The sequence below is a fragment of the Candidatus Competibacteraceae bacterium genome, assembly GCA_016699715.1.
Classification (GTDB): domain Bacteria; phylum Pseudomonadota; class Gammaproteobacteria; order Competibacterales; family Competibacteraceae; genus Competibacter.
The window spans coordinates 2,763,388-2,819,400 of sequence record CP065007.1 but is presented as its reverse complement, the minus strand read 5'-3'; the positions used below and the strand labels follow the sequence as shown (position 1 = coordinate 2,819,400).

Genomic DNA, 56,013 nt, shown 5'->3' with positions numbered 1-56,013 from the left:
TCACTTTTAATCCAATATAGAATTTGTAATCGCTCTCGAAACTTGGCGTGAGTTTGTTCATTCATTATGCGCTTTAGTTCTTCGGAGGATTCGTGGATTTCGACTTGTAATGAGCGGCTCATGACTGGATCAATAAAAGTAGGTTAAATGAGTATGATAACAAAATCTAATCGTAAATGGTATAAATTCATTTGGTTAGATGATTTTGTCCTGTACAATGAGTTGTCGTGGAAGTTTTTTTAAAAGAAACCACCGCCTCTTCATGGCGATGAACGCTCGTTGGCCGCGCCACTTTAAGTTTTGCTTTGAGTTGATAACGAACGACTTGATGCACTGTTGAATAAGGAATATCGACCTCGTATTCCTGGAGAAGCCACTGCTGGATTTGTCCGTAACTATGAAATCCATGAGTCGGATCGTCCAGACGGCGCTGGAGTGCCTCTCTCATAGCTTCGGTAATTCTCGAACGACGGCCGCCATGATAATTCCACTGCAACAGCCCGATTAAGCCTTGGGTACGATATACTTTGAGCCACTTGACAATGACGGATTTCGATCGCCCTAAATGATCGGCTAACTCTTGTAAAGAATGAAAAATCTCACTTTTAATCCAATATAGAATTTGTAATCGCTCTCGAAACTTGGCGTGAGTTTGTTCATTCATTATGCGCTTTAGTTCTTCGGAGGATTCGTGGATTTCGACTTGTAATGAGCGGCTCATGACTGGATCAATAAAAGTAGGTTAAATGAGTATGATAACAAAATCTAATCGTAAATGGTATCAGTTTCCGGCCAACGCTTGGGGACTGCACGACATGCACCGCAATGTCTGGGAATGGACCGGTTCGGAATATAACGAGGACTATGGTGGCGCTGAATTGCGTGGTGTCAGCGACCCCAGTTCCAGCGCCCGGCGCGTGCTTCGGGGCGGTGGCTGGTACGTCAACCCGGAGGACGTCCGGTCGGCCAACCGCATCTGGGTCGCCCCCGGTGAAGCGGACAACTTCCTGGGCTTTCGTCTCGCCAGGGCCCTCTGACCCTTTGCGCTTTGGGCTTTTGCCCTTTGCCGGGATCCAGGGGGCGAAGCCCCCTAACCGTTTTTTTTGGGCGGGTGGAAACCGGATTCAGGACGCTTCCGGCGCGGGGCGGAGCAGGGCGTCGAGTTCGTCGACCTGTTCGGCCCAGTCCGAGTCTTCCGCGATCGCCTGCGCCAGGAACTCGGCCTGGACCGGGTGCCACCAGGGTGCTTGATGCAGCGGGACCTTGGGGTCGAGTGGCCGGTGCCAGTGGATGAAGGTCTTGATGGCGTTCGCGTCGGCGGGTAGACCCAGTTGCTCGAACAGCGTGCTCAGATTATGTGCCGTGGTGTCCATGCGCTCCTCCCGAGAGTTGGGTTTGGACAGCTTCGCCTGTACAAGAAGTATAGGCGCATGGGTCAGCGCGGGAGTTCCAGTATCGCTTCCAGCCCACCTTGCGGATGATTGCGCAGCTTCAGGTCGCCGCCGTGGGCACGGGCGATGTTGCGGGCGATGCTCAGACCCAGACCGGCGCCGCCGGTGTCCCGACTGCGCGAGCTTTCCAGCCGGTAGAACGGTTCGAAAACCCGTTCCAGCTCCGTGCCGGGGATACCCGATCCATGATCGCGGATCGTCAGCGTCAAGCGTTGTGGCGTGTCCCGTACCGTGATATCGGCGCGCTGACCGTATTTCAGGGCGTTGTCCAGCAGATTGGTCAGGCAGCGCTTTAGGGCCAGCGGTCGGCAACGCAACGGCTGGCGGGCCGTGCCGGTGATGCCTACCTCGTTGCCGGCATCCTCCGCATCCTCCTGCAACGATTCCAGCAAGGCGTTGAGATCCATCGACGCGATGGGTTCGCCGTTCTCGCCGCCGCGCAGGAAATCCAGCGACGCCTGCGCCATGTGCTGCATGTCGTCCAGATCGGCCTGGAATTTCTCCCGCAGCGGCGAATCGTCCAGCAGTTCGGCGCGCAGCCGCAAGCGGGTGATCGGGGTTTTGAGGTCGTGGGACATCGCGGCGAGGATGCGGTCGCGATCCTCGATGTAGCGGATCAGCCGATCCTGCATGGTATTGAAGGCGGCGGCGGCGCGGCGGACTTCCAGCGGCCCGGATTCGGCCAGCGGCGGGCGGCGAATGTCGCGGCCCAGTTCGGCGGCGGCGTTGGCCAGCACGGTCAGCGGCCGGGTCAGGGCGCGCACCGCCAACGCCGCCAGCACCGCGACCGACACCAGCAACACCAGCAGGATCAGCAGCAGGCGCGTCGGCCAGGCGATGACTTCTTCCGGCAGCACTTGCTGGAAGGTGACCACAGTCTTATCGTTCAAGCGCACCTGCACCACGAAATTGCGCAAGCCCAACATCATCGCGCGCCGCCAGCGGCGCGGTGGGCGATCGGCCTCCCCGGATGGCGGCGGCGGCCGGTTGCTCCAGTCGCGTGGCGGCCGGTGCGGGGCACGCCAGGTCGGCCGGTCGGTGATGGGCGGGGGCCAGTCGTCGGCGATTTCGACCTGAAACAGCCGGTCCGGGCCGAGCTGGCGGCGCAACAGGGCGCGGAACAGCGTGGTGTGGTAGCGCTCGTCCATCGTCGCTTGCTCGGACCAGGGCAGGTCGAGGCTGAGGCGGGTGGGTGGCAGGTCCAGCGCCGTCACCAGGCGGCGGCGTTCAGCCTCGTCCAGCGTGTCCAGCAGGCCGACGATGGCGGCGATGCGCTGGGCGATGTGGCCGCCGATGGCGTGGGAGAGTGCCTGTTCGCGGTCTTGCAGCAGAATCCCGGCGCTCAACAGTTGAGCGAGCACCAGACCGCCAGTCAGGAATAGCAGCAGCCGACCGAACAGGGATTGCGGCAATAGACGCATCAGAACTCCCGGCTGACGTGGGCCGCCAGCAGATAACCTTCGCTGCGAACGGTCTTGATGATGACCGCTTCGCGCGGGTCGTCGCGCAGCCGTCGGCGCAATCGGCTGACCTGTACGTCGATACTGCGGTCGAACGGCACGGCCTCGCGGCCCTGGGTCAGGTCCAGCAACTGATCACGGTTCAGCACTCGCTGTGGATGCTCCAGAAACACTTGCAGCAGCCGGTATTCGCTGGCGCCCAGCGGCACCCGCACCTCATCGGGCGCGATCAGTTGCCGGCTGGCCACATCCAGGCTCCAGCCGGCGAAATGGAAGCGCTTGGGTTCACCCGGTTCGCCGGGGGTGTTACGGCTGCGTCGCAGGACCCCCTTGATTCGGGCCAGCAGCTCGCGGGGGTTGAACGGTTTGGACAGATAATCGTCGGCGCCCATTTCCAGCCCAACGATGCGGTCGGTGTCGTCGCCGCGCGCGGTCAGCATGATGATCGGGATCTGCGAGCGGGCGCGCAGGTTGCGGCACAGCACCAGTCCGTCGTCGCCGGGCAGCATCAGGTCGAGGACGATCAGATCGACCGGCGCCTGCTCCAGCGCCGCCCACAGCCCCCGGCCATCGGCCGCGCCGCTCACTCGGAAGCCATTGCGGCTCAGATAATCGGCCAGCAGTTCGCGCAAGCCGGGATCGTCGTCCACGATGAGAAGGTGATCGTTCATGGCATCGGTTGTGATGGTGAGGAATAGCGGGATTGGAGGCGGTTTGCCAAACTGAAGTTTCATCGAGCCCGTGACTTGCCGGTCCGACAGTGCAAACACCGTTCGTGCCGCGCACAACGGGTTCACGAGGAAGGAATATGCCGAATACCGTGAAAAAACTCACGCTATACGATGATCTGTTGGCCCTGCCGGGCCACATGGTGGGCGAGATCATCGACGGACTGCTCCGCATCCAGCCCCGGCCGGCCGGGAAGCACACCTTGGCGCATTCGGAACTGATCGTTGAGTTGGGTGGCCCTTTCGACCGTGGCCGCGCCGCCATTCGCCACCATTCGCCACCGTTCCGTTCGTGTTGGCCTTGCCGCTGGGCTGGTCCGCCGAATTGACATAAGTTCCAGGAAAGGTGGTGGCGATCTTTTCGAGATTGACCGTTCCCATCTAGGTGATTCCGATAATTAAATAGACGGTGCAATAGCTATAAGCTCGATTCCAGTGAAAATGATGATTAATCATTTCCGCGAAGCGCCGGATATTAAAAAAGGGGAGGCGCTTACTGCCATCGAAACACCCGTTATTTTATATTTTCAGTAAGTTATTTTTATTCTGTGCAATGCAGTATAATTACTGCATATGATCTCGGCAATCAGTTTAATGATGGGTAAAACCGTGGAACTCCATGTGATTGAGCTAGAAACGCACCGTATTCTCGAGCAGGCGACAAGAGAGCTGGCGGAGGTTGAATCCGAACGCAACATTATCCGACAGGCATGGGTTTTGCATAAAAATGCGCTTAATAACTATAAAAAAATGCATGATGTTGCAAAAAATCATCTTCCAGAATTGCTGGCTCATCTCTGGATCACTAAAGTGATGGGAGACACAAAAAAAGAAGAGCTGGCCCAAGCGGAAGTTGATACGGCTCAGAAAATGATCGACCGATACTTGGCGACAGAGCAACTTGCGGCCGATACCCGCCTCGGTTTGGAGGCGCGTATAAATGAATTGGACAAGCGGCTGCGAAATGCGAAGGATGAGTCGCCGGTGGCCAGGCGTAACAACGCGCAGAATGTGCTGGCTAAGATCGAGCTTTATCGCCGTGAAGGGCCAAGACATGCTGAGTCATTGGCTTTTCTGGTAGCCATGCTCGGCTTACGTTTTGATGTTCCAGCAAGCGCAAAATAGATACATGGCAATGCTGAAGTTCCGGATAAAATAACAGCAGTTCCCGGCCTCTTTTTAAAGTAAACTGATTTTTAATGATAATTCTCTCAGTGTAACTATAATTACACATAAAAAAATTCATTTTAAATCAATTGCAAATCAAGATAGCGGGAATTTCTGATAAAATAAAAAGTCTAGGTGTATCATGTTGTCACCTGTCAGTTCCTCATGATCGTGCAGACATGGTGGAAGAATGCTAAGAAGCTGTATCATTGTACAGGACAAAATCATCTAACCCAATGAATTTACGTTAAAATTCTGCTGGGTGGCGTATTATTGGTTAGAGGTAGAAAACAGCGATTTTGAGGGCTCGATCCCAACCGTTTAAAGAGCGACTCCAGTGCCTGATGAAAAGCGTATTGCCGGGCGGATTCTTGGTGATGAAATAAACAACTTCTCAAATAATCTAATCCATAGCGAAAAAGACTTTGGGTGGGACGGCCATTTTTTTTGATCTTGATCGGTTTAATTTCATGGCGCCATTCACCAATAATATGCGTCCAACTCAATGCAATAGCGAGAAAAGCCATCCACTTTTCAAGTCGCTGGGGGTCAGTTATATGGGTGGATTCCAGATCGAATCCCCGGGTTTTTAAGCAAATGAAAAGCGTTTCGATCGGCCAGCGTTCCTGATAATTTTCTTTTGCGTATTCTTTTTGATGCGTATTACGAATTTAATTTGATTTTCAATAAGATAACCAAACCATTGAATCCCAATAAACTCGCGATCCGCAAACAAGCAGGCGATCATTCGCGGGCCGAAAATCGTGAGGAATCGATTCATTAATGCTATTCTTTCTTGGGTATTTGAGTTGCCTTTTTTATCTAATACCGATTACTAATAGATTTTACTACTTTAGTGCAGATAAAATAAAATCAAAACTGGTCAAAGAAACCACTTCGCTTGGGAGAAGCGATTGAATGAGTTCATCCACTTTTTTACGTAGTTCATCTAGGGTTTTTAAATTGATCCAACACAATTGATCTTTCATTGATTGCCAAACACGCTCAATGGGGTTCACATCGGGACTGTAAGGCGGTTGGAATAATAAGACGACATTATCGGGGATTACAAGTTTTTTGGCATAATGAAAGCGACCGTTATCCAATTGAATTACGTTGAGGGCTGTGCGGATAAGTTTTAGAAAATTCATTCAAAAACCACTGAAAGCAATCAGCATCTAAATGGGAAAATTCTAAAAAGAAGTTTTCGCCACTCAGTGGCTCAATGGCACCATAGAGCCAAAATGATTGAAAGGTCCATTGAACTGGACCAACTGGCTTAATCCCCAATGCGGTGATGACCCGCCGGGTGATCGTTTTTAATCCAAAGCGACTTTCATCTTGGCACCAATACCGTAAAGGCCGGACCGCTTCATTTTCAACTTGCTGAAGAATATCAATTAATTCAAGTTGTCGTCATTGTACAGGACAAAAATAACTTGCTGAAAATTAAGATAAAAAATAACAGCTATTTTGAGGGTAGTAGGATCGCGAGGTTGCTGTTATCATAACTAATTGATTGATAACATTAATTCTAAAACAGGCGAGGTTAATTCCGTGAATTCCCCTTTTTTAATACCCGGCACTTTGCAGAAATGCTTCATCATCATTTTCACTGGAACCGAGCGCGTATCTCTTGCATTGTCTATTTAATTATCGGAATCATCCAGATGGGAACGGTCAATCTCGCAAAGATTGCTGTCACCTTTCCTGGGCGTGCGCAACCGGCCTCTCATTACAAACGCCTTCAACGACTTTTTTGTCAATTTTCTCTAGACCTGAATCAAGTCGCCCGGTTCATTGCCAGTCTCATTCCTGTGCTTCAGTTCAAATTGACACTCGATAGAACCAATTGGAAATATGGTGATGTCAATATCAATTACCTTGTTTTAGGAGTCGTCTATCGCGGATCTGCTTTTCCTATACTATGGGTTGCTTTAGATAAAAAAGGCAACTCAAATACCCAAGAAAGAATAGCATTAATGAATCGATTCCTTACGATTTTCGGCCCGCAAATGATCGCCTGCTTGTTTGCGGATCGCGAGTTTATTGGGATTCAATGGTTTGGTTATCTTATTGAAAATCAAATTAAATTCGTAATACGCATCAAAAAGAATACGCAAATCTCTAACTCCCGAGGGGTCCCCGTCTCCGCCGAAAATCTTTTTCGAGGCCTACCCCGTGGCAGCGCTCTGGTTTTATCGGGCCAACGAACCGTGTGGGGGCACTCTCTTTATGTGATTGGTCTGAAAATGGCCAACGGTGAATTCGTTATTCTCGCAACGCAAGAACAACCGGAAACCGCGTTGGAAAATTATAAGGAACGCTGGCCGATCGAAACGCTTTTCATTTGCTTAAAAACTCGGGGATTCGATCTGGAATCCACCCATATAACTGACCCCCAGCGACTTGAAAAATGGATGGCTTTTCTCGCTATTGCATTTAGTTGGGCGCATATTATTGGTGAATGGCGCCATGAAATTAAACCGATCAAGATCAAAAAACATGGCCGTCCCACCCAAAGTCTTTTTCGCTATGGATTAGATTAAGGGGGTGTCCATCTGAGTGCGGTAAGCACAAAATGTAGGGATGACGAAGCAGCTTCCTGCCTCTGCTCTCCAGGGCGGTCACGATTACCCGCGTGACTATGCCGAGTTGTGCGCGTGGTTTCCCGATGATGACGCCTGTCTCGACTATCTTGATTGGCTGCGCTGGCCAGACGGTTTCGTTTGCCCGCGCTGCGGAACCACCAAGAGTTGGCGGATGAGTGACGGGCGGTTTTGGTGTGAACGCTGCAGGCGTCGTGTGTCGGTGACCACGGGGACGATCTTCCACCGCACTCGTACACCGCTGACGGTTTGGTTCGCTGTTGCCTGGTACATGACCTCGGCGAAGAATGGGGTTTCGGCCAAGACGCTTCAGCGCCTGTTGGGCTTCGGCTCCTACCAGACGGCGTGGACGATGCTGCACCGCTTTCGCACGGCGATGGTTCGTCCAGATCGCGATCGCCTGAGCGGTGAGGTGGCAGTTGATGAAACCCTGGTTGGCGGTGAAGAACATGGCGGCAAGCGTGGCCGTGGTGCGGGACGCAAGTCGCTGGTTGCGGTCGCCATCGAGCTGCGATCTCCCAAGGGCTTCGGACGGGTACGGATGCTTTGTGTTCCTGATGCGTCGGGCGCAAGTTTGGTGCCATTCGTCTGCGATGCCGTGGCGCGCGGGGCCACCGTGTTGACCGATGGCTGGAGTGGCTACCACGATCTCGCCACTCACGGATTGATTCATCGACGGACTATCGTCTCCGATAGCGGTGATCCTGCTCACGTCTCCATGCCCGGTGTCCACAGGGTGGCTGCCTTGCTCAAACGATGGCTTCTCGGCACCCACCAAGGCGCCGTCGAGTCCGATCATCTGCAAGGCTACCTTGACGAGTTTGCGTTTCGATTCAATCGGCGTCATTCTGCATTTCGTGGACTGTTGTTCCGGCGGCTCCTCGAACAAGCCGTGCAAACAGGTCCCATGACCTACCGCTCGCTGGTGGCAAACCCATCGCCGAAGCTCATCCCCCCGTGCCCGCTGTCAGCGCATCATCTGAGCCCGGCGTCGCTTGCTGTCACCTCGTCAGTTCGCCCGTGGCGAGACCACAACAGGTAGGGATTACCGCACTCAGATGGACACCCCCTTTAGATTATTTGAGAAGTTGTTTATTTCATCACCAAGAATCCGCCCGGCAATACGCTTTTCATCAGGCACTGGAGTCGCTCTTTAAACGGTTGGGATCGAGCCCTCAAAATCGCTGTTTTCTACCTCTAACCAATACGCCACCCGGCAGAATTTTAACGTAAATTCATTTGGTTAGATGATTTTGTCCTGTACAATGAGTTGTCGTGGAAGTTTTTTTTAAAAGAAACCACCGCCTCTTCATGGCGATGAACGCTCGTTGGCCGCGCCACTTTAAGTTTTGCTTTGAGTTGATAACGAACGACTTGATGCACTGTTGAATAAGGAATATCGACCTCGTATTCCTGGAGAAGCCACTGCTGGATTTGTCCGTAACTATGAAATCCATGAGTCGGATCGTCCAGACGGCGCTGGAGTGCCTCTCTCATAGCTTCGGTAATTCTCGAACGACGGCCGCCATGATAATTCCACTGCAACAGCCCGATTAAGCCTTGGGTACGATATACTTTGAGCCACTTGACAATGACGGATTTCGATCGCCCTAAATGATCGGCTAACTCTTGTAAAGAATGAAAAATCTCACTTTTAATCCAATATAGAATTTGTAATCGCTCTCGAAACTTGGCGTGAGTTTGTTCATTCATTATGCGCTTTAGTTCTTCGGAGGATTCGTGGATTTCGACTTGTAATGAGCGGCTCATGACTGGATCAATAAAAGTAGGTTAAATAAGTATGATAACAAAATCTAATCATAAATGGTATAAAGCAACCCATAGTATAGGAAAAGCAGATCCGCGATAGACGATTCCTAAAACAAGGTCATTGATATTAACATTACCCTATTTCCAATTGGTTCTATCGAGCATCAATTTGAACTGAAGCACAGGAATAAGACTGGCAATGAACCGGGCGACTTGATTCAGGTCTAGAGAAAATTGACAAAAAAGTCGTTGAAGGCGTTTGTAATGAGAGGCCGGTTGCGCACGCCCAGGAAAGGTGACAGCAATCTTTGCGAGATTGACCGTTCCCATCTGGATGATTCCGATAATTAAATAGACGATGCAAGAGATACGCGCTCGGTTCCAGTGAAAATGATGATGAAGCATTTCTGCAAAGTGCCGGGTATTAAAAAAGGGGAATTCACGGAATTAACCTCGCCTGTTTTAGAATTAATGTTATCAATCAATTAGTTATGATAACAGCAACCTCGCGATCCTACTACCCTCAAAATAGCTGTTATTTTTTATCTTAATTTTTAGCAAGTTATTTTTGTCCTGTACAATAGCTTTGCGAACAAGAACACCTCGTTCGAAACGGACGGCGCAATGAATCTCGATGCGAGAGTGCTGTTCTACTACAACGCCGGTGGCGTGACGCCTGCGATGGCTGTGACTCGCGCGGGAGCAGGTTCTGACTACGCATTGGGTATGCTGGATAGCAACGACAAACCGTTCGACGGTTCGAAGACCTACAAGCTGCACTTGCCGCCGAACGTACCTGTGAACAATTTCTGGGCGGTCACGCTTTACGACACCCAGACCCGCACGCAACTGCAAACCAGCCAGTTATTCCCAACCGTGGGCAGCCAAACCAAAGGGATGAAGAAGAACGCCGACGGTTCCTACGACATCTATTTCGCGCCGGAAGCGCCTAAAGGCGAAGAGGGTAACTGGCTGCAGACGGTTCCGGGCAAGAGCTGGTTCACCATCCTGCGTCTCTACAGCCCGCTGCCGGCCTTCTTCGACAAGTCCTGGCGGCCGAGCGAGATCGAACTGGTTAAGTGAGACGAGAAAGACGTTCCTTAAGACAGCAGCGATAAAAACGTTTTTTGGAGAAAATGATGCAAACGAAAACACCATCCAGGGCCAGTGTGGCCTGGTTTGCCGCCATGCTGTTCACGGCAGCGCCCGCGCACGCCGAATTGAGCGCCGAGGAACTGGCGAAGCTCGCCCAGAACCCGGTGGGCAACCTGATCAGCGTGCCGTTCCAGAACAACACCAATCTCAATTTCGGGCCGGAGAAAGGGACGCAGAACGTCCTTAACATCCAGCCGGTGATCCCGGTCTCGGTGAACGAGGACTGGAACATCATCACCCGCACGATTATTCCGGTGATCTCGATGCCGTCGCTCTATCCGGGCGACGACCGCACCAACGGTATCGGCGATATCCAGTTCACGGCGTTCCTGTCTCCGGCCAACCCCGGTGAGTGGATCTGGGGCGTCGGGGCCATCGCCCAGTTGCCCACCAACAGCAACGCGGAGTTGGGCAACGACAATTGGGGCCTGGGACCCTCGTTCGTGATGCTGCACCTCGATAAGGGCAGTCCGTGGGTGTATGGCGCACTGATCAACAACATCTGGTCGCTCACCAGCGACCAGCAAGGCGGCTCGTACAACAACGGCCTGATCCAGCCCTTTCTCAACTACAACTTCAAGAGCGGCTTCTATCTCACCAGCGCGCCCATCCTGACCGTCAACTGGAAGGCCGACAGCGGTCAGCAGTGGACCGTGCCCCTGGGTGGTGGTATTGGCAAGATTTTTCACTTCGGCAAGCTGCCGGTGAACACGCAGTTGTCGGCCTACTACAACGTGGCCGCGCCGGATGATGCTGCCAACTGGCAGATCCGCGCGCAAGTGCAGTTCATGTTTCCCAAATAGCGGCTGATCGCAATTTGTAGATTCGTGGGTTGGGTTGGCGCGCGGCACGCCAACCCAACCTGCATCCCCAACTTCACAACCTGTTGGGAGCGTTATATTTGAGCAAGGAGCACTTAAGGCTGAATTACTGTGCTCAAGCGCCCCGAGGTGGTGCTACACGCCAACGGCAGCGAAACCGGCATTCGTGACTTCGTGAAGAAGCGCAAGATCAGCGGCGGAACCCGCAGCGACCTGGGGCGGCGATGTCGGGACACCTTCGCCAGTCTGAAAAAGACGTGCCGCAAACTCGGCATCTCGTTCTGGGACTATTGGCAGGATCGACTCTCGCAAACTCACCGCATCCCACCCTTTCCCGATATTGTGCGCCAGCGGGCGCTGGCAGCTCCAAGCTTGCCCTGAGTTATTGAGAAGCTACACAATCGGACTAAACCAGCACCAGACGATTGCATCAGTGGACAACTCCAAGGGCGAGCTGATCGTCATAGCGATGTAATCCAGGAAATGTTATACCAATTCCCGGTAGATTTTGACTTTTTAACTGGTGGGCCAGGATGAAGCGTAGCGCAATCCCAGCAGGCGCGTGGGAAGGTAAAACCTATCGAGAAACGGTATTACAGCCCTACCGAACCCTCGAGACCGCAGCGAAGGCGCATGAAGACAACGATGATGGCAACACGACTCAAGGTTCTGGCATTCGTGCTTGGCTTGCTCGCACTGCCGCAAGGAATGGCGGAAACCGTGATCTCGGCGGAGAATCTCAGCGGCAGCAGTGGCGTGGCGCCCGATCTGGTGGTGTCCCTGACTGAGCTGGACAACCGCATCGTTGCCACCAGGACCCTAAGCAGCGCCAGCAACTGGAACTCCAGCGCCATTGGCAGCTTCAGCAGCTGGCTTGGCGCATGGTCGCCGGCGAAACAGCAGGCCTGGCGCCGGCGGTCGCGCCCGAGAGACTGCTCAGCCTGCGCGACCAGGTGGAGCAGGCGCGGCGCAGCGGTGATCTCACCAGGGAGATGACGGCGGTGCTGACGCTGAACACCGCCATACTGGACGCCGCCTTCGGCCGTTTGCTCGACGCCGTGCCGGAGCAATGGTCATCGTTCGCCCCGGCGTCTACCTTCGAGCGGTCGTTCGCGGCATTTCGCAAGCGCACCCGCTTCAACCCGATCCCCTTCCAGCAGGCTGTCGCCCGTATCCATGCCCTGCCGGCAGCGCAGCGTAGCCCGGACGAGGTCGCGCTGGTCGACGCATACGATGCGTACCAGCAACACACGGGCGCCTATGACACCATCCTCGCATCCCTCCAGGATCTCTTCACCAAGGCCATCAGCGGCGACCCGTTGCTGCGCTGGCTCAACATCGGCGCCCTCATCGAAAGGGTGAACGCCTTGCCGGGCATTGCCGACGTCAATGCAGCGCTGTCCCCATCCCAGCGGCTGACGCTGGGCCAAGTGGTCGCTGCTGTCGTCGTGTTCCTGGCGCTCACCGGCATCGGGTTCCTGTTGCTGCCGCTGCTGGTCAGGCGCATCAGCCGCCCGCTTTCCCGCTCGCGGACGAGTCCCACGGAGGCCCAGCGATTCACTCGGCTGCTGCGACTCTCCTTCGGCAGGCCGCTGCAGGTGCTGCTGTTGTTGTTCGCGCTGGGTTTGGCGGGTCGCATCCTGCTGCTGCGCGAGCCGGATGCCGGCCTGGTGACGGTGTACGACGTCCTGGTCGTGCTCCTCGTCGTCTGGGCCTTGCTTCGGCTCATCGACAGCGTCGTCATCGTGTATTCGGAGCCGCTACACCAGCGCTACCCGAAACTCCGGGGCGAGCTGGTCAACTTCCTGTCCAACCTGACACGCTTCACCATCATCATCGTCACGGCGCTCTACCTGCTACACGACCTGGGCTATGACATCAGCACGCTGCTGGCGTCCCTCGGTATCGGCGGGCTGGCCGTCGCGTTTGCGGCCAAGGAGACCATCGCCAACATGTTCGGCTGCATCTCCATCATCGCCGACGACATGTTCAGTGAGGGGGACTGGATCGTGACCCCCGACGCCAATGGCACGGTCATCGACGTGGGCCTGCGCAGCACCAAGATCCGCACCTTCGACAACGCGATCATCTTCATACCCAATGCCTATCTGGCCGGGGTGGCCGTGCGCAACTGGAGCCGGCGCAAGCTCGGGCGGCGCATCCTGTTCAGCGTCGGACTGGAATACGGCAGCGACATGGCGATGGTGCGCAAGACTGTCGATGACATTCGCGCGATGCTCATCGAGCATCCGGAGACCTCCGACAGCACCACCGACACCTCCCAGTACACCCAGCAGTATCAGACCAGGATCGCCAATGCCCTGGATAGTCAGGGCGTGATGAAGACGTTGCTGGTCTACCTGGACAATCTCGGGGAGAGTTCGATCAACATTATGGTCTATTGCTTCTCCAAGAGCGTCGACTGGGAAGAGTGGCTGAAGGTCAAGCAGGACGTCATTTACCGCTGCTGCGACATCGTCCAGCGCAACGGCCTCAGCATGGCATTCCCGAGCCAGACGCTTTATCTCCGAGGGGACGCGCCCGCACCGGACGCCGCTGGGAAGACGACGGCGAGCCAATGAGGGTAACCGTAAGGATTCGTGCAAAAAAGGGTAACAAGCCTGACTACGGCACTGGTTCAGTATGATTTCGTGTTTGATATCGCGAAGCGCCATCGCGCGGTGAGCGCCATCGCCTCGTAACGACGCAATGATGGGCGATTTCGAAGGCCGAAACGCATGGCCTGGGTTGCGGGTTGCGGTGATGCTGATCGCTTGCGTCGGATGTGATCGAACGACCCGGTCTCTGGCGCGAGATCATGGGCGGGGTCGCGAGACCGCGTCCTTCTTCAACCTTGTCGATCGCGTTCGTTACGACGGGTCTGTGACGGACTTCCCAAACAAGGGTTCCGGATCGGTCCGAACCGGGATGTTCAATGTGGCAAACGTCGCATCGATGGCTGAAATAGCCCTATTTGTCCTCAGCACCGACGATCCTTCTGGTTGCAGGCGCGGCGGCTGACGCCTCAGAGTGCGTAAATTTCCGTTTCGTGTCTTCCCCTCCCTTGGGCGCCGGAGGCACCGACCAAGACCCATCCGAGAGAGCCTTTCGGTGTTTGTAGTTGTAAGCACCCCTCTGCGGATAGTCGAGCATATCTTCCATTTCCCGGCGGAGGCGCGGATCGAACTCGGGGAACGGCAAACGATCGTGTTCCCGCCAGTCCTCCACCTTCGCTTCGGTGTCGCGACCGCGCTCGGCGTCGATGCCGTCGTCGCGCCTGTGATAGTGGGTCTGCGACGGGAAAGCGAAGCCGGTACCGCCATCCTTCACGATGTCGGCGATACGAAGAAAGATGTCCTCCTGGATGGCGAGAAAGGTGTCCTGGTCCTGGCAGCGCAGGTAGGCGAAGATCTCGAGGTCCAGGGAATAGGCGCCATAGCCGACGAACCGCACCCGGGCAGGCGCTGGCGTGACCATGGGGTGACCGAGCAGCATCTTGCGCAGTTCCGCCAGAACGTAGCGGAGTTGTTCCGGGGTGGTTTCGTAGCGGAGTCCCAAAACGGTCTTGAGCAGGCGCTGGTCGCGTGCGGCGAAGTTGTCCAGCTTCATCTGCGAGAATTCGGCGTTGGGGACGGTCACGATGGTCCGCTCCAGCGAGCGAATCCGTGTCGACCGCAAACCGATCTGCTCGACGGTGCCGATCTCATCGCCGTAACGGCAGAAGTCGCCGACCCGCACCGGCCGATCCGCGAACAGGGTCAGACCGCCGATGATGTTCTCCAGGGTCGGCCGGATGGCGAGGGCGATGGCGAGACCGCCGACGCCGAGACCAGCCACCAGCGGGGCGATCGGGATGCCGACGGCTTCCGCCGCGTAGATGCCCAGGTAGGCGAGAACGACCACACTCACCAAGCGAAAAACGACCCTCAGCAAGGCGGCGTCGACTCGACGTTTTTGCATAGGACCCTCTTGACTGAACGCGACGCCGTCGGCGAGCCGACCCGCAACGACGATAACGAACATAGCAAGGCTACCGACTTTCACGACGAGTGCGATGTAAGAAACGACCGCATAGGGGGTTTCGAAGAGACCAATCCCACTGAAAGACGCCAGCCCGAAAAGATGTGCAATGACAAAAGACCCAAGCAGGGCAAGTGGCACGCCAAATCTTAGGGACGGGCGTGAAATTCTGTGTTTTTCATCCCACCGGGTGCCTTGCCGATACGCAAACCGGATCAATATTGCTGAAATGATGAGAAGTAAAAAAACAGAAATCCATTGCCACACCCCTTGTCCAAGAACGATTATTTTCGCCCAATGAGGCAGATGGTCTAGAAAATCTCTTGGCAGCCAGTTGCCAGGACTGTAAAGCATTTCATCGTATAGTCCGACGGACGCTCCCTTTTTGTAGGGAAGATCCCGCGCCAGCTCGTAATAACTACTCAGATTTTCGACCGTTTTTTTCGTAAAGAGAAATTCGCCAGCGTGGGGTCCCTCCGCAATTTTGGCGATCTCGATCTTCGTATTGGGAATAATCCAGCGCACGATTTTCTGTTGCGCAACCTCTTCATCGTCCGGAATGTCTTCAAACGGCGGCAGCTCGACCCGGTCGAGAATTTCCTTGAGCAAAATCATTTTGATCGTCATGGCTGCGCGACGATCGATGGCACGCAACTCGCCGAAGTCAATCGTATCAGCGGCTCGTAAGAGCGGCCTGGCGATATCGGCGTTGGGCTTGCCGCTCCGCCAGGCGTCCAAGGCTGTGTCGATATCGCGCAGGTAGGTTCGCAAGGTGTCGCGCGGGCTCGACGTATCCGCCGAGCGCAATGGATAGGGATCTTCGATCGCGCCAAGGATGGCGCCAAGATCGCTGATTTGCGCGGGCGTTTGAGGCGCGAGAAGCACGAGGATGAAGACCCATACCCAGCGAGACCGCCCGAGGATAATCCTGATCATGTTTTAGTCCGTTCCTCTGAGGCCGACTTCGGAAAAGTACTTCAATGCGCCTTCGTGGAAGGGCACGTCCAGATCCGTCTCGGCCATCTGGTCTTTGGTCAAGGACAAGAACAACGGCGACAGTGCCTGAAGAAGATCCAGGTTTTCGAAGTAGGCCTGGGTGACCTGATAGATCACGTTCGGGTCAACCTTGGCTGACGTCGCCAGCATCGATATCACGCCCAGCGTCGGAGTGTCCTGAGGATTGCCCCGGTAAGTGTTTCCCTTGATCACCGAACTGACGTAGAACGGGTTCTGTCGGGCGAGTTTCTTGATGATTGAACTCGAAACGTCCACCAGTTTTATGTCGCACAGGGTCGCGGCCTCCCTGACCGTCGGGTTGGGATGCCCGATTGTGTAGACGAACGCGTCGAACTCGCCGTCGCAGAGGGCCTCGGCCAAGTTGGCGCCCTTGAACGTGGAGACATCAGTCACTTCCTCGCCCGTCCAACCGTGGGCCTCCATCAACACATCCATGGCATTGCGTCGGCTCGAACCCTCCTCGCCCACATAGACCCGCTTGCCCTTCAGGTCTTCGAACGTATCGATGTCCCGTCTGCCACGGGCGACGACCGTGAAGTACTCGATGTAGAGTCCGAACACCAAGCGCAGATTCTTGAATGATTCCTCTCCCCTAAACGGCCCGTTCCCGTAAAAGGCATTATGCAATGCGTCGGACTGGGCCAGAGCAAGATCGACGTCCCCATCTCGCAGGTCCTTGATGTTCGGGATGGATCCACCGGTGATTTCGACGGTGCAGCTGATGCCGTGAGCGACACGGTTTTCGTTGACGAGCTTGCAAATAGCTCCGCCGACGGGGTGGTAGAGGCCGCCCACCCGGCCGGTCGCGATCGTCACGGTAACCGGATCGTCCGCTGCGCCGACTTCACCGACAAGAGTTATTATGGCGATAAGGACAGCCGCCATGGTCACTCTCACTGCGTGCTTACAACGTGTCATCATCGCTTCGCTTTCTCCGAGGGTCCGAGCTTCTTCGTTTCCCAATAATATCGAATATGGTCCGGTCGGACGAAGGGTTAAACCGAAAGCTCTTTCTGCGGAAGTCCATACGCCAGCTCAACAGTTCAGTGATCCGCATACCGCGTAGACACCAGTAACATCTGCGTCTGGGTCGCGCGCTCAATCATCCTGTCGTTTTACTTGCGTAAAAAAAACTATTCGAGCAAGGAGCACCTGTCCCAAGGTCTCCATCAGGAATTTTGCCCGGCGCCGAACAACCAATAACGGTTGTGGCCCGCCTGTTTGGCCAGATACATGGCCTGGTCGGCGTGGCGCAACAGGGTGTCCGCGTCGTTGTCGTCCAGCGAGTGGAGGACAACGCCGATGCTGGCGGTTACGGTAAGCACATGGTCGCCGAACACATGGGGCGTAGCCAAGGCGTTCAGCAGCCGAGTGACGGCGCCTTGGCATTCTTCCACGCTGTTTAATCCCCCGAACAGCACGACGAATTCATCGCCGCCCAGCCGCGACACCGTGTCGCTGCCACGCACGCAGGTCCGCAGGCGCTCGGCGACGGCGACCAGCAGCTGGTCGCCGACGGCGTGGCCAAGGGTGTCGTTGACTGACTTGAACCCGTCCAGGTCGAGGTAGCAGACCGCCAGAAAAGTCTTTTGGCGTTTGGCCTGAGCGATGGCCAGTTGCAGCCGGTCGGCGAGCAGGGCGCGGTTGGGCAGTTGGGTGAGCGGATCGTGATAGGCCAGCTTTTCCAGGCGGTGCTGGCTGTTCTTGAGTTCGGTGATGTCGGCGAAGATGTTGACGTAGTGGGTGACGCGGCCGGCTTCGTCATGCACCGCCGAGATGCTGGCCATCTCCGCGTACAGCTCGCCGTTCTTCTTGCGGTTCCACAGCTCGCCGGTCCAGAGTCCTTTATCGATCAAGTCTTGCCACAGGATGGCGTAAAATTCGGGATCGTGGCGGCCAGACTGGAGAAAACGCGGGTTTTGGCCGAGCGCTTCATCACGGCTGTAGCCGGTCAGCATGCTGAAAGCGTCGTTGACTTCGATAATGGTGCCGCTGGCATCAGTGACGATGATGCCCTCGTGAGCGTGCTTGAAGACACTGGCGGCCAGCCGCAGCCGTTGTTCGTCCTGACGGCGGGCGCTAATGTCTTCCTTGACCGCGAGATAATGCGCGATGAGCCCGTTCAGATCGCGCACCGGCGCAATGATGGCCCGCTCCCAGTACAGCGAACCATCCTTGCGCCGGTTATGAAGCTCGCCGGTCCAGATGCGGCCCTCGGTGAGGGTTTGCCACAGCCGCCGATAATGGCTCGGCGGCGTCTGGCCCGATTTAAGCAGGCGCGGATTTTGGCCGAGCACCTCCTCGCGACTGTAGCCGGTGACTTGAGTGAAATAGGTATTGACGTATTCAATTCGGGCTTTCAGGTCGGTCAGCACGATGGAGATCGGGATTTGTTCGATCGCCTGATAGAGGCGATGGACGGCTTCCTGCGCCTCGTGGCGCACGGTGATGTTGTGAGCGATGCCGAGTACGCCGAGCCACTGGCCGTCGTTGCCGCGTATCGGCGTTTTGGTGGTTTCCACCAGGGCGCGGTGACCGTCGGGATAGACCAGCCATTCTTCGTTGGTGCGTGACTCGCCGGCCATCAGCGCGGCGCGATCTTTTTCGTGGTAGAAGGCGGTGGTTTCGGCATCCACGAAATCGCCATCGGTCTTGCCGATGATGACCGCCTCGGGAGCGCCATAATAGGTGGCAAAGGCCTGGTTACAGAGAAGAAAACGGCCTTCTGGGTCCTTGATCCAAAGCAGGTCGGGCAGAGCTTCGTAGATCGTGCGCAGCAGGATGCGCTCTTCCGCCACCTGGCGCTGGCTGGCGAGCAATTCGGAGATGTCGCGGCTGACGCTAAGCAGCGCCGGGCGGTCGTTCCACTGGCCGCGCAAGATCCGGGTCTCGACCGGAATCGTCTCGCCGGATCGAGTTTGCAGAGGCACTTGGTACACTCCGCGGCGGCTGGTCGGCATCCTGTTGAGGGCACGCTTGACTTCGGCATGCCGCTCCGATGGGTGAACCGCAAGCAGGTTGCGGCCCTGCAATTCGACCGAGTCGTACCCGAGCAGTCGTTCCACGCTCGGGTTCTGATAGATGATATTGCCGGTTTCGTCGAGCACGAAAACGAAATCGTCGAGCGCTTCGAAGAGGGCCAGCAGATTTTGCCGTTGGATTTTGGCGGCGACCGCGCCGCGCATCCTGAGCAACACCTCGCCCAATTGCAGGGCCAGGGTTTCCAGCGTCCGACAGCTCAGGTCGGGCAGCGTGTCGGCCCGATGGCTGGCGAGGTTGAAACAGGCGACCGTTTGCCCGTCGTGCCGGATCGGCAGGATGGCGACGGCGCGTAGACCTTCCTGTCGGGTGGCCGGCGACAGTTCCATCAGGGCGAGATCACGGAAGCTGTAGCGTGGCTGGCCGGCGTGGGCGATGGCGCCGGGGCGGGAGTCGCGCGGGACCGTGCGTGTCGCCGCCGCGTATTCATCGGAGAGGCCGGCGTGAACGGCCAGCGTCAGATGACCGTCCCGGGGGTCCACAGTGTAGATGCCGCCGCAGTCGATGCCCGGCAGTGTCAGCGCGGCATCGAGAATCGTCCGCATCGCTGCTTCAGGGTCGGCGGTGATCCGTTGCAGCGCCAACAGCAGATCGCGGTGGGTGACCAGCATCTGTTCGGCGTTCCTGCGCTTGCTGACGTCCCACCACAGACCTACCATCAGCCGGGCCGTGCCGGTTTCATGGTGTTGGACGCTGAGGCGGTCGTGAATCCAGATATCGTGGCCGTCGCGGTGGCGGAAGCGGTATTCATGCTCGACCCGATCTTCATGCCGGAGCCGCCGCCGGATCGCCAGCGCGCCCGCCAGGTCGTCGGGGTGAACGTGCGCGGCCCAGAAATCGGTTTGCCACCAGGCTTCCGGCGAGTAGCCCGTGATCCGTTCGAAATCCGGGCTGACGTAGAGCGTTTGCGGGGCGCCGGCGGTTTCGGGAGCAAGTTGCTGCACGTAGGTGGCGGCGGGGATCAGATCGAACAGGGCCGCGAGCTGCTGGATGACGTCGTCCAGGGCGTTACCCAATTGAATCAGTTTTGGGCTGAGGGGGTTGCTGGGCGGGGTCACGAGCAGGCTCCAACGGGTTGCGGCCTTAGCGGCTGTGCAAGAAAACCAACCTATGGATTTGATTGTAGGAGATGGCCGATCCGCTATATATAGCCCACCACGGCCACCCGCAAGTGGTTATATAGTCTATTGATTGGTAAAATTAAAGTTGTTTTTACGCGGCTTTTTAGGGCAGGTGCGGTCGTTCCAGATACTCGTGTGATTGCATTTCCCGCAGGCGGCTGACCGTGCGCTGGAACTCGAACTTCAATTTCTCGCCTTGATACAGATCGAATGGCGAAACGGCGGCGGACAGAATCAGCTTGACGCCGCGATCATAAAACTCGTCCACCAGGTTGATGAAGCGCCGCGCCGGGTTTTCCATCTGCCAATCCATCGCCGGTACGTTGGAAATCAGTACGGTGTGGTAGCAGCGGGCCACTTCAATATAATCGGCGGTGCCGCGCGGCCCATCGCAAATCGCTCGGAAGTTGAACCAGACGATGCCGTCCGCTTCGCGCAGCGTGGGGATGTAGCGGCCCTCGATTTCCACGTCGCCGCCCCGGTGGCCGGGTTCGGGCGCGATGTTGTCGAACACTTCGTTCAGGATCTGTTCGGCCCGTTCGTCCAGCGGCGAGTGATAGATCTCGGCCTTTTCCAGGTAGCGCAGCCGGTAGTCCACCCCACCGTCCACGTTCAGAATATCCAGATGCTGCTTGAGCAACTCGATCGCCGGCAGGAAACGGGCGCGTTGCAGGCCATCCTTGTACAGATCGTCCGGCGGGATGTTGGAGGTGGTGATCAGGGTGACGCCCTGGTTGAACAGCTCCCGCAGCAGGCCGTACAACAGCATGGCATCGGTGATATCGGCGACGAAGAACTCGTCCAGGCAGATCACCCGCGCCTGTTCGGCGAAGCGGCGAGCGACGACGCGCAGCGGGTCCTGCTGGTTTTTCAGCGCCTTCAGTTCGGCGTGGACCGCCCGCATGAAGCTGTGAAAGTGAATACGTTGCTTGCGTTCCAGCGGCAGGGCATCGACGAAGGTGTCCACCAGATAGGTTTTGCCGCGTCCGACCCCGCCCCACAGATACAAGCCGCGCACGGCGGGCGGCGCGGCGGCGGTTTTGTCGCGTCCGGCCAGGCGGGCGAGCAAGCCCGGTTTTTTGCTGACGGCGACCGGTTCCGGCTGGGCCATCAATCGATCGTAGATTTCTTGCAGAAACCGTACCGCTCGTTCCTGAGCGGGATCGTGCTGGAAACCTTCCCGTTGCAGATCCTGGCGATAACGTTCGTAAGGCATGGCGAAACTCGAAAGCGGGTTGTGCTAGTGGCCGGGCAGGGAAAGCGGCTGTCCGGCCGGGTGGCGCTGGGGGAGATATTGGGACCAGTCGCGGCTGGCGTCGCCGAAGGCGAAGAAATCCGGATTGATCAGCACCGGCCGGGCGTTGTAGCGCAGCGGTCGCAACTGCATGTCGGTCAGGTGACCGCCAGCTTCCTCGACGATCGCCTGCGCGGCGGCGGTGTCCCACTCGCCGGTCGGTCCGAAGCGAGGGTACAGGTCGGCCGCGCCTTCGGCGACGAGGCAGGATTTCAGGGCGCTGCCCACGAACAGGTGGCGGTAATCACCGAGCCGTTGCAGGTACTCCTGCAAACGCCGGCTGCGGTAGGATGCCTGGCTGGTGGTGACTCGGATCGATGGCTGGCAAATCCGCGTCGCCTGAATGCGGCGGACCGGCTGGTTTCTCGGTCGCTTGTAGGCGCCGCCGCCGCGCCAGGCGTGATAGCAGACGCCGTCGACCGGCGACAGGATCAGTCCAAACACCGCTTCGTGGTTGTGGATCAGGGCAATATTGATCGTAAACTGGTCGCTGCGCCGGATAAATTCGCGGGTGCCGTCGAGCGGGTCCACCAGCCACAGCCATTCCCAGTGGCTGCGTTCGGCGAAACCGATGTCGGAGGCTTCCTCGGACAGAATCGGGATGTGGGGCGTCAGTTCCTTCAGGCCGCGCAGGATGCAGCGGTGGGCGGCGAAGTCGGCTTCGGTGACCGGACTTTGATCGGGCTTGGCGGTGACGCTGAAGGACCCGGCGTACACGTCCAGAATCCGGCGCCCCGCCTCGCGGGCGATGTCCTGAACCGGTGCCGCCAGAGCGGGCAGGTCGATATCGGGGGCGTCGGTCATGCCGCGGAGAACCTCGGAAGCGTCTGGATTGTATTTTACGTTCATTCTACACAATTTGCGGCCTGAGCCGTTGCCCCATTGGAGTCACTTATGACCATGCGTTTAACCTGGTCACGAATTCAAACGGTCCTGCTCGACATGGATGGCACGCTCTTGGACCTGCGTTTCGACAATCATTTCTGGCGGGAATTGGTGCCGGCGCGCTACGCCGAGCGTCACGGCCTGCCGTTGGCGCGCGCGTGCGCCGAGGTGGCGGACCGAACCCGGCTGGTGGAGGGGACGCTGGCCTGGTATTGCCTGGACTACTGGAGCCGGGAACTGGCGCTGGATATTGTCACCCTTAAGCGCGAGATCGAGCATCTGATCGCCGTACACCCCCATGTCGTGGAATTTCTGGCCGCGCTGCGCGTTGCTGGCAAACGAGTGGTGCTGGTGACCAACGCCCACCCGCGCAGTCTGGCGCTGAAGATGGAAAAAACCCGGTTGGCCGGATACTTCGATGCCATCGTCTGCGCGCACGATCTGGGCCTGGTCAAGGAGCAGCCGGAGTTCTGGCCACATCTGCGCGAACGGGAGCCGTTCGAACCGGTGGCGACGCTGCTGGTGGACGATAACCTGGCGATCCTGCGCACGGCGCGGGCGCAGGGGATCGCCTATCTGGTGTCGGTGCTGCGGCCGGATTCCGCCGAGCCGCCCAAACCGCCGGGCGAGTTTCCGGCGATCCATGATTTTTCCGAGCTGCGGCCGGTCAGTGGCCGAACCGGCGACGGAGCGGATGATAAGATGGGCGTGAGAGGCCCCGGCAGGGCGAAATCCTCCAACCTGCGCTGGTGAAAAACCGCTTGATCCGACAGAAGTGCGGTTTTTTCCATGACTAAGCGGTTTTTTATTGGATTTTCACGAAATTCAATGATGAGCGATCCCCATTCTCCAACTTTTCCACCGCCGGTGACGGATGCTCTGGTCGCTTGCCATGATTGCGATCTGCTCTATCGCAAGCGGCCCCTGCGCGAGGGGGAAAAGGCCCGCTGCGTCCGCTGCGGCGCGCTGCTGTACACCCGCAAGCCGAACAGCATCGAACGCTCGCTGACGCTGGCGCTGGCCGCGCTGATCCTGTTCGTGCTGGCCAACGTCTACCCCCTGCTGGATTTTCAGTTTCAGGGCCGCGCGCAACAGAGTTCGGTGCTTAGCGGCGTTCGGGAACTGTATGCACAGGGCATGTGGGCACTGGCGGTGGTGGTGTTCGTCGCCAGCATCCTGGCGCCGCTGCTGAAGATCCTGGCTCTGCTCTACGTGTTGCTGCCACTGCACTTTGGCCGTCGGCCCTGGTGGATGGCTCAGGTGTTCCGCTGGATCGAAACCCTGCATCCCTGGGCGATGACCGAGGTGTATCTGTTGGGCGTGCTGGTGGCGTTCGTCAAGCTGTCCGATATCGCCACCATCGTGCCGGGGGTGGCGCTGTATTCCTTCGCGGCGCTGATCGTGGCGATGGCCGCCACCGATGCCGCGCTGGAGCCGGAAGCGATCTGGGAACGCCTGGAGACGCGACGATGAATCCCGCTTTGCCCGTCACCGCCGCGCGCGCCGCGCTGGCCCGTTGTCACGCCTGCCACCTGCTGAGCCGGATGAAACCCCTGGCGCCGGGTAGCCACGCCCATTGCCCGCGCTGTGGGGCCGCGCTGCACCTGCGCAAGCCCGACAGTCTGGCGCGCGCCTGGGCGCTGACCCTGGCCGCCTACATCCTCTATATTCCCGCCAACACCCTGCCGATCATGACGGTGGTGTCGATGGGGCATGGCGAGCCGGACACTATCCTCAGCGGGGTGCGGGTGCTGATCGCCGGTGGCCTGTGGCCGCTGGCTCTGCTGGTATTTTTCGCCAGCGTGGTCGTACCGGTGCTGAAGCTGTTGGCGTTGACCTGCCTGCTGATTTCGGTGCAACGCAAATCGCGCTGGCGCCCCAGGGACCGTACCGTTCTGTATCGCATCACCGAGGTGGTCGGGCGCTGGTCGATGATCGACGTATTCATGATTTCCATCCTGGTGGCGCTGGTCAAGCTCGGTGCCATCGCCACGATTGAGCCGGGCGCGGGGGCGCTGGCCTTTGCCGCGGTCGTGGTCGTTACCATGTTCGCCGCCATGAGCTTCGATCCCCGCCTGATCTGGGATGCACTGGAGAACCCCGATGAGCGATAACGACATCCGACACCCAGGCCCGGCTGGGAACGATTACTTGCCCGACGCGGTGGTGGTGGAAAAACGCCGCGGCTTTTCGATCGTCTGGCTGATTCCCCTGGTCGCGGCGCTGATCGGCGCCTGGCTGGCCTACAAGACCCTGAGCGAGCAGGGGCCGATCATTACCCTCACCTTCCGGGAAGGCACGGGTTTGGAAGCGGGTAAGACCAAAATCAAATACAAGGCCCTGGATGTTGGCGTGGTCAAAACCGTCCGCTTCAGTCCGGATCTGTCCCAAGTCATCGTGACGGCGGAGATGAACAAGGAGGTGGCGCGGCACTTGGGCGAAAACAGCCGCTTCTGGGTGGTGCGGCCACGGGTGGGGCTCAGCGGCGTTTCGGGGCTGGAAACCGTGGTGTCCGGAACCTATATCGAAGTGGAGTTCGACGACGGCAACCCGGCCAGGGCATTCACCGGACTCGAACAGCCGCCAGCGATCAGGGCCGACACTCCCGGCCACCGCTATCTACTGCTGACCGACCAGTTGGGCTCGATCCAGCGGGGTTCACCGATCTATTTCCGCGACATTCAGGTGGGTGAGGTGCTGACGACCCAGTTGGCCGAAGACAACCGGAACGTGCTCGTGCATGTGTTCGTGAACGCGCCTTACGATCGCCTGGTGCGCGACCAGAGCCGATTTTGGAAAACCAGCGGTTTCGAGGTCTCGCTCGGCGCGCAGGGTATCGACGTGCGAATGGAATCGCTGCTGTCCGTGCTGCTGGGCGGCATCGCCTTCGACGCGCCGGAGCACGACGAGGCGGGTTCGGCGAGCCGGGACGGTGCTCAGTTCCGGCTGTACGATAGTTTTAGCGATATCGCCGAATCGTCCTATACCCGCCGCGATTCCTACATGATGAATTTCGAGGGTTCCGTGCGGGGCTTGAGCGTGGGCGCGCCCGTGGAGGTTCGCGGCCTCAAGATCGGCAAGGTGACCGAGGTAAAGCTCGATATCGACCTGAAGACCGGCAACATTCGCGTGCCGGTGGCCGTGGAGCTGGAACTGGAGCGGATTTTGCCCCCGGACCTGATGAAGCAATTTGATGAAACCTACGGCACGCTCCGCGCGGAAGGCCGCCGGCCCGGCATGGAGCATATGGTCAAGCGCGGGCTGCGAGCGCAGTTGAGAACGGGCAGTCTGCTGACCGGCCAACTGTTCGTCGAGTTGGATTTCTATCCCGACAGCCCGCCGCTGGAACTGGTGTACGGTGGGCCGTATCCCGAGATTCCAACGGTACCGGGTGCGCTGGAAGCCTTCCAGAAGACCGCCCTGGATATCCTGGATAAACTGCGCAAGCTGCCCCTGGAGCAGATTGCCAACGAACTGCTGGGGACGATGCAGGGCGCCAACCGGCTGGTCAACGCCCCGGAATGGCGGGCGGCGATCCGCTCTTTGGACGCGACCCTGAAGGATGTACGGACGCTGGCGCAAACCGCCGACCGGCAGGTGGCCGCGCTGGCTTCCGATGTGGGGAAAACCCTGGGGACGGTCCGAAACACCCTGGAAAGCGTCGATCCCGAGGCGCCGCTGATGGTCGATCTTGGCAACATGCTGGAGGAACTGGCGGCGGCGGCTCGCTCCATCCGCACCTTGAGCGACCATTTAGACCGCCATCCCGAATCCCTGCTATACGGCAAGGGCGGACCCGGAGCGAAAAAATGAACGATTGGCTAGTGAGGGTGGCGCGCACGGCGCTGATGGGCGGACTGTTGGTGCTGGCGGGGTGCGCCGGCAGCGAACCGGTGCGCTACTATGTATTGAGCGCGGCGTCAGAGGCCGCGCCGGCGGGACCGGGCGGCGCGGCAACTCGGGACATTGCGGTTGGGGTCGGTCCCGTGGAATTGCCGGAATATCTCGACCGGCCTCAGATCGTGACCCGAACCAGCCGGAACGCGCTGAATATGGCCGATTTCGACCTCTGGGCCGAGTCCCTGAAGGACAACACGGTCCGGGTGCTGGCCGAAAATCTGGCGGCGCTGCTGCCGAGCCAGCGGGTGTCCATATACCCCTGGAAGCGGGCGACGCCGATCGACTATCAGGTCGCCGTCCAAGTCACCCGGTTCGACCGCCTGGAAAATGGGGAGAGCGTGCTTGCCGCGCGCTGGCGCGTGCTCGATGGCGGTGGCAGGGAGCTGCTGTCGCGGACATCGAGCTACCGGGAGACTTCGGCCGGGCCGGACTACGCGGCGACGGTGGCCGCCATGAACCAGAATCTGGAAGCGTTTAGCCGCGATGTTGCGTTGAGGATTGGCGAGTTGTCGAACGGCTCCGGCCGCTGACGGTGGCCCGCCGGGCGGCTCGCGCTTGTTCCAAGCGGTTCCGCCGGCCGTTTGAACGGTCGGCGACGGCGGGAGGAATGCGGTCATGCACGAACTTCAGCCCGGACAAAATCGCCCGATCGGCAACGGTCGAGTCGCCGTCGGCGTCGCCGGCGAGCCACGCGAGGAGTTTGCCGCCAGAACCCAGGCGGGCGCGCTGCTGCTGGCCGCCGACGGCCGGATTCTCGACCCCAACGACCTGGTAAGCGCCGAGCAGCCGCGTTCCCGCGATGGATCGGTGACGTTCGCCGAGCCGCCGGGCGAATTCCGGATGGACCTGGACGCCGTGCCGGCGGCGGCGGCCCGAATCGCCATCGTGCTGGCGGTCCGGCCCGGATTGGGGCCAGGGACGACTTTCGGGGTGTTTGCCGCGATTCGAAGCTGGCTGGCGGACGCGGCGGGTCAACCGCTGCTGGTTTTTCCGCTGCCGCTGGCCAGCCGCGGTGAAACCGCCATGATCCTGGCGGAACTGTACCGTCACCAGGGGCAATGGAAATTCCGGGCGGTGGGGCAGGGGTTCGCGGCGGGTCTACCGGCGCTGGCGGCGCATTTTGGCCTGCGCCTGCCGGAACCCGCGCCGGATGAACGTCCCGCCGGCGGACCTGGGTCGCGGCGCGAGCCGGCGCGGCCGGGTGCTCCCGCTTCGTTCAGCGGTACCGGATTCTGCGTGCATCCGGAAGGCTACGTGCTAACCAACCATCATGTCATCGAGGGCGCAAGCGAAATCCTGGCTCGTTCGCCACGCCAGCGTTGTCGGCTGGAGCCGGTGTTCACCGACCCGACCAACGATCTGGCACTCCTGCGATCCGATACTCCTCTGCCCGGCGTGGCGGTATTCCGCGCAGGGGCACCGGCCCGCCTGGGTGAGACGGTGATCGTGGTCGGCTATCCGCTGGGTGGCCTGCTCGGGTCGGGGCCACAGGTGACCACCGGCAACGTCAGCTCTTTGATCGGCCCCGGCGACGATACCCGCGCCCTGCAATTCACCGCGCCCACTCAGGCCGGCAACAGCGGCGGACCGCTGCTGGACGGCGACGGCGCGGTGGTGGGCGTGGTCAGTTCGAAGCTGAACGTGGTTCGAGTGCATGAGATGACCGGCGACATCCCGCAGAACGTCAATTTCGCCATTAAATCGGCCTTGGCACGCGGGTTTCTGGAAGCGGTCGGGGTGGATTATCAGAGCCGCGCGCCGCGTTCCTCCCGTCTCACCGCCGACATTGCCGCCGAAGCCCGCGATTTCGTGCTCAAGATCGAGTGCCGGGAATAGATTCAGACCCGCGGGTCTGAATCCTGTGTAGATCGGCTGGAACGCCATCGGATTTATTGGCGTTGTGACAACAGAATGAGCATTTCCTGTGCTTGGGGAATCAATCTTTTGGAAACCAGGAATAATCTTATTTTTTTATTTAATAAGTATTTCGAAATTATTTCAGCGGATACACAGGAGCACCTACAGAAATGCTGGCGGCTGCGATACCAGGTCTATTGCCTGGAAGCGAAGATTCCTGGATTTCATCCTGAGCATTACTCGGAAGGTCTGGAACGTGATCGCTATGACGAACATTCCGTACATAGTTTGATTGTCCACAGGCCCAGCGGCTCTATCGCGGGTACAGTAAGAGTAATACTGCCGATGCCAAGGAATTTGGACGCACGATTCCCAGTCGAGGAATATGCGGGTAATGCATTTTACCCGGACAATTTATCCCTGAAAAATCTTAACCGTTCGCGGCTCGGTGAGATCTCACGGCTGATTATAGCTCCAGAATTCCGGATGCGAAAAGGAGAAACCTTGAGCAAGCTTGGTATAGCGGAGAGCGCTGAATATCCTGCTGGTAAAGGTCAGGATTCCGGTGAGAAAATGCAGCGCAGACATTTTCCTCATACGATTCTTGGTTTATTTATAGCTATCGTGCGCATGAGTGCCAAGCATAATTTGACTTATTGGTATGCGGGGATGGAGCCGGTTTGCGCGAGATTGCTTCAAACTTTCGGTATTCGTTTTGCACCGATTAGCCCTGTCATTGATTATTATGGTTCTTGTCGAAGTTATCTGGGAAATATTTCAGATGTCTTAAAAGAAGTTTATCGGACCAACCCAGAAATATGGGTTTTATTAACTAATGATGGCGCGCTTTTCCCGCATTCTGGGTGTCTTTAATTATATCTGTGCTAGTTTATAAGATAAATCAATTTTCATGAGCCTGATTCCTTGCGGTTCTTGCTGTATTTAATATTGATGGGCTAATATTAATAATCTTTAGGGGGAATTATCAATCGCGCTTTACGGTTATTATTAGGGATTCTCGCTATTTTCCTTGCTAGTGAGGCAGTATCTATAGAGGAGTCACCAGTTGTTGTCGTTAATTCGGCAGCTCACTCCAAGACTTTTTTTTCGAAAAGTGCACTCAGGGCTATTTTTGGAATGCGCCTGAGAAAATGGGAGGATGGCTCGCCGATCAGGGTTTTTGTAATGCCTGATGAACATCCTTTACATATTGCATTCTCAAAGCATATTCTTAATGTTTTTCCCTATCAATTACGTGCCGCATGGAATCGGTTAGTATTTTCAGGTATGGGGGAAGAACCAATTATAGTAAAATCTGAAAAAAAAATGCGCGCGATTGTAAGCTCAACGCCTGGCGCCATAGGTTATTTGAGTAGGTCGATGATCGATGGATCTGTTAAACCTATCCTTGGTAATTAGTTGGGAGATCAACAAAAAATTTCCTTATATTACGCACGGGGAGGCTTTTTTGTCAATACGGCACGAAAGATGAATAAAATAATATTAATCGATCGATTGTACCGCAGCTTTAGTGTGATAGTCTTTGCTATGATTCCTATAATATCCAGTTGGGCCATGGTTGGATTGTTTTATATTAGCATTTTTCTAATAGTATCTGAACGAGTATTAGCTATCGAGTTGAGCGAGGATATTCAAGTACATGGATTCTTAACCCAAGGGTACTTTCTAACGTCGGATAATAATTTTTTTGGAACGAGCAGCTTAGGAGGGAGTTTCAACTTTACTGAAGCTGGATTAAATGCTTCTTGGACACTTAATGCCGATCTGCGACTGGCGGGACAGGTGTTGTTTCGACATGCTGGAGTCGGGCACCAGCATGATGTGGAATTAGATTTTGGTGTGGTCGATTATACTGCTTTTTCAACGGATGATTATCGTGTTGGAGTAAGTTTTGGGCGCTTTAAAATCCCATTTGGTTTGTATAACGATACTCGTGATGTAATTTTTACTCGACCGACAATATTATTGCCCCAATCTATCTACCAAGAACGTACTCGAGACTTGGCTATCTCTGCGGATGGTGGGATTTTTTATGGCGAATATCGAAGTAATTGGGGGGATTTGTTCTTAGAACTCGGAGCAGGGATACCTAGAGGTGCTAGCTTGGATTCCGAATTAGCTATTTTTGGATTTGATTATCCGGGAAACACTACTTCAAAGATGTCGTACATTGGTCGTCTAAGGTATGACATTGATGGTGGAAAATATCGTATGGCTATCAGTTCCGCGCGCGTAGATACTCGCTACAATCCAAAATTTCTTCCACCTGATGACTTTATGGCGCTAAAAGATATATTTACCCCAGTAATTTTTTCGGTACAATATAATAGAGAAAAATTGAGTCTTACAGCAGAATATGCGATTCGCGGTATTCAAGAGACTGTTAATGATGGTTCATTGGATTTAGATATTTCTGGTGAAAGTTATTACTTGCAGGCACTATACAGGTTTGATCGAAATTGGCAGGCTATTTTTCGTTATGATGTCCTTTATAATAATCGTGATGATAAAAATGGGTGGCAGTACCAGTATTTAACTGGCAAGCCAAATTACACACAATTTGCTAAGGATTGGACATTTGGGCTTCGCTATTATTTAAATTCATCTTTTTTGATCGCCGCTGAATACCATTATGTCAATGGTACTGCCTGGTTACCGCTTCAGGATAATCCTGATTCTAGTATTTTGAAGCAACGATGGCATATGTTTTCCTTGGCAGTCGGTTATCAATTTTAAATATCGATTCTGAGAACTCACGGTTCGCTTAAGCGAAGATCGACTTTTGAGAATTGAAAGTGTCAGGTAATATGGACATCTGGTAGGCGTTCCGCAGCCCCTCACCGATGACGGGGAGCGCGGTGCAGACCGGAACTAACCCATTAAATCGCTTGGGCTCCTCACCTAACGGTCATGTCGTTGGGGAACGTCGCCCCGGACGATGAAAGTCGGTACTTTCATGGCAACCCGCCGCCAGCGGGCCATAACGATCACCGGTCCCCCGAATGCTGGACGAGATCATCCGCCTGATTAAAGTCGAACGCGTCGACGACCTCCCGGTCGTGTTGGCCCAAGTCTACCAGATGCAACTTCCAGCCCTGCTCGATCGATTCTATCCGACCCATGGCCACTGGAAGGGCGACTTGAGTTTGGGCGACGTGGTGGCGGTGTGGCTGACCTTCATCGTCTCGGAGGGCGATCACTGCCTGTCTCATGTCCAGCCTTGGGTGGAGGCGCACCTCGATACCTTGACGGTGTGTTTGGGCAAGCCGGTACGCCCGCTGGATCTGAGCGATGATCGGTTGGCCAACATCTTGGATCGGTTAGCTGACGCCGCGACCTGGGCCGAGTTGGAAACCGCGCTGAACGGGACGGTGCTGCGGGTTTATGAGGTGGGCGGCGACCGGGTACGGCTCGACAGCACCTCGGCCAAAACCTATGCCGGGGTCAGTGAGGGGGGCTGTTTCAGTTCGGGCATAGTCAAGATCATCGGCCGGACTTGCCGCAAGTCAAGATCAGCCTGTCGGTGCTCGACGCTCTGGGCTTGCCGTTGACGACCACCGTGGTGAGTGGGAACGGCGCGGATGACCCCTTGTACGTGCCCGAGCTTCAGCGGGTCCAGGCCACCTTGGGGGCTGGCGGCAAGACCTACATCGGCGACGGCAAAATGGGGGCCTTGGCGACCCGGGCCTGGATCGCCCGGAGTGGCGACTATTATTTGTGCCCCCCTGGGGGGTAAGCAAATGCCGGAGGACACCCTGGACGCCCTGCTGGCGCCGGTGTTCGGCGGCGCCCAGCCCCTGGAGCCGGTCTACGAGCCGGACCCGGACCCGGACCCCACCACCCCACCCCGGCTGATCGCCGAGGGTTATACGGTGGTGGTTGACTTGGCGGCTACGGTGGAGGGCCGGCCGGTGACGTGGCGGGAACGGCGGCTGGTGGTGCGGTCGGTGGCCCAGGCGACCCGGCAGACCCAGGCGCTTGACGCCCGCCTGCAGCGGGCGGTAGCAGACATTCACCGCCTCAACGAGCGCAAACAAGGCAAGAAAATTCTGGAAGCTCCCGCGCTGAGCGCCACCGCCGAGCAGATTCTGGCCGAGCAGCGGGTGGTGGGCCTGATCCATCTCGACCTCGAGACCACCACGCAAGTGATTCCCCAGCGCCGCTATGGCGCGCGTCCGGCCACCTGCCGGGTGCAGCACCAGAGCACGATTCGGGCGCGGATCGACCCGCTGGCCGTCGCGGCGGCCCGGCAGCGGCTGGGCTGGCGGGTCTACGCCACCAACCACGCGACCCTGACGGTCGAGACCGCCGTCCACGCCTATCGGGGGCAGTATCTGATCGAACGGAGTTTTGGCCGTCTCAAAGGCCGGGCGCTGGCGATCACGCCCTTGTTCCTGCAAACCGATGCGCGGGTGGAGGGCTTGATCCGCCTGTTGAGCTTGGCCTTGCGCGTGTTGGTTCTGGTCGAATTCGTGGCGCGCCGGTGCCTGGCCACCACCCCGGAGCCGATCGCCGGCCTCTATCCGGGGCAGCCCGACCGGGCTACGGCGTCGCCCACCGCCGAATCGCTGTTGCGCGCCTTTCGGGGCATCAGCTTGAGCGTCGTGGCGATCGCCGGCCAGGTCCGCGCGCTGCTGTCGCCGCTCAGCGCTCTGCAGCACCGCATACTCACACTGCTCGGCTGGTCGGCAGAAATCTACGAGCGACTGATGGCGCATTTTCTAAAACCAGCCCTCGTTTTGAGCGAACCGTGAGTGAGAAGCTGTACAAAAACTCAATTACCTAAGCTGCCTCTAAAGCCTGTCCATTACACACATCTTGAACGGCAGGGCCGCCGCCCCCATCTAGTGAGGTAGACACAGATGAGGGGTATAAGGTGATGGCGGAGACGGTAGCGGCGGCGGTCAGTTGGGCGGCGGCGGAGTTGGGCGGGGCGAACTTGGGGATGCACGACTGAACCGGCGGCTGGTGCGGGTGGCGGAACGCCTGGGGGCGCAACCCGGCGCCAGCATTCCGGTGGCCTGCGGCGGCTGGGCGGAGACGCAGGCGGCGTATCGGTTGCTGGCCCATGAGGCGGTCACGTGGGAGCAGGTGCTCGCGCCGCACGGGGACGGTAGTGTCGAGCGGATGCGTCGCCAGCCGGTGGTCTTGTGCGTGCAGGACAGCACGGAGTTGGACTCTACCGCCCCGCCGGGCATCGCCGGACTGGGGCCGCTGAGCGACCTGCGGCAGCATGGGCTGTACGTCCATCCCACTCTGGCGGTCACCCCGGACGGCGTGCCGCTGGGGGTGCTGGACGCCTGGCTGTGGACCCGCGACCGGGAAACCTTCGGCGAAGACAAGCGCCATTGGCCGATCGAAGCCAAGGAGAGCATGCGCTGGCTGGAAGGCTTCGAACGCTGCGCCGAACTGGCCACGCGCCTGCCCGACACCCGCTTGGTCTACGTCGCCGACCGGGAATGCGACATTCACGAGTTCATGGTCCGGGCGCAACGGGCGCCGGGAATCGACTGGCTGATCCGGGCCACCCACAACCGCTGCCTGGCCGAGGGCGACAAGCTGTGGGACCGGCTGGCGCAGGCCCCGGTGTTGGGCGAGGTCACGTTCACCCTCCCGGCCCGGCCGAACCGGCCGAGCCGGCCGGTGGTGCTGACGGTGCGGGCCGAACGGGTCACCCTGCACCCGAAAGGGGGCAAACCGGTGACGGTCACCGCGCTGCGGGCACGGGAAGAGTCCCCGCCGGCCGGGGTCGAACCGCTCGACTGGCGGTTGCTGACCAACCGCGCGGCCGACACCCTGGCCCAGGCGGCCGAATGGATCCAGTGGTACGGAGCTCGTTGGAGTATCGAGGTTTTTTCCGAATCTTGAAAACCGGCTGCCGGGTGGAAGCCTTGCAACTCAGCACCCGGGAGCGGCTGGAACCGGCCCTGGCCGTGTACCTGATCATCGCTTGGCGGATTCAGTACCTGACCGTGCTGGGGCGGACCACCCCCGAGCTGCCCTGTGACGCCGTGCTGGACCCGGCCGAATGGCAGGCCGTTGACGTCGCCATCCACCGCCGGCCCCCGCCGGCGATCCCGCCGCCGCTGCCCGCCATGCTCGGCTGGATCGCCCGCCTGGGCGGCTATTTGGGGCGCAAGTGCGACGGTCCCCCCGGCCCCCAGGCCCTGTGGATCGGCTTGCAGCGGGCACGCGACCTCGCTTGGGGGATGCACTTGGCTTCTGATCTCCATGCCCACTCAATCAGTTAGACGATGTGTGTAATGGACAGCATCCTTGAGGGTGTCCTGGAATTCCACCGGCATCTTGAACGCTTGGGCGGTTTGGCGTTGCAGGGGCTGAACCTGTGGTGCCTTGTCCGTCGCCGCCTTTTCCGCTACCTTTTTTTCCATTGGTGGGGTTGGGATAGGCGCCACATCGAACCACTCATATGCCCAATACAGGCCAGCGGTGCCCAGAGCCCCTAACACGAACATGACCAGGAGTTTTCTCCAAATTACTCGGTGGGGGGACGAGACTTCTACCTTGTGGGTGGCTTCTGCCTTACGAGCTTCCTCGGCTTTGCGGGCTTCTTCGGCCTGACGCACTGCTTCCGCCTGGCGTCGGGCTTTTTCGGCGTGTACTTTCAAAATCTCGGCCACTACGGTCCGAACTTTCAGACTTCAATGGTTCGGACAGTTTTGAAACCGACAATCAAACAGTTAGCTCCAGCAGGGCGGATTAAATTAAACTCAGGCCAATCCCTGAGTTTAATAAAATAACCTGTTGATTTTGCTTGGCTCGTGACTGCTGTTCGAAGCTCTGAATTTTCAGAGGGTTCCATCAATCGATGCGGCCAAGACGAAAACAGAAACTGTCCGAACTATTGTTATAATTCGGTTGGATTATTTCATAATCCAACCAGCGGTTGAGAAATAAACCATCCGCCGCCTTACAATGAATGGACAACCGGTGGACAACGGGCAAAAGAAAAGTGGTTAGGCTTTTGCCTAACCACTTGTTTTTATTGGTGGGCCGTGTGCGGCTCGAACGCACGACCAACAGATTAAAAGTCTGCTGCTCTACCAACTGAGCTAACGGCCCTGAAAGGGGCTGACAATCTTACAAAATTCCACCAAATTCGCAAGTCTCGATTGCCTGATAAGCCGAGCCGAAATGAATTCGATGGTTACATGGTAGGCCAAGCCTCGTGCCCGCGCGGGTGCGCAAGCACGGTCCTGGCCGGTGCGTTCGAACCCGGCGCTAGCGCAAGGATTGCAGACGCCGTTCGGCAAGACGGGCCGCCTGGGTGTTGGGATAAGCCTGCACCAGTTTCTGCAACACCTCCCGTGCCCGATTGGTGTCGCCCGTCTCTCCATAGATGTAGCCCAGCTTGAGCAGTGCATCCGGCAGTCGCGCGCTTTCAGGATAACGCACCCCCAGATTGATAAACGCCTCCTTGGCCGCGCCGTAATCCCGGCTGAGATAGTACGACTCGCCCAGCCAATACTGCGCGTCGCCCGCCCGATCACTGTCCGAATATGTGTTCAGGAACCCCTGGAATCCAGCGATGGCCCGCGCGTGGCGGCCCTCGCGCAATTCCCCCAGCGCCGCATCGAAATCAGCTTGCGCGCCTCCCGCCGCCGTCGAGGGCATCGTTCGAGTGACCGACGGCGCGGTCGTGGCGGTTGGCGGCGTGGTTGGAGCAGGCTGACCGTGGGCCGGGGGCGGCGGCTCCGCTTGCGGCGGGATGGCCGCCCCCGGCGGAGAGGTGGGCGGCGCATAACTCCGCGCATTTTCCTGCTGGAGTTGATCGAATTGATGGCGGTAGACCTCCAATTCCCCACGGATTTGTCGGACCTCCGCCTCCAACTGTTCGATACGCCGCAGCAACTCCAAGGTCAGCGTGCTATCCGGCATATTCTGAGTGCGGCCAGCGCCGGGCAGCGTCAAGCCACCCAACACCAGCAAGGCCAGCCACGAAAAACGGGGTCTAGGCATGAACGCGCACCTCATCAGTAGATGATTTCCACACGCCGGTTCAACGCATAGCTGCGCTCACTTTGTCCGGGGGCGGCCGGCCGTTCCTCGCCAAAGCTGACGACCCGGATCTGCTGGGGCGAGACTCCCATGGCGATCATGGTCTGACGCACCGCATTGGCACGGCGCTCGCCCAGGGCAATATTGTATTCGCGACTGCCGCGATCGTCGGTATGCCCTTCCAACTGAGTGATAATTTGTGGGTTTTTAATGAGGGAACGTGCGTTATTTTCGATAATCGTCCGGCTCTCGGGCACTACATCCACGCTGTCGTAGCTGAAATAGACGATGCGGTCGGCCGAAGCTACGCCGCCGCTTATATCCGCGACCGCCTGAGCGGGTTGCCCGCCGGCCTGAGCGGCGGCGGTGGTGGTGGCACCGCTGGTATCGAAAGTGTCGTAGGTATCGAGGCTCGGCGCCTGGCCGTAGGGATAGCTGTACACTTCCTGCCCCGGTTGGGCTGTGACTCCCGGCTGGGTAGCCGCATCCGGCTGAGCCGCCGCCGTCTGCTCCTGGTCGGTGTTCTCACCGGTTGCGGCGCAACTGGCCAACAGGGCGAGCGCGGTGGCGGCAATCAACATACGAACTAAGTTTTGCATCACGGATTCCTCCCTCAACTTTGGTCAACAACATCGAAATCATCGGCCATAAGGCGCCCAAGCGGCGTCGCGCGCATTGCCCCGCAAGACGATCTCTTGTGAGGCGCCGCCATCCACCGAGACCGTCGCCACACCATGGCCATTGGCATAAATAATGGTCTTGCCGTTCGGTGCAAAGCTGGGCGACTCGTCCGAACCACCGGGAGTCAAGACCCGGAACTGGCGCGTCTGCGAATCCAGCACGGCAATGTAAAAGCGACTGCCGCGCTGGTGCACCATCGCAATATAGCGACCGTCGGGCGAAACCGTCGGCCGTGCGTTGTAATTACCCTGGAAGGTTAGCCGCTGCGGCGAACCACCACCGGGGCCGATCCGGTAAAGCTGCGGTGAGCCACCCCGGTCCGAGGTAAAAACGATGCTGCCGTCGGGTAACCAAACCGCCTCGGTATCGATGGAACTGCTACTGGTGAGACGGACCGGGTACTGGCTGGCCAGGTCGAGAGCATAGATTTCCGGGTTGCCGTCCTGGGACAGCGTGAATACCAGCCGCCGGCCGTCTGGCGACCAGGACGGCGCGCCGTTGATGCCGGGAGCGGCGGACACCGAGCGGCGAGCGCCGCTATAGACATCCTGGACGATAATCTGCGCCCGTCGCCCTTCGAATGACACATAAGCCAGCCTGGAGCCGTCCGGCGACCAAGCCGGCGACATAATGGGCTGACTGGACCGCAGAATGACTTGTGGGTTATGCCCGTCGGCGTCGGAGACCACCAAATAATAGGCGCCGCGACCGAAAGCCACATAGGCGATGCGAGTTCCGGCCAGCCCCTTTTCGTTGGTGAGTTTTTCGTAAATGAGATCGCTGATGCGGTGAGCCACCGCCCGCAATTGATTCGCCGGCACGTCGAAGGACAGGTTCAACAACTGAGCGCCCTGGGCGCCGGTCAGTTGAAACTGCACGATGTAACCCCGCGAACCGCCCGGCGCAGCCTGTCCGACGACGGCGTAGTCGGCTTGATCCGTCAAGGATTGCGGCGCGAACTTGCCCGTTCGTTTCAGGTCGGTGGCAACAATGCTGGCGATGTTCTCGGGTGCCCGCCCTCCGAAGGGCATGATGGCAATGGGGATGCTACTGCCTCCCACTCCCTTGGTGATATCCAGGTTTATTTGGGCGTGGGCGGTGGCAAGGCTGAACATGCTGGCCAATACGATTGCCAACCAAGTTATTTTTTCAATTAATTTCAATTGGTTGTCTCCTAATCCAAAGTCTATGAAGCAGTACACAGTTAGGCTTTTCTTGTGCTAATCGGCATCCGAGGCTCGGAACGTTATATTGAGGGATTGACTGGCGATATAAGTTGCTTGGTAGGAATCATTAGGCATCGGTAACGGTGAAGCCCTGAACGCAGCTGCCTTGGCCGAATTATCGACAATCGCATTGCCACTAGATTTCAAAACCCTGACATTGGTTACTTCGCCAGATGCTTTGACGAATACACGCAAGATACAGACCGCGCCTCTCGGTGTGCTCGGTGGAGGATTCCACCGTCGTTTCACATAGGGCTGAATGATCGATTTGGCAAAGTTGCCAGCAGCAGCCTCCTTGGCAGCCAATTCAAGGGCCAGTTTGCGCGCTTCTTCCGCTTTGCGTCTGGCGTCCTCTTCCGCTTTTCTTCTCGCTTCTTCGGCCTGCCGCTTGGCTTCCAGGGCCGCCCGCCGCTGGGCTTCCAGGGCTGCTTGGCGTTTGGCCTCGGCCGCCGCTTCGCGCTGGGCTTCCAGGGCTGCTTGGCGTTTGGCCTCGGCCGCCGCCTGCCGCTGGGCTTCCCGCTTAGCCTCGGCCGCCGCTTCGCGCTGGGCTTCCAGGGCTGCTTGGCGTTTGGCCTCGGCCGCCGCCTGCCGCTGGGCTTCCCGCTTAGCCTCGGCCGCCGCTTTGCGCTGGGCTTCCAGGGCTGCTTGGCGTTTGGCCTCGGCCGCCGCTTCGCGCTTGGCTTCCAGGGCCGCCCGCCGCTGGGCCTCCCGCTTAGCCTCGGTTGCCGCCCGCCGCTGGGCCTCCCGCTTAGCCTCGGTTGCCGCCCGCCGCTGGGCTTCCAGGGCTGCTCGACGCTTGGCTGCCGCCGCCGCCTGCCGCTGGGCTTCCCGATCTGCTTGCCGTTGCTTCTCTGCTTGCCGTTTAGCGGCCTCGACCGCCTGGCGTTTGGCCTCGGTCGCCGCTTGGCGTTGCTCTTCGGCTTTGTGTTTGGCTTCTTCTGCCTGACGCCGTTCCTCAGCCTCGCGTCTCTCTTCCTCGCGCTGGCGGCGAAGTTCCGCCTGTCGCCGCTCTTCCGCTTCCCGCGCCGCTCGCGCCAGTTCGGCCTGGTGCTCGGCTTCCGCGCGTTGCTGTCGCCGCTCTTCCCGCGCCAGGCGCTCCAATTCTTCGTGGATCGCGACCTCGTCCACCACCTCGGCCGGAATCGCCTCGATTTCAGTCGGCTCGGGATGCAGCGCATCCGTGATATTCAGATTCAACAATAAAAATAGGCCGACAAAAGCATGGACGGCAATGGTGACCGCCGTCGCCACGAGGTCTTGGTGCTTTTCCCCACGCCCGAGTTGCATCAACCGCGGTTACCGTTGGCTCGCCGATCCGTCCGGAGGCGCCGTGGACAAGCCGACCTTGACCGCGCCGGCGTTGCGCAGCGCGGTCATGCCCTTGATGACCTGATCGTATTTGACTTCCCGGTCGGCGCGCACCAGGACCGGCGGTTGCGGTTTATGCGCCATCAGTTCCGCGACGCCTTGCAGTCGCGGCTCCAAGGTGTCGCAATTCACCGGTTGCGCTTTCTCCGTGCCAATCCCCAGATAACAGGCGCCATCCTTCTGTACCGATAGCACCACCACTTCGGACGCTCGATCCCGGTCGTTCAACGATTCCGCCGGCGCCTTGGGCAAATCCACCTCCACCCCCTGATTGAGCAGCGGCGCGGTGACCATGAAAATGACCAGCAACACCAGCATCACGTCGATGTAAGGCACAATGTTAATTTCCGCCTTCAGGCGGCCATGCGAACTGCGTCGCGCCATGACGGGTCAACCTTGGGCGACCGGGGCGCGGGCGGCCTCGGCGTAGCTTTTGCGCAGGTGGTAGGACTGCCGTTGCAGGATATTGGAAAACTCCTCCATAAAGGTTTCGTAGCGATTGGCCAGCCGATCGACTTCATGCGCGTAGCGGTTGTAGAAAATGACCGCCGGGATGGCCGCGAACAGCCCCATCGCGGTCGCGACCAACGCTTCGGCGATACCCGGCGCCACCTGCGCCAGCGTGGCCTGCTGCGCCACCCCCAATGCCCGGAACGCATTCATGATGCCCCAGACCGTGCCGAACAGGCCGATGTACGGGCTGGTGGAACCCGTCGTCGCCAGCAGCGACAAATAGACTTCCAGATCGTCCAATTCGCGCGAACCGGCCGCTCGCATCGCCCGTTGCGCGCCGCTGACCACCGATTCCGGGTCCACGGTCGGTTGGGAACGCAAGCGCAGGAACTCCTGAAAGCCCGCCAGGAAAATCGCCTCCATCCCCGAAACCATTTCCTTTTGGCGGTTGATACGCGCGTACAACGAGGCCAGATCGATTCCTGACCAGAAATCATCCTCGAACTGGTTCGCCGCCCGCCGCGCGGAAGTCAGCACCATGCCCTTCTTGGCGATCACCCACCACGAGCTCAGCGAAATCAGCGCCAGTCCCAACAGGACCAGTTGCACGATCAGGCTGGCGTTGGCGATCAGACTCCAGAACGACAAATCATGGGTCACCTACAATCTCCCTCATCAATTGCCGGGGCAACCGGCGTGCCCGGAAACTCGTCGCATCGATACACGCCACCTTGACTCGCGCGCCGCACAATACTTCGGTGGAGCCGGCCCGGTGGATGTTTTGGGCAAAGGTGAGACTGGCGCCGCCTGCTTCCGCGATCCGACTGCTCACCTCCAGCAGATCGTTGAACCGGGCCGGCCGACGATAGTCCACGCTCAGCGTCCGCACCGCGAACAATACCTGCCGGTCGCGCAGCAGGACGTCCTGCTCGAAACCGTGGGCGCGCAACCACTCGGTGCGGGCGCGCTCCATGAACTTCAGATAGTTGGCGTAATACACCACCCCACCGCTATCGGTGTCCTCATAGTAAACCCGCACCGGCCAGACAAACATTTCCCGTTTCCACTAAAATCGATTTTGCCTATCCCAACAATGCCGCCGCTCCATCCGGAGTCGCGCGAGTCCGTGGAGATCCCTCATCATGCGCGCCCTTATTGTACTGGTCTTGCTGCTGGTTGCCCTGCCTGTTTTCGCGGCGACTCCGTTGACCTTCGAAGAGGTCGACACCGATGGCGACGGCTTGATCAGCGCCGATGAAGCCGCCAGCGTCGATGGGCTGGATTTTGACGAGGCCGACACCGACGCCGACGGTACCCTCAGCGTGGACGAATACGACATCGCGGTGGAAAAGCTGCCACCGGCCACCGAGCCGGCCATCCCGGAGGATGGCGAGGCGGTGGTACCCGCAACGCCTCCAACCTTGACCGCACCCATCGTCCCCGAAGGCGCGCAACCCCAGGCGCCGTCCACTCCGGCCAGGCCTTGACGCTAGGGGGCGGCGCCAAACAGATCGCCGCCCCCCGCCGGACCGGTGGTGGCCAAGCCGAAATGACGGTACGCGTGCGCGGTCGCCAGCCGGCCGCGCGGGGTACGCATCAGGAAACCCTGCTGGATCAAATACGGTTCCAAGACCTCTTCGATGGTGCCGCGCTCCTCGCCCAGCGCCGCCGCCAGCGTGTCCAGCCCCACCGGCCCGCCGCCGAATTTGTCGATCATCAGCCACAACAACCGCCGGTCCAACTCGTCGAAACCGTGTTCGTCCACTTTCAGCAGATCGAGCGCCCGCCGCGCCACCTCGACGGTGATCCGCCCGTCCGCCTTCACCTGGGCGAAATCACGCACCCGCCGCAACAGCCGGTTGGCGATGCGGGGCGTGCCGCGCGAACGCCGGCCGATCTCTATCGCGCCTTCGGGATCATCGGTCTCGATCCCGAGAATGCGCGCCGAGCGGGCCACGATCTCGGTCAGTTCCTCCGGCGTGTAAAACTCCAGCCGGTGGACGATGCCGAAGCGGTCCCGCAACGGCGAGGTCAGCAGGCCAGCGCGGGTGGTGGCGCCGACCAGGGTGAACGGCGGCAGGTCCAACTTGATCGAGCGCGCCGCCGGTCCCTCGCCGATCATGATGTCGATCTGATAATCCTCCATCGCCGGATACAGCACTTCCTCCACCACCGGGCTCAAGCGGTGAATTTCGTCGATGAACAGCACGTCGCGCGGTTCCAGGTTGGTCAGCAGCGCGGCGATGTCGCCGGGCCGCTCCAGCACCGGCCCGGAAGTCTGGCGCAGGTTGACGCCCATCTCGACGGCGACGATATGCGCCAGGGTGGTTTTGCCCAAACCGGGCGGGCCAAACAGCAGCACATGGTCCAGCGCCTCGGCGCGGGCGCGGGCGGCCTGGACGAAAATCTCCAACTGCTCGCGCATGGTCTGCTGGCCGATGTACTCGTCCAGCCGCCGGGGGCGGACGGCCCGGTCCTGAGTGGCGTCATCGCCGCTGGTGGCCGGGGAAATCAGACGATCGGAAGGGTTCATGAGCGGTGAGGTCGGTGAGGTGGCGAAGCTGGCGCTATCGGGAGTTTAGCAGCGGAAGTTTAAGGCCAAACGCGAACAAACGCGCTGGTTCGCCAACGACTGCAGCGGCATCAGCGGCGGACGCTGGATTGTAGCGCCAACCGGATGATCGCTTCGCTGGCGAGATCTTCGATGTCGAGGCTCTGCACCATGCGCGAGGCTTCGGGCAGCTTGTAGCCCAGCGCCACCAAGGCGCTGATGGCATCGTCCCGCGGCGTGGCGTCCGCCGTCACGGGGCGATCGCCTGGCAGGGTGACGGTCGCCGGATACGGGCCTAGTTCGCCGATCCGATCACGCATTTCGATGATCAAGCGCTCGGCGGTTTTCTTGCCGATGCCCGGCAATCGGGTCAGCGCGGTGGCGTCACTTTCGCGCACGCAGCGGCCGAACGCCTCCACGCTCATGCCGGACAGAATCAGCAGCGCCAGCCGCGGCCCTACCCCGCTGACCCGAATCAGGTTGCGGAACAGGCCGCGCTCGGCGGTGCTGGCGAAACCGTACAGGGCATGGGCGTCCTCGCGCACCGCCAGATGGGTGAACAAGGCAACCTCCACACCCAGTTCCGGCAGGCTCTGAAAAGTGTTCATCGACGCCTCCAGCTCGTAACCGACGCCGTGGGCGTCGATCATCAGGCCCGGCGGCTGCTTCCAGATCAGCAGCCCGCGCAGGCGGCCGATCACCGTCGCCTCCCGGCCAGCACGGCGGCGGAACCGAACCGCTGCAAGGTCTGCCGGGTGTGGCCATGGCAGATCGCCACCGCCAAGGCGTCGGCGGCATCGGCTTGCGGCGATTCCGGCAAGCTCAGCAGCAAGGCGACCATATGTTGCACCTGCGATTTATCGGCCGCGCCGCTGCCCACCACCGCCTGCTTGATGGCGCGCGGCGCGTATTCGCTGACCGGCAATCCGGCCAGCACCACGGCGCACAGCGCCGCGCCCCGAGCCTGCCCAAGCTTGAGCGCCGAATCGGGATTGCGGTGCATGAATACCTGCTCGACCGCGACTTCCGCCGGTTGCCAGGACTGAATCACGGTGCTCAACCCTTCGAAAATGGTTTTCAGGCGTTCCGGTAGCGGCCGGTCGCTGCCGGTCTGGATGCAGCCGCTGGCGATATGGCGGCTGCGCGGCCCGTCCATGTCGACAATGCCGTAGCCGGTGATCCGCGAACCGGGATCGATGCCCATCAGCCGCACTGTCGTCACGCTCAGAGTTTGGCCAGGATGTCGTCGGAAATGTCGGCGTTGGAGTAGACGTTCTGCGTGTCGTCCAGATCTTCCAGCATCTCCAGCAGCTTGACCATTTTCTGGGCGTCCTCGAAACCGAGGGTGGTGCTGGAGCCGGCGCGCTGGGTCACTTCCGCTGCCTCCGGTTCCAGGCCGGCGGCGATCATGGCCTGCTTGACCTCCTGAAAGGCCGCCGGACTGACGAGCACGTCCACCGAGCCGTCCTCGTAACTCAGCACATCGTCGGCGCCGGCCTCGATGGCGACTTCCATGAGGTGGTCCTCGTCGCTACCGGCTGGATAGCTCAGCACCCCCTGCTCGGTGAACTGAAACGCCACCGAACCGCTGGTGCCGAGATTGCCGCCGCATTTGCTGAAGGCGTGACGGACTTCCGCCACCGTGCGATTGCGATTGTCGGTCACGGCATCCACCATCACCGCCACTCCGCCCGGCCCATAGCCCTCGTAGCGGATTTCCTCGTACTCCACGCCCTCCAGCCCGCCGGTACCGCGCTTGATGGCCCGGTCAACGGTGTCCTTGGGCATGTTGGCGGCCAGCGCCTTGTCCACCGCCAGCCGCAATCGCGGGTTGGCGTTGGGGTCGCCGCCGCCCATGCGGGCCGCCACGGTGGTTTCGCGGATCAGCCGGGTGAACAACTTGCCGCGTTTGGCGTCCTGGGTGTTTTTCCGATGTTGGATGTTCGCCCACTTGCTATGTCCAGCCATGCGAAGCCTCTTGCGTCAATTAGGCGTCAGTGCCTGAAAACTCATGTCAGTCTACCATTCCCTCTTCCAGTCGCGCAGAGCGGACATGGCGGAACCGGCTGGTGGCAAAAAACGCGCACGCCTGAGTGATCGTCGTTGGATCCACCAGCATCTGCATGTGCGAAACCGGCAGGCAAATATGATCGGCCATGCCGGGAAACTGAGTTTCGACCACCGCGATCATGCCGTCGGACGGCGCTGGCATGCCGGGAAACAACAGGCCCAGGCCGATGTTTAGAGTGCCGGCGATCGAACCGAGTGGGTTGGGCGCGACCCAGGCCGGCGCATCGCCCATCAGCCCACCCTCTAAGCCGCCTTGGCCCACGAACAGGCCCAACCCGCTGTCGTGCATGATGCGAGCGGCGTAGCTGCCCTGATGGGGCGTGCCCAGGGTCACGATGCGACCGGGCCGCTGTTTGGGGTAATGATGGAATAAATGGCGCACCACCAAGCCGCCCATGCTGTGGCCCAGGAAATGAACGACCGGCGTATCCAGCGACTTCAACAAAGTGTGCAAATCCTCGGCGTTTTCCGCCGGTGAGCGCGTGATGCTCGGGTAGGAGTAGTTCACCGTGTGGTAACCGGCCTCTTCCAGCCAGTACTCAAGCAGTCGCATCCACAAGCCGTGCACGTACAAACCATGCACCAGCACCACCGTTTCCCGCTGGACCCCCATGATCGATTCTCCCGCATTGTATTTTGGTAGGGGTGCATTCTAGCGAAATCCGTCAGCGTCCGTTTTCATCGATCCGCAAAACCGCCGTCATCCACTTGTAATAGTGTTTAAATGACACTAATATAAAGGTGTAGTTTGTACACCAACACGAAAAGACCAATGAACTCGCCGACCGCCAGCCTGCCGACCCTGACCACCGACATTGTGCCGTTCGCCATTCGCGGCGAACGGCTGGAGGTGCTGCTGGCGCGACAGACGACCGGTTGGGGACTGCCTGGCGGTCCGGTCGGCGTGGATGAAGATCTGGACGCCGCCGCCCGCCGCCAGTTGGCTGAACAGACGGGTCTGTCCGAGGTGTATCTGGAGCAGTTGTACACCTTCGGCCGACCGGATCGTAACCCGGCGCGGCGGATGGTGGCGGTGGCCTACTTCGCGCTGATTCCCATCGCCAGTGGGTCGATCGGCGCTCCGGTCGTGGGCGATACCGTGCGCTGGGCGGCGGTGGCCGAACCGCCACCGCTGGTCCTGGACCACGGCGAGATCGTCGCGGTGGCCCGTCGCCGGTTGGCGGCCAAACTGCTGTATTCCACCATCGCCCTGCAACTCATGCCGGAGCGCTTCACCTTGAGCGAATTGCAGGCGGTCCACGAAATCATCCTGGGCGAACCGTTGGACAAGCGCAATTTCCGCAAGCGCGTACTGGCGCTGGATCACATCGAAGCCACCGGCGAGCTGGCGCGGCACGGCGGCCGACGGCCAGCCCGGTTGTATCGAGCCCTGCACCCTGGCCAGGTTGAGCTGATCAAGTAATGCGATCGATACGGTCGCCGGAGAAACACGCATGAGCGCAGTCACTGCCGAGATTTTCACCAAGGACCACCGCCTGTTGCCGGTGCAGGTGCCGCCCACCGTGCTCGAGACGCTGGACGCCGCCGAAAAAGCGGCGTTGGTGGCGAAGATCGAACGCTTGCTGGTGGAACGGGACGCCGCTCTGGTCGCTCATTACTACACTTCGCCCGAACTGCAGGAGCTGGCCGAGGCCACTGGTGGCTATGTATCGGATTCGCTGGACATGGCCCGCTTCGGTACCGAGTGCAAAGCCAGCACGCTGGTAGTGGCGGGGGTACGTTTCATGGGCGAGACCGCCAAGATCCTCAATCCGGAAAAACGGGTGTTGATGCCGGACCTGCGGGCCGAGTGCTCGCTGGATCTGGGTTGTCCTCCCGAGGAATTCGCCGCCTTCTGCGACCAGCACCCCGAGCGGGCGGTGGTGGTCTACGCCAACACCAGCGCGGCGGTGAAGGCCCGTTCCGACTGGGTGGTCACCTCGGGCATCGCCCTGGACCTGGTGCGCCATTTGGCCGAGCGCGGCGAAAAACTGATTTGGGCACCCGACCGGCACCTGGGCGCCTACGTACAGCGGGAGACCGGCGTCGATATGTTGCTGTGGAGCGGCTCCTGCGTGGTGCACGAAGCCTTCAAGGCCGATGGACTGCGCAAGCTGCGCGCCCGGCATCCCGACGCCAGGGTGCTGGTCCACCCCGAATCACCGCTGGATATTATTGCCCAGGCCGACATGGTCGGATCGACCACGGCGCTGGTCGAGGCGGCGCGCAAGCTGCCGGCGAAAAAGTTTATCGTCGCCACCGACAACGGTCTGTTTCACAAGATGCGACAGGCGGCGCCGGACAAGGTTTTTCTGGAAGCGCCCACCGCCGGCAAGGGCGCCTCCTGCGTCAGCTGCGCCCACTGCCCATGGATGGCGATGAACGGTTTGCGCAACCTGGCGCGGGTGCTGGAAACCGGTCGGAATGAGATCTTCATCGACGAAGCGGTGCGCGAACGGGCGGTTCGGCCCATTCGCCGCTTGTTGGAATTCGCCAGGCAGCGCAAGCAGGCCGTGCTGGGGAATAACGATGCCTGAATCGTCACCGGCATCGCTTTGTGCCGTGGCAACCAGCGCCGATCCCGCGCCGCTGGCCACCGGGTGGATCGTTCAGCGCTTGGGATCTTTCTGGATCTGCAAATGACCCTCGCCAGCGGCTCGCGGCGGTGGCCACCGGCTTTCCAGCTTGATCCGCAGTCGCAGGTTGTTGGCGGAATCGGCGTGGCGGATAGCGGTCTCGTAACTGATCTGGCTGGATTCGTATAGGTTGAACAACGCATCATCGAAAGTCACGATGCCTTGTTCGCTGGAGCGGGCCATCACGCTCTTGATCTCCTTGACCCGACCCTGGAAGATCAGCTCGGCCATCAGTGGGGTGTTGAGCAGGATCTCCACTGCCGGAACCAGCCCCGGCTGGTCCTCGCGCGGCAGCAGGCGCTGCGAAATGAACGCCTTTACATTGAAGGACAGATCCATCAGCACCTGCGCCCGTTTCTCTTCGGAAAAAAAATTAATGATGCGATCGAAGGCCTGATCGGTATTGTTGGCATGCAGCGTGGTCAGGCATAGATGACCGGTTTCGGCGAAATTGATCGCGGCCTGCATGGTTTCCCGATCCCGCGCCTCGCCGATCAAAATCACGTTGGGCGCTTGACGCAGCGTGTTCTTCAGGGCTACCTCGTAGGACTCGGTATCCGTACCGACTTCACGCTGGTCCACCAAACATTGCTTGTGTTGATGGAAAAACTCGATGGGATCCTCGACGGTAATAATGTGCTCTTGGCACTGACTGTTGCGATAATCCACCATGGCCGCCATGGACGTGGTCTTGCCGCAACCGGTACCGCCGAGGAAAATCACCAGACCGCGCTGGGCCATGGCGATGTCCTGGAGAATCGGCGGCAGGTGGAGTTCCTCGATGGTCGGGATCCGCTGCTGGATCAAACGCAGCACCATGCCGGCGCTACCACGCTGGGTAAAGGCACTGACCCGAAAGCGCGCGACATCGGGAAAATTCAAGGAAAAATTGACTTCGCGATGCTGGTCGAACTCCCGCACCTGCCGGTCGTTCATGATCGAACGTATCAGCAACATGGTCTGCTGCGGCCTCAGTTTCTGGTTGCCGATTCGATGCAGCAGCTGGTTGACCTTAAGCGCCGGCGGGCTACCGGCGGTGATGAAAATGTCCGATCCCTCCAACTCCAGTAATTTAAGCGCCAACTCGTAAAGGTACTGAGTCGCCTTCTCATGATCGTCCACCATCTGCTCCGAACCCTGTCCCATCTTCCATCTCCCGTCGCTGATTCAAGCGCATCACGGCAAGCCGTATCCAGCGGCGATGTTCGCTTCGGTCGCCCGGTCCACGGAGCCATCCGCCCGCATCGCCCCACGCCACGAGTATCGCCAACTATTCCATACCGCGCAAACCACGCCGAAATCCGGCTTGACCGCCCCTGCGCGCCACACTCCTCCCTCGGCACGCCGCCGCATTCCATCGACTCCAGGAGATGATCGCCACCATGAGCCACTCTCGCCACCTGTTCTCATTCGTGCTGCTTGCGCTGTCCCTGTGCTGGGCGACTGTCGCGCCGGCCCGCACCGCCGCCGAGGCCTCTCCGCCGGACTTTCGCAAGCTGGTCAAACAGAACGAGCCGACCGTCGTCAACATCAGCACCACCCAGACCCCCAGCCGAAAGAGCACCACCCGCATCCCCGGCCTACCGGGACAACCGGGTGGCGATAATCCCTATCTGGAGTTTTTCAAGCGCTTCTTTCAGGATCGCCCGGAATTGCCCAGCGAGCACCAGGCCAACTCGCTGGGCTCGGGGTTCATCCTCTCGTCCGACGGCTATATCCTGACCAATGCCCACGTTGCCCAGGACGCCGACAAGATCATCGTCCGGCTCAGCGATCAGCGAGAGCGACCGGCCAAGCTGATCGGCGTGGACGAAATGACCGACGTCGCCCTGCTGAAAATCGATGGCGAGGAGCTGCCGGCCGTGAAAATCGGCGATTCCGACGCGCTGGAAGTCGGTGAATGGGTGCTGGCCATCGGCTCGCCCTTCGGCCTGGAGCACACCGCCACCCAGGGCATCGTCAGCGCGATCGGTCGCAACCTGCCCAGCGGCACCTACGTACCGTTCATCCAAAGCGACGTCGCGGTCAACCCCGGCAGCTCCGGCGGCCCGCTGTTCAACTTGCGCGGCGAGGTGATTGGGATCAACTCACAGATCTACAGTAGCTCCGGCGGTTACATGGGCCTGTCGTTCGCCATCCCCATCAAGCTGGCGATGCAGGTGGTCGAACAGATTAAATCCACCGGCGAGGTGACCCGCGGCTGGTTGGGCGTACTGCTACAAGCGGTCAACAACGATCTGGCCGACGCGTTCAAGCTGGATCGGCCGCGCGGGGCGCTGGTCGCGCAGATCCTGCCGGACAGTCCAGCCGCCAGCGCCGGCTTCAAGCAGGGCGACGTCATTCTGCGCTACGGCGGCGAACCGGTGGAGGAGTCCTCGCAACTGCCGCGAATGATCGGCGTGACTCCAGTTGGCAAAACCGTGGCCATGTCGATTCTGCGCAACGGCGAGCCGCTGGAAATCAAGGCCACCATCGCCCGCTTGGAAGCGGTGACCGAGGAAACCGTTTCCACCATGGATGAATACAGCGATCCGCTGCTGAAAATCACCGTTGCCGATCTGAGCAACGAACAGCGCCGTGGCCTGGGCGCGGATGAGGGGGGTGTGCTGGTCACCACGCTCGACGAAGGCCCGGCCGCGAACGCCGGCCTGTATCCGGACGACATCGTCCTGGAAGTCGATTACACGCCGGTCAAAAGCGCCAGCCAGTTCGTGGAACTGGTCAAGGAACTGCCCAAGGGCAAGGCGGTGCCGGTACTGGTGCGGCGGGACAACGAATCGCTGTATCTGGCCATACGCATGCCCGAGCAGGGCTGATCCTCGAAAGGACATCGATGAACCCGAACAATTGTCTGGACTTCGAACGACCCATCGCCGAGCTGGAGGCGATGCTCAAGGAGCTGCGGCATCTCAGCGCCGAGCAGGATCTCAATATTCACGACGAGATCGCCCGGCTGGAGGCCAAGAGCAAGGCGCTCACCGACTCCATCTTCGCCAGCCTGACGCCATGGCAGATCTCGCAAATCGCCCGCCATCCGCTGCGGCCCTACACCCTGGACTATGTGGAACGGCTGTTCACCGACTTTCAGGAGCTACACGGTGATCGCGCCTTCGCCGATGATCGTGCCCTCGTCGGTGGACTGGCGCGGCTGGATGGTCGGCCGGTGCTGGTGATCGGCCATCAGAAGGGCCGCGATACCAAGGAGAAAATTTACCGCAACTTCGGCATGCCGCGCCCGGAAGGCTATCGCAAGGCGCTGCGGCTGATGAAGCTGGCCGAGCGCTTCCGGTTGCCGGTATTGACCTTCATCGACACGCCGGGCGCCTATCCCGGCATCGGCGCCGAGGAGCGCGGGCAGAGCGAGGCCATCGCCCGCAACCTGTTCGAGATGAGCCGGCTGCGAACGCCGGTGATCTGCGTGGTGATCGGCGAAGGCGGCTCCGGCGGGGCGCTGGCGGTCGGGGTCGGCGACCGGGTGCTGATGCTGCAATACAGCACCTACTCGGTGATCTCACCGGAAGGCTGCGCGGCGATTCTGTGGAAAAGCGCCGACAAGGCTCCCGACGCCGCCGAGGCCATGGGCCTGACCGCCGACAAGCTGCATAAACTCAAGCTGATCGACGCCATCATTCCCGAGCCGCCCGGCGGCGCGCACCGCGATATGGCGCAGATGGCGGAGTATGTACGGGCCGCGCTGCGGGCGAATCTGTTGGAACTGGACGCACTATCCATGGATGACTTGCTGGAACAGCGTTACCAGCGGTTGATGGCCTACGGGGTGTTTAAGGAAGCCGCGCCGGCCCTCTCGCTGCAATCGACCTGGCAAAGCAGCGTGGCCGCCCTGCTGGGGAAGGACAAGGCCGGGGAGGGATAATCCCGGATCTCCATCCACTCACTGCTCCCACCGAACTCCGACCGGCGGTTCCGTCCGATGAACGGCGCCTGTCCCGGCTTTGCCGGTCTACTGGATAGTGTTACCGCGCTGCGCGACGCCTACCCATGCACCCGCCATCTGATCGTCGCTTACAGCGGCGGCCTGGATTCCCATGCGCTGTTGCACCTGCTGGCAACCCATCGTCATTGCTGGCCGGAACGGACGCTGGCGGCGGTGTACGTCGATCACGGCTTGCAAGCCGCATCCGCCGCCTGGGGCGAACATTGCGCCCATATCTGCCGCGAACTGGACATCCCGTTCCGGGTACTGAGGATCGACGCCCGGCCCGCGCCGGGAGAAAGCCCCGAAGCCGCCGCTCGCCGCGCCCGCTACACCGCCCTGGCCGCCGAACTGAGAGCGGATGCCGCCCTGCTGACCGCCCACCATCGCGACGATCAGGCCGAAACCCTGTTGCTGCAACTGCTGCGTGGCGCTGGTCCGCACGGCCTGGCGGCGATGCCGGTCGCCAGCCGGCTCGGGCAGGGTTGGCTGCTGCGCCCCTGGCTGGACGTGGATCGCGCCAATCTGCGGGCCTACGCTCTCGAACACGGTTTGCGCTGGATCGAGGACGATAGCAACCAGGATGCCCGTTTCGACCGCAACTACCTGCGCCAGCGGATTCTGCCGCTGTTGCGGGAACGCTGGCCGGCGGTCAGCCGCAATCTGGCCCGTTCCGCCCAGTGGTGCGCCGAAACCGCCGACTGGCTGGACGCCGACGCCGACGCCGACCTCGCCCGCGCCGCTACCCCGCGTCCCGACGCGCTGCATATTCCGGCCTTGCGCGAACTGAGTGAACCGCGTCAACGCAACACGCTGCGACGCTGGTTGCGACAACTCGGCCTGCCGGTTCCCGATGCGCGGCAACTGCGGCACATTCTCCACGATGCCTTAACCGCCGCCCGCGACCGGCAACCGTGCATCCAGTGGCCCGGCGGCGAAGTGCGGCGCTACCGGGATACGCTGTATGCCCTGCCGCCGCGAATCGCGCACGACGCGCGACAAATCTTCGTCTGGCGGCACGGAACCCACAATTATCCGCCACTGGATCTACCGGGATTGGGAACGCTGCGGCTGCGGATGACCTTCGGCGAGGGACTGCGTTCCGAGACACTGGCCGGGATCGCGCTCACTATCCGATTCCGGCAAGGCGGCGAACGGTTCCGGCCGGCCGGACGTCACCACAGCCAGGAATTAAAGAAACTCCTGCAAGACGCCGGCATTCCCCCGTGGGAGCGGGCTCGCTTGCCGCTGATCTATCTCCCCTCCACGCCCACATTGCCCCGCGAAGGAGGAGGGAACCAGAGCCTGTTGGCGGTCGTCGGGCTGGGTATTGCCGCCGAAGCCGCCGCCGGACCCGGTGAGCCTGGCCTCCTGCCCGTTTTGCAGTCGCCATCGGCGACAGGCTTTGGTATCTTGTAGCGTCTCTCACCACCCCCTATTTCCGCATGACCCGATTCATTTTCATCACCGGCGGCGTGGTGTCCTCCCTGGGTAAAGGCATCGCCGCCGCCTCGCTGGCGGCGGTGCTGGAAGCCCGGGGACTCAAGGTCACCCTGATCAAGCTCGACCCCTACATCAATGTCGATCCCGGCACCATGAGCCCGTTCCAGCACGGCGAGGTGTTCGTGACCAGCGACGGCGCCGAAACCGATCTCGATCTGGGTCATTACGAGCGCTTTGCCTGCATGACCGCCACCCGGCGCAATAACTTCACCACCGGGCGCATCTACGAGAACGTGATCCGCAAGGAACGGCGCGGCGATTATCTCGGCGGCACGGTGCAGGTGATCCCGCACATCACCGACGAGATCAAGCGCTGCATTCGTCTGGGCGCCGGCGAGGCCGACATCGCCCTGATCGAAATCGGCGGCACGGTGGGCGACATCGAATCGCTCCCCTTTCTGGAAGCCATCCGCCAGATGGGCGTGGAACTGGGCCGCGAGCGTTCGCTGTTCATCCACCTGACCCTGGTGCCCTACATCAAATCTTCCGGCGAACTCAAGACCAAGCCGACCCAGCACTCGGTTAAGGAACTGCGCTCCATCGGCATTCAGCCCGACATCCTACTGTGTCGTTCGGATCGGGAAGTGCCGGCCGGAGAACGCCGCAAGATCGCGCTGTTCACCAACGTCGAACCCAAGGCGGTCATCAACGTCCCCGACGCCGACACCATCTACCGGATTCCGCTGCTGCTGCACGCCCAGGGGTTAGACGATATCGTCGCCCGCAAGCTGCATCTGACCGACCTGCCCCCCGCCCAACTGGCCGACTGGGAACGAGTGGTGCACGCGATCGAGAACCCGGCCGCCACGGTGAACGTCGCCATGGTCGGCAAATACGTGGATCTGACCGACGCCTACAAATCGCTGAACGAAGCCCTGTTGCATGCGGGCATCCAGACCCGCACCCAGGTCAACATTCATTACATCGACTCCGAACAGATCGAGCGGGACGGTTTGGCCTGCCTGGCCGGAATGGATGCCATCCTGGTGCCGGGCGGTTTCGGCGAGCGCGGTATCGAAGGCAAGATCGCCGCGGTGCGCCACGCCCGCGAGCGGCGGATTCCCTACCTGGGCATCTGCCTCGGTATGCAAGTAGCGGTGATCGAGTTCGCCCGCCACGCCGCCGGACTGGAGGGCGCGCACAGTACCGAATTCCGCAAGGACACCCCGCATCCGGTCATCGCCCTGATCACCGAATGGATCGACGAAGACGGTACCGTCCAGCAGCGCCGGGAAAACGACGATCTTGGCGGCAGCATGCGCCTGGGCGCGCAGCCCTGCCGGTTGGCGCCCAACTCGCTGGCCCGCATCCTGTACGGCAAGGACGTGATCACCGAGCGCCACCGCCACCGCTACGAATTCAACAACCACTACCGCGAATCGCTGCATGCCGCCGGCCTGGCCTTCTGTGGTCATTCACTGGACGAGCGGCTGGTGGAAATGATCGAACTGCCCGACCATCCCTGGTTTCTCGGCTGCCAGTTCCATCCGGAATTCACCTCCACCCCGCGCACCGGCCACCCGCTGTTCCAGGGGTTTATCGAGGCCGCGCTCCGGCAATGCCGGCACCGCCAGGAGGCAAATCGCTCGTGATGAAACTCTGCGGTTTCGAGGTCGGCCTGGATCGACCGCTGTTCCTGATCGCCGGCCCCTGCGTGATCGAATCCGAGCAACTGGCCCTGGATACCGCCGGCCGGCTGAAGGAGATCGCCGATCGACTGGGCATTCCATTCATCTATAAATCTTCGTTCGACAAAGCCAACCGCTCCTCGCACCAGAGCCATCGCGGCCCCGGTCTGGCGGAGGGACTGAAGATCCTGGATACGGTCAAGCGTCAAATCGGCGTGCCGGTGCTGACCGATGTGCACGAATACACCCCGCTGGCGGAAGTCGCGGCCGTGGTGGACGTGTTGCAAACGCCGGCTTTCTTGTGCCGGCAGACCGATTTCATCCAGAACGTCGCCCGCCAGGGCAAGCCGGTCAACATCAAAAAGGGCCAGTTTCTCGCCCCCTGGGACATGCGCAACGTGGTCGCCAAGGCACGCATCGCCGGCAACGACCACATCATGGTCTGCGAACGTGGCGCTTCCTTTGGCTACAATAACCTGGTGTCCGACATGCGCGCCCTGACGGTGATGCGCGCCACCGGCTGCCCGGTGGTGTTCGATGCCACCCATTCGGTGCAATTGCCGGGCGGTCAGGGCACCGTTTCCGGCGGCCAGCGCGAATTCGTGCCGGTGCTGGCGCGGGCGGCGGTGGCGGTCGGCATCGCTGGATTATTCATGGAAACCCATCCCGACCCGGATCGGGCGCTGAGCGACGGTCCCAACGCCTGGCCGCTGGACCGGATGGAACCTTTACTGATCGCGCTGCAAGCCCTGGATGCGTTGGTCAAGCGGCAGGGTTTCCTGGAAACCGAGCTGAGCTTTTAACCCTTCAATCTTCAACGCACACCCAACCAGAGGAGTTTTACCGATGTCGAAAATCAAATCGGTTCATGGGCGCGAGATTCTCGATTCGCGCGGCAATCCGACCGTGGCCGTCGATGTGGTGCTGGAATCCGGCGCCAAAGGCACGGCTGGCGTCCCCTCCGGCGCCTCCACCGGTAGCCGCGAGGCGCTGGAACTACGCGATGGCGACAAGAGCCGCTATCTGGGCAAAGGCGTGCTCAAGGCGGTCGCCAACGTCAACGGCGAACTGAGCGCGGCCCTGGTCGGCATGGAAGCGGCCGATAACCAGGCCGCCGTCGATCAGAAGATGATCGACCTGGACGGCACGCCCACCAAGAGCCGCCTGGGCGCCAATGCCCTGCTGGGCGTGTCGATGGCCACCGCCCACGCCGTCGCCGCCGAGAAAGGCATTCCGCTGTATAAATATCTGAATCCCACCGGCCCCTACCAGCTGCCGGTGCCGATGATGAACATCCTCAACGGCGGCGCCCATGCCGACAACAGCGTGGACATGCAGGAATTCATGATCATGCCGGTCGGCGCGCCCAGCTTCCGCGAAGCCCTGCGCTGGGGCGCGGAAGTGTTCCATGCGCTGAAAGCCGTGCTGAAGAAGCAGGGCATGAACACGGCGGTCGGCGACGAGGGCGGTTTCGCGCCCAACCTGCCGTCCAACGAAGCCGCGCTGGACGTGGTGATGGAAGCCATTCGCCAGGCCGGCTACACCCCAGGCAAGGATCTGTACATCGCCCTGGACTGCGCCAGCTCCGAGTTCTACAAGGACGGCAAGTACGTGCTGGAAGCGGAAGGC

Annotated in this window: 59 protein-coding genes, 1 tRNA gene and 1 pseudogene (1 of these 61 only partly in view); 31 read left to right on the top strand and 30 right to left on the bottom strand. The window is 59.8% G+C overall.

Features of this window, described 5'->3' with window-relative positions; translation table 11 throughout:
• Positions 1–187: 187 nt before the first annotated feature.
• Positions 188–721 (bottom strand): helix-turn-helix domain-containing protein, encoded by a 534-nt coding sequence (locus IPM89_12720; protein ID QQS53712.1) that lies wholly within the window; start codon positions 719–721, stop codon positions 188–190.
• Positions 722–746: 25 nt separating this feature from the next.
• Here IPM89_12720 and IPM89_12715 point away from each other — a divergent pair, with 25 nt between their 5' ends.
• The gene (locus IPM89_12715) at positions 747–1,037 is read left to right on the top strand and encodes an SUMF1/EgtB/PvdO family nonheme iron enzyme (GenBank protein QQS53711.1); all 291 of its coding nucleotides are present in this window, start codon (positions 747–749) and stop codon (positions 1,035–1,037) included.
• 87 nt (positions 1,038–1,124) lie between these two features.
• Here IPM89_12715 and IPM89_12710 read toward each other — a convergent pair whose 3' ends face one another.
• From IPM89_12710 to IPM89_12700, 3 genes are all read right to left on the bottom strand, one after another.
• Positions 1,125–1,373 carry a DUF2789 domain-containing protein gene (locus IPM89_12710; protein ID QQS53710.1) on the bottom strand — a complete coding sequence of 83 codons (249 nt, stop codon included), beginning with the start codon at positions 1,371–1,373 and terminating at the stop codon, positions 1,125–1,127.
• Positions 1,374–1,435: 62 nt separating this feature from the next.
• Complete coding sequence (locus IPM89_12705; protein QQS55916.1) at positions 1,436–2,875, bottom strand: HAMP domain-containing protein; 1,440 nt, start codon at positions 2,873–2,875, stop codon at positions 1,436–1,438.
• Complete coding sequence (locus tag IPM89_12700; GenBank protein QQS53709.1) at positions 2,872–3,582, bottom strand: response regulator; 711 nt, start codon at positions 3,580–3,582, stop codon at positions 2,872–2,874. The genes IPM89_12705 and IPM89_12700 overlap by 4 nt, the downstream gene beginning before the upstream one ends.
• A 137-nt stretch (positions 3,583–3,719) precedes the next feature.
• Here IPM89_12700 and IPM89_12695 point away from each other — a divergent pair, with 137 nt between their 5' ends.
• Both IPM89_12695 and IPM89_12690 read left to right on the top strand, forming a co-directional pair.
• A complete protein-coding gene (locus tag IPM89_12695; protein QQS53708.1) occupies positions 3,720–3,968 on the top strand; it encodes a hypothetical protein in 249 nt (82 codons plus the stop codon).
• A 244-nt stretch (positions 3,969–4,212) separates the two neighbouring features.
• Positions 4,213–4,764 (top strand): hypothetical protein, encoded by a 552-nt coding sequence (locus IPM89_12690; protein QQS53707.1) that lies wholly within the window; start codon positions 4,213–4,215, stop codon positions 4,762–4,764.
• Between the two features lie 284 nt (positions 4,765–5,048).
• On the opposite strand, the gene IPM89_12685 is transcribed toward IPM89_12690, so the two are convergent.
• The 3 genes from IPM89_12685 to IPM89_12675 all read right to left on the bottom strand — a co-directional run bounded on the left by IPM89_12685 (position 5,049) and on the right by IPM89_12675 (position 5,957).
• Positions 5,049–5,333 (bottom strand): hypothetical protein, encoded by a 285-nt coding sequence (locus IPM89_12685; GenBank protein ID QQS53706.1) that lies wholly within the window; start codon positions 5,331–5,333, stop codon positions 5,049–5,051.
• 62 nt (positions 5,334–5,395) lie between these two features.
• Positions 5,396–5,587: a transposase gene (locus IPM89_12680; GenBank protein QQS53705.1), complete on the bottom strand. Its 192-nt coding sequence runs from the start codon at positions 5,585–5,587 to the stop codon at positions 5,396–5,398.
• 67 nt (positions 5,588–5,654) lie between these two features.
• Positions 5,655–5,957: a transposase gene (locus IPM89_12675; protein QQS53704.1), complete on the bottom strand. Its 303-nt coding sequence runs from the start codon at positions 5,955–5,957 to the stop codon at positions 5,655–5,657.
• A gap of 444 nt (positions 5,958–6,401) precedes the next feature.
• Here IPM89_12675 and IPM89_12670 point away from each other — a divergent pair, with 444 nt between their 5' ends.
• Positions 6,402–7,355: an IS4 family transposase gene (locus tag IPM89_12670; GenBank protein QQS53703.1), complete on the top strand. Its 954-nt coding sequence runs from the start codon at positions 6,402–6,404 to the stop codon at positions 7,353–7,355.
• Positions 7,356–7,395: 40 nt separating this feature from the next.
• Positions 7,396–8,457: an IS1595 family transposase gene (locus IPM89_12665; GenBank protein ID QQS53702.1), complete on the top strand. Its 1,062-nt coding sequence runs from the start codon at positions 7,396–7,398 to the stop codon at positions 8,455–8,457.
• Positions 8,458–8,639: 182 nt separating this feature from the next.
• On the opposite strand, the gene IPM89_12660 is transcribed toward IPM89_12665, so the two are convergent.
• A complete protein-coding gene (locus IPM89_12660; protein QQS53701.1) occupies positions 8,640–9,185 on the bottom strand; it encodes a helix-turn-helix domain-containing protein in 546 nt (181 codons plus the stop codon).
• A gap of 138 nt (positions 9,186–9,323) precedes the next feature.
• The gene (locus IPM89_12655; protein ID QQS53700.1) at positions 9,324–9,590 is read right to left on the bottom strand and encodes a hypothetical protein; all 267 of its coding nucleotides are present in this window, start codon (positions 9,588–9,590) and stop codon (positions 9,324–9,326) included.
• Positions 9,591–9,809: 219 nt separating this feature from the next.
• On the opposite strand from IPM89_12655, the gene IPM89_12650 reads away from it, so the two are divergent.
• The 3 genes from IPM89_12650 to IPM89_12640 all read left to right on the top strand — a co-directional run bounded on the left by IPM89_12650 (position 9,810) and on the right by IPM89_12640 (position 11,542).
• Entirely contained in the window at positions 9,810–10,268 is a 459-nt protein-coding gene (locus IPM89_12650) for a DUF1254 domain-containing protein (protein QQS53699.1), read from the top strand.
• A 56-nt stretch (positions 10,269–10,324) separates the two neighbouring features.
• Positions 10,325–11,143, top strand: coding sequence for a neuromedin U (locus IPM89_12645; GenBank protein QQS55915.1), 819 nt, complete (start codon positions 10,325–10,327; stop codon positions 11,141–11,143).
• A 129-nt stretch (positions 11,144–11,272) separates the two neighbouring features.
• Entirely contained in the window at positions 11,273–11,542 is a 270-nt protein-coding gene (locus IPM89_12640) for a hypothetical protein (GenBank protein ID QQS53698.1), read from the top strand.
• 212 nt (positions 11,543–11,754) lie between these two features.
• On the opposite strand, the gene IPM89_12635 is transcribed toward IPM89_12640, so the two are convergent.
• Positions 11,755–12,015, bottom strand: coding sequence for a hypothetical protein (locus IPM89_12635; GenBank protein QQS53697.1), 261 nt, complete (start codon positions 12,013–12,015; stop codon positions 11,755–11,757).
• Positions 12,016–12,042: 27 nt separating this feature from the next.
• Here IPM89_12635 and IPM89_12630 point away from each other — a divergent pair, with 27 nt between their 5' ends.
• Positions 12,043–13,743 carry a mechanosensitive ion channel family protein gene (locus tag IPM89_12630; GenBank protein QQS53696.1) on the top strand — a complete coding sequence of 567 codons (1,701 nt, stop codon included), beginning with the start codon at positions 12,043–12,045 and terminating at the stop codon, positions 13,741–13,743.
• Positions 13,744–14,131: 388 nt separating this feature from the next.
• Here the strand turns inward: IPM89_12630 and IPM89_12625 are convergent, their stop codons facing one another.
• The 5 genes from IPM89_12625 to cysQ all read right to left on the bottom strand — a co-directional run bounded on the left by IPM89_12625 (position 14,132) and on the right by cysQ (position 22,456).
• Positions 14,132–16,117, bottom strand: coding sequence for a mechanosensitive ion channel family protein (locus IPM89_12625; protein QQS53695.1), 1,986 nt, complete (start codon positions 16,115–16,117; stop codon positions 14,132–14,134).
• 3 nt (positions 16,118–16,120) lie between these two features.
• Positions 16,121–17,083 carry a TAXI family TRAP transporter solute-binding subunit gene (locus IPM89_12620; GenBank protein QQS53694.1) on the bottom strand — a complete coding sequence of 321 codons (963 nt, stop codon included), beginning with the start codon at positions 17,081–17,083 and terminating at the stop codon, positions 16,121–16,123.
• A gap of 284 nt (positions 17,084–17,367) precedes the next feature.
• Positions 17,368–20,295 carry a PAS domain S-box protein gene (locus tag IPM89_12615; protein ID QQS53693.1) on the bottom strand — a complete coding sequence of 976 codons (2,928 nt, stop codon included), beginning with the start codon at positions 20,293–20,295 and terminating at the stop codon, positions 17,368–17,370.
• A gap of 166 nt (positions 20,296–20,461) precedes the next feature.
• Positions 20,462–21,574 carry an AFG1 family ATPase gene (locus tag IPM89_12610; protein ID QQS53692.1) on the bottom strand — a complete coding sequence of 371 codons (1,113 nt, stop codon included), beginning with the start codon at positions 21,572–21,574 and terminating at the stop codon, positions 20,462–20,464.
• A gap of 24 nt (positions 21,575–21,598) precedes the next feature.
• Entirely contained in the window at positions 21,599–22,456 is an 858-nt protein-coding gene (gene cysQ / locus IPM89_12605) for a 3'(2'),5'-bisphosphate nucleotidase CysQ (GenBank protein QQS53691.1), read from the bottom strand.
• 90 nt (positions 22,457–22,546) lie between these two features.
• Here cysQ and yrfG point away from each other — a divergent pair, with 90 nt between their 5' ends.
• From yrfG to IPM89_12540, 13 genes and pseudogenes are all read left to right on the top strand, one after another.
• Positions 22,547–23,290 carry a GMP/IMP nucleotidase gene (yrfG, locus tag IPM89_12600; GenBank protein QQS53690.1) on the top strand — a complete coding sequence of 248 codons (744 nt, stop codon included), beginning with the start codon at positions 22,547–22,549 and terminating at the stop codon, positions 23,288–23,290.
• Positions 23,291–23,365: 75 nt separating this feature from the next.
• Positions 23,366–24,010, top strand: coding sequence for a paraquat-inducible protein A (locus IPM89_12595; protein QQS53689.1), 645 nt, complete (start codon positions 23,366–23,368; stop codon positions 24,008–24,010).
• Positions 24,007–24,651 carry a paraquat-inducible protein A gene (locus IPM89_12590; GenBank protein QQS53688.1) on the top strand — a complete coding sequence of 215 codons (645 nt, stop codon included), beginning with the start codon at positions 24,007–24,009 and terminating at the stop codon, positions 24,649–24,651. The genes IPM89_12595 and IPM89_12590 overlap by 4 nt, the downstream gene beginning before the upstream one ends.
• Positions 24,641–26,350 carry an MCE family protein gene (locus tag IPM89_12585; GenBank protein QQS53687.1) on the top strand — a complete coding sequence of 570 codons (1,710 nt, stop codon included), beginning with the start codon at positions 24,641–24,643 and terminating at the stop codon, positions 26,348–26,350. Before IPM89_12590 ends, IPM89_12585 begins: the two co-directional genes overlap by 11 nt.
• The gene (locus tag IPM89_12580; protein ID QQS53686.1) at positions 26,347–26,967 is read left to right on the top strand and encodes a membrane integrity-associated transporter subunit PqiC; all 621 of its coding nucleotides are present in this window, start codon (positions 26,347–26,349) and stop codon (positions 26,965–26,967) included. Before IPM89_12585 ends, IPM89_12580 begins: the two co-directional genes overlap by 4 nt.
• A gap of 85 nt (positions 26,968–27,052) precedes the next feature.
• Positions 27,053–28,273, top strand: a complete 1,221-nt coding sequence (locus IPM89_12575; GenBank protein ID QQS53685.1) for a trypsin-like peptidase domain-containing protein — start codon at positions 27,053–27,055, stop codon at positions 28,271–28,273.
• A gap of 75 nt (positions 28,274–28,348) precedes the next feature.
• Positions 28,349–29,167 carry a PEP-CTERM/exosortase system-associated acyltransferase gene (locus tag IPM89_12570; protein ID QQS53684.1) on the top strand — a complete coding sequence of 273 codons (819 nt, stop codon included), beginning with the start codon at positions 28,349–28,351 and terminating at the stop codon, positions 29,165–29,167.
• A gap of 108 nt (positions 29,168–29,275) precedes the next feature.
• A complete protein-coding gene (locus tag IPM89_12565) occupies positions 29,276–29,713 on the top strand; it encodes a substrate-binding domain-containing protein (GenBank protein QQS55914.1) in 438 nt (145 codons plus the stop codon).
• A 69-nt stretch (positions 29,714–29,782) separates the two neighbouring features.
• Complete coding sequence (locus IPM89_12560) at positions 29,783–31,051, top strand: hypothetical protein (GenBank protein QQS53683.1); 1,269 nt, start codon at positions 29,783–29,785, stop codon at positions 31,049–31,051.
• A gap of 266 nt (positions 31,052–31,317) precedes the next feature.
• Positions 31,318–31,866: a DUF4277 domain-containing protein gene (locus IPM89_12555; GenBank protein ID QQS53682.1), complete on the top strand. Its 549-nt coding sequence runs from the start codon at positions 31,318–31,320 to the stop codon at positions 31,864–31,866.
• On the top strand, positions 31,839–32,051 hold the full coding sequence (locus IPM89_12550) for a hypothetical protein (GenBank protein QQS53681.1): 213 nt from the start codon (positions 31,839–31,841) through the stop codon (positions 32,049–32,051). The genes IPM89_12555 and IPM89_12550 overlap by 28 nt, the downstream gene beginning before the upstream one ends.
• 4 nt (positions 32,052–32,055) lie before the next feature.
• The gene (locus IPM89_12545) at positions 32,056–33,069 is read left to right on the top strand and encodes a transposase (GenBank protein ID QQS53680.1); all 1,014 of its coding nucleotides are present in this window, start codon (positions 32,056–32,058) and stop codon (positions 33,067–33,069) included.
• Between the two features lie 154 nt (positions 33,070–33,223).
• A pseudogene (locus IPM89_12540) lies at positions 33,224–34,566 on the top strand (IS4 family transposase).
• Here IPM89_12540 and IPM89_12535 read toward each other — a convergent pair.
• The 9 genes from IPM89_12535 to ybgC form a co-directional block, all read right to left on the bottom strand.
• Positions 34,555–34,956, bottom strand: a complete 402-nt coding sequence (locus tag IPM89_12535) for a hypothetical protein (GenBank protein ID QQS55990.1) — start codon at positions 34,954–34,956, stop codon at positions 34,555–34,557. The pseudogene IPM89_12540 and the gene IPM89_12535 overlap by 12 nt on opposite strands.
• 366 nt (positions 34,957–35,322) lie before the next feature.
• Positions 35,323–35,398, bottom strand: a tRNA-Lys gene (locus tag IPM89_12530).
• Between the two features lie 159 nt (positions 35,399–35,557).
• Positions 35,558–36,295: a tol-pal system protein YbgF gene (gene ybgF / locus IPM89_12525; protein ID QQS53679.1), complete on the bottom strand. Its 738-nt coding sequence runs from the start codon at positions 36,293–36,295 to the stop codon at positions 35,558–35,560.
• A 14-nt stretch (positions 36,296–36,309) separates the two neighbouring features.
• Positions 36,310–36,933: a peptidoglycan-associated lipoprotein Pal gene (gene pal / locus IPM89_12520; GenBank protein QQS53678.1), complete on the bottom strand. Its 624-nt coding sequence runs from the start codon at positions 36,931–36,933 to the stop codon at positions 36,310–36,312.
• A 39-nt stretch (positions 36,934–36,972) separates the two neighbouring features.
• Positions 36,973–38,130, bottom strand: a complete 1,158-nt coding sequence (gene tolB, locus IPM89_12515; GenBank protein ID QQS55913.1) for a Tol-Pal system beta propeller repeat protein TolB — start codon at positions 38,128–38,130, stop codon at positions 36,973–36,975.
• Positions 38,131–38,235: 105 nt separating this feature from the next.
• Positions 38,236–39,528 carry a cell envelope integrity protein TolA gene (gene tolA / locus IPM89_12510; GenBank protein QQS53677.1) on the bottom strand — a complete coding sequence of 431 codons (1,293 nt, stop codon included), beginning with the start codon at positions 39,526–39,528 and terminating at the stop codon, positions 38,236–38,238.
• A gap of 9 nt (positions 39,529–39,537) precedes the next feature.
• Positions 39,538–39,993, bottom strand: coding sequence for a protein TolR (gene tolR, locus IPM89_12505; protein QQS53676.1), 456 nt, complete (start codon positions 39,991–39,993; stop codon positions 39,538–39,540).
• 6 nt (positions 39,994–39,999) lie between these two features.
• Positions 40,000–40,722: a protein TolQ gene (gene tolQ, locus IPM89_12500; protein ID QQS53675.1), complete on the bottom strand. Its 723-nt coding sequence runs from the start codon at positions 40,720–40,722 to the stop codon at positions 40,000–40,002.
• Positions 40,712–41,116 carry a tol-pal system-associated acyl-CoA thioesterase gene (gene ybgC, locus IPM89_12495; GenBank protein ID QQS53674.1) on the bottom strand — a complete coding sequence of 135 codons (405 nt, stop codon included), beginning with the start codon at positions 41,114–41,116 and terminating at the stop codon, positions 40,712–40,714. Before ybgC ends, tolQ begins: the two co-directional genes overlap by 11 nt.
• Positions 41,117–41,204: 88 nt before the next feature.
• Between ybgC and IPM89_12490 the strand changes: the two genes are divergently transcribed.
• Entirely contained in the window at positions 41,205–41,549 is a 345-nt protein-coding gene (locus IPM89_12490; protein ID QQS55912.1) for a hypothetical protein, read from the top strand.
• A 2-nt stretch (positions 41,550–41,551) separates the two neighbouring features.
• On the opposite strand, the gene ruvB is transcribed toward IPM89_12490, so the two are convergent.
• The 5 genes from ruvB to IPM89_12465 all read right to left on the bottom strand — a co-directional run bounded on the left by ruvB (position 41,552) and on the right by IPM89_12465 (position 45,296).
• Positions 41,552–42,595: a Holliday junction branch migration DNA helicase RuvB gene (gene ruvB / locus IPM89_12485; GenBank protein ID QQS53673.1), complete on the bottom strand. Its 1,044-nt coding sequence runs from the start codon at positions 42,593–42,595 to the stop codon at positions 41,552–41,554.
• 110 nt (positions 42,596–42,705) lie between these two features.
• The gene (gene ruvA / locus IPM89_12480; GenBank protein ID QQS53672.1) at positions 42,706–43,314 is read right to left on the bottom strand and encodes a Holliday junction branch migration protein RuvA; all 609 of its coding nucleotides are present in this window, start codon (positions 43,312–43,314) and stop codon (positions 42,706–42,708) included.
• Positions 43,311–43,817: a crossover junction endodeoxyribonuclease RuvC gene (gene ruvC, locus IPM89_12475; protein QQS55911.1), complete on the bottom strand. Its 507-nt coding sequence runs from the start codon at positions 43,815–43,817 to the stop codon at positions 43,311–43,313. The genes ruvA and ruvC overlap by 4 nt, the downstream gene beginning before the upstream one ends.
• Positions 43,818–43,837: 20 nt before the next feature.
• Entirely contained in the window at positions 43,838–44,581 is a 744-nt protein-coding gene (locus IPM89_12470) for a YebC/PmpR family DNA-binding transcriptional regulator (protein QQS53671.1), read from the bottom strand.
• Positions 44,582–44,627: 46 nt separating this feature from the next.
• Positions 44,628–45,296 (bottom strand): alpha/beta fold hydrolase, encoded by a 669-nt coding sequence (locus IPM89_12465; GenBank protein ID QQS53670.1) that lies wholly within the window; start codon positions 45,294–45,296, stop codon positions 44,628–44,630.
• 159 nt (positions 45,297–45,455) lie between these two features.
• On the opposite strand from IPM89_12465, the gene IPM89_12460 reads away from it, so the two are divergent.
• Entirely contained in the window at positions 45,456–46,106 is a 651-nt protein-coding gene (locus IPM89_12460; protein QQS53669.1) for an NUDIX domain-containing protein, read from the top strand.
• A gap of 31 nt (positions 46,107–46,137) precedes the next feature.
• Positions 46,138–47,220 carry a quinolinate synthase NadA gene (gene nadA / locus IPM89_12455; GenBank protein QQS53668.1) on the top strand — a complete coding sequence of 361 codons (1,083 nt, stop codon included), beginning with the start codon at positions 46,138–46,140 and terminating at the stop codon, positions 47,218–47,220.
• 72 nt (positions 47,221–47,292) lie between these two features.
• Here the strand turns inward: nadA and IPM89_12450 are convergent, their stop codons facing one another.
• A complete protein-coding gene (locus IPM89_12450; protein ID QQS55910.1) occupies positions 47,293–48,444 on the bottom strand; it encodes a PilT/PilU family type 4a pilus ATPase in 1,152 nt (383 codons plus the stop codon).
• Positions 48,445–48,701: 257 nt separating this feature from the next.
• Between IPM89_12450 and IPM89_12445 the strand changes: the two genes are divergently transcribed.
• The 6 genes in view from IPM89_12445 to eno are tightly spaced (at most 57 nt apart) and all read left to right on the top strand, a layout consistent with a single transcriptional unit that may run on beyond the window.
• Positions 48,702–50,135 (top strand): DegQ family serine endoprotease, encoded by a 1,434-nt coding sequence (locus tag IPM89_12445; GenBank protein QQS53667.1) that lies wholly within the window; start codon positions 48,702–48,704, stop codon positions 50,133–50,135.
• Positions 50,136–50,152: 17 nt separating this feature from the next.
• Positions 50,153–51,193, top strand: a complete 1,041-nt coding sequence (gene accA / locus IPM89_12440; GenBank protein QQS53666.1) for an acetyl-CoA carboxylase carboxyl transferase subunit alpha — start codon at positions 50,153–50,155, stop codon at positions 51,191–51,193.
• A gap of 57 nt (positions 51,194–51,250) precedes the next feature.
• On the top strand, positions 51,251–52,672 hold the full coding sequence (gene tilS / locus IPM89_12435) for a tRNA lysidine(34) synthetase TilS (protein ID QQS53665.1): 1,422 nt from the start codon (positions 51,251–51,253) through the stop codon (positions 52,670–52,672).
• 26 nt (positions 52,673–52,698) lie between these two features.
• Complete coding sequence (locus IPM89_12430) at positions 52,699–54,348, top strand: CTP synthase (protein QQS53664.1); 1,650 nt, start codon at positions 52,699–52,701, stop codon at positions 54,346–54,348.
• Positions 54,348–55,187, top strand: coding sequence for a 3-deoxy-8-phosphooctulonate synthase (kdsA, locus tag IPM89_12425; protein ID QQS55909.1), 840 nt, complete (start codon positions 54,348–54,350; stop codon positions 55,185–55,187). Before IPM89_12430 ends, kdsA begins: the two co-directional genes overlap by 1 nt.
• A 43-nt stretch (positions 55,188–55,230) precedes the next feature.
• Positions 55,231–56,013 carry the 5' portion of a phosphopyruvate hydratase gene (gene eno / locus IPM89_12420; GenBank protein ID QQS53663.1) on the top strand. 507 nt of this gene lie beyond the right edge of the window, so 783 of the gene's 1,290 nt are visible here — the first part of the coding sequence; the start codon lies at positions 55,231–55,233; its stop codon lies off the right edge, out of view.

Excerpts from the sequence above, each read along its gene's own strand:
- IPM89_12720 (QQS53712.1), bottom strand. The coding sequence starts at position 721 with ATGAGCCGCTCATTACAAGTCGAAATCCACGAATCCTCCGAAGAACTA.
- IPM89_12715 (QQS53711.1), top strand. The coding sequence starts at position 747 with ATGAGTATGATAACAAAATCTAATCGTAAATGGTATCAGTTTCCGGCC.
- IPM89_12710 (QQS53710.1), bottom strand. The coding sequence starts at position 1,373 with ATGGACACCACGGCACATAATCTGAGCACGCTGTTCGAGCAACTGGGT.
- IPM89_12700 (QQS53709.1), bottom strand. The coding sequence starts at position 3,582 with ATGAACGATCACCTTCTCATCGTGGACGACGATCCCGGCTTGCGCGAA.
- IPM89_12695 (QQS53708.1), top strand. The coding sequence starts at position 3,720 with ATGCCGAATACCGTGAAAAAACTCACGCTATACGATGATCTGTTGGCC.
- IPM89_12690 (QQS53707.1), top strand. The coding sequence starts at position 4,213 with ATGATCTCGGCAATCAGTTTAATGATGGGTAAAACCGTGGAACTCCAT.
- IPM89_12685 (QQS53706.1), bottom strand. The coding sequence starts at position 5,333 with ATGGCTTTTCTCGCTATTGCATTGAGTTGGACGCATATTATTGGTGAA.
- IPM89_12680 (QQS53705.1), bottom strand. The coding sequence starts at position 5,587 with ATGAATCGATTCCTCACGATTTTCGGCCCGCGAATGATCGCCTGCTTG.
- IPM89_12675 (QQS53704.1), bottom strand. The coding sequence starts at position 5,957 with ATGAATTTTCTAAAACTTATCCGCACAGCCCTCAACGTAATTCAATTG.
- IPM89_12670 (QQS53703.1), top strand. The coding sequence starts at position 6,402 with ATGCTTCATCATCATTTTCACTGGAACCGAGCGCGTATCTCTTGCATT.
- IPM89_12665 (QQS53702.1), top strand. The coding sequence starts at position 7,396 with ATGACGAAGCAGCTTCCTGCCTCTGCTCTCCAGGGCGGTCACGATTAC.
- IPM89_12660 (QQS53701.1), bottom strand. The coding sequence starts at position 9,185 with ATGAGCCGCTCATTACAAGTCGAAATCCACGAATCCTCCGAAGAACTA.
- IPM89_12655 (QQS53700.1), bottom strand. The coding sequence starts at position 9,590 with ATGCTTCATCATCATTTTCACTGGAACCGAGCGCGTATCTCTTGCATC.
- IPM89_12650 (QQS53699.1), top strand. The coding sequence starts at position 9,810 with ATGAATCTCGATGCGAGAGTGCTGTTCTACTACAACGCCGGTGGCGTG.
- IPM89_12645 (QQS55915.1), top strand. The coding sequence starts at position 10,325 with ATGCAAACGAAAACACCATCCAGGGCCAGTGTGGCCTGGTTTGCCGCC.
- IPM89_12635 (QQS53697.1), bottom strand. The coding sequence starts at position 12,015 with ATGGCGCTGGAGTTCCAGTTGCTGGCGCTGCTTAGGGTCCTGGTGGCA.
- IPM89_12630 (QQS53696.1), top strand. The coding sequence starts at position 12,043 with ATGGTCGCCGGCGAAACAGCAGGCCTGGCGCCGGCGGTCGCGCCCGAG.
- IPM89_12625 (QQS53695.1), bottom strand. The coding sequence starts at position 16,117 with ATGATCAGGATTATCCTCGGGCGGTCTCGCTGGGTATGGGTCTTCATC.
- IPM89_12620 (QQS53694.1), bottom strand. The coding sequence starts at position 17,083 with ATGGCGGCTGTCCTTATCGCCATAATAACTCTTGTCGGTGAAGTCGGC.
- IPM89_12610 (QQS53692.1), bottom strand. The coding sequence starts at position 21,574 with ATGCCTTACGAACGTTATCGCCAGGATCTGCAACGGGAAGGTTTCCAG.
- cysQ (QQS53691.1), bottom strand. The coding sequence starts at position 22,456 with ATGACCGACGCCCCCGATATCGACCTGCCCGCTCTGGCGGCACCGGTT.
- yrfG (QQS53690.1), top strand. The coding sequence starts at position 22,547 with ATGACCATGCGTTTAACCTGGTCACGAATTCAAACGGTCCTGCTCGAC.
- IPM89_12595 (QQS53689.1), top strand. The coding sequence starts at position 23,366 with ATGATGAGCGATCCCCATTCTCCAACTTTTCCACCGCCGGTGACGGAT.
- IPM89_12590 (QQS53688.1), top strand. The coding sequence starts at position 24,007 with ATGAATCCCGCTTTGCCCGTCACCGCCGCGCGCGCCGCGCTGGCCCGT.
- IPM89_12585 (QQS53687.1), top strand. The coding sequence starts at position 24,641 with ATGAGCGATAACGACATCCGACACCCAGGCCCGGCTGGGAACGATTAC.
- IPM89_12580 (QQS53686.1), top strand. The coding sequence starts at position 26,347 with ATGAACGATTGGCTAGTGAGGGTGGCGCGCACGGCGCTGATGGGCGGA.
- IPM89_12575 (QQS53685.1), top strand. The coding sequence starts at position 27,053 with ATGCACGAACTTCAGCCCGGACAAAATCGCCCGATCGGCAACGGTCGA.
- IPM89_12570 (QQS53684.1), top strand. The coding sequence starts at position 28,349 with ATGAGCATTTCCTGTGCTTGGGGAATCAATCTTTTGGAAACCAGGAAT.
- IPM89_12560 (QQS53683.1), top strand. The coding sequence starts at position 29,783 with ATGAATAAAATAATATTAATCGATCGATTGTACCGCAGCTTTAGTGTG.
- IPM89_12555 (QQS53682.1), top strand. The coding sequence starts at position 31,318 with ATGCTGGACGAGATCATCCGCCTGATTAAAGTCGAACGCGTCGACGAC.
- IPM89_12545 (QQS53680.1), top strand. The coding sequence starts at position 32,056 with ATGCCGGAGGACACCCTGGACGCCCTGCTGGCGCCGGTGTTCGGCGGC.
- ybgF (QQS53679.1), bottom strand. The coding sequence starts at position 36,295 with ATGCCTAGACCCCGTTTTTCGTGGCTGGCCTTGCTGGTGTTGGGTGGC.
- pal (QQS53678.1), bottom strand. The coding sequence starts at position 36,933 with ATGCAAAACTTAGTTCGTATGTTGATTGCCGCCACCGCGCTCGCCCTG.
- tolB (QQS55913.1), bottom strand. The coding sequence starts at position 38,130 with ATGTTCAGCCTTGCCACCGCCCACGCCCAAATAAACCTGGATATCACC.
- tolA (QQS53677.1), bottom strand. The coding sequence starts at position 39,528 with ATGCAACTCGGGCGTGGGGAAAAGCACCAAGACCTCGTGGCGACGGCG.
- tolR (QQS53676.1), bottom strand. The coding sequence starts at position 39,993 with ATGGCGCGACGCAGTTCGCATGGCCGCCTGAAGGCGGAAATTAACATT.
- ybgC (QQS53674.1), bottom strand. The coding sequence starts at position 41,116 with ATGTTTGTCTGGCCGGTGCGGGTTTACTATGAGGACACCGATAGCGGT.
- IPM89_12490 (QQS55912.1), top strand. The coding sequence starts at position 41,205 with ATGCGCGCCCTTATTGTACTGGTCTTGCTGCTGGTTGCCCTGCCTGTT.
- ruvB (QQS53673.1), bottom strand. The coding sequence starts at position 42,595 with ATGAACCCTTCCGATCGTCTGATTTCCCCGGCCACCAGCGGCGATGAC.
- ruvC (QQS55911.1), bottom strand. The coding sequence starts at position 43,817 with ATGGGCATCGATCCCGGTTCGCGGATCACCGGCTACGGCATTGTCGAC.
- IPM89_12470 (QQS53671.1), bottom strand. The coding sequence starts at position 44,581 with ATGGCTGGACATAGCAAGTGGGCGAACATCCAACATCGGAAAAACACC.
- IPM89_12465 (QQS53670.1), bottom strand. The coding sequence starts at position 45,296 with ATGGGGGTCCAGCGGGAAACGGTGGTGCTGGTGCATGGTTTGTACGTG.
- IPM89_12460 (QQS53669.1), top strand. The coding sequence starts at position 45,456 with ATGAACTCGCCGACCGCCAGCCTGCCGACCCTGACCACCGACATTGTG.
- nadA (QQS53668.1), top strand. The coding sequence starts at position 46,138 with ATGAGCGCAGTCACTGCCGAGATTTTCACCAAGGACCACCGCCTGTTG.
- IPM89_12450 (QQS55910.1), bottom strand. The coding sequence starts at position 48,444 with ATGGTGGACGATCATGAGAAGGCGACTCAGTACCTTTACGAGTTGGCG.
- IPM89_12445 (QQS53667.1), top strand. The coding sequence starts at position 48,702 with ATGAGCCACTCTCGCCACCTGTTCTCATTCGTGCTGCTTGCGCTGTCC.
- accA (QQS53666.1), top strand. The coding sequence starts at position 50,153 with ATGAACCCGAACAATTGTCTGGACTTCGAACGACCCATCGCCGAGCTG.
- tilS (QQS53665.1), top strand. The coding sequence starts at position 51,251 with ATGAACGGCGCCTGTCCCGGCTTTGCCGGTCTACTGGATAGTGTTACC.
- IPM89_12430 (QQS53664.1), top strand. The coding sequence starts at position 52,699 with ATGACCCGATTCATTTTCATCACCGGCGGCGTGGTGTCCTCCCTGGGT.
- kdsA (QQS55909.1), top strand. The coding sequence starts at position 54,348 with ATGAAACTCTGCGGTTTCGAGGTCGGCCTGGATCGACCGCTGTTCCTG.